Source organism: Nocardia sp. NPDC050793 (assembly GCF_040654065.1).
GTDB lineage: Bacteria > Actinomycetota > Actinomycetes > Mycobacteriales > Mycobacteriaceae > Nocardia.
In genome coordinates this window covers 1-57,671 of the sequence record NZ_JBFAHG010000009.1, presented here as the reverse complement: position 1 = coordinate 57,671, position 57,671 = coordinate 1, and the positions used below count along the sequence as shown (strand labels likewise).

Sequence of the window (57,671 nt, the reverse complement as noted above, 5' to 3'; positions counted from 1 at the left end):
GACCGGCCGCCGTATCGATCGATCAGGGTCCGATCTCGTGAGCATCGCCAGTCTGCTCGCTGTCTCGTTCGCCGGGGTAATCATGCTCCCCGGGTCGTCGGGAGGCATGACCGGCCTGAGCTGCCTGATCCTGGGCATGACGGTGCTCGACGCGGCAATGCGCGTAGGGCAGATTGCCAACCAAACCGCCGCACTGGCATTGCAGCAAGAGGCTCGCGGGCGCGTAAACACCGCCTTCATGGGCTGCGTGTTCCTCGGCGGCGGCGCCGGGTCGCTGATCGGATTGCAGCTGTTTCACCGATTCGGTTGGGGCGCAGTCAGCATTCTCGTCATTGTGCTACCAGCCGTGTTGGTGGTGCGCCATCTGGCCGCGGCGCCGCCCGTCGAGAATCACGCGCACACCACTGTGACCTGATACTTCACGCACGCCGCTGTAGGGGTATCGCCGCGAGGTCTTCCCACCAGCAGGGAATCTCATTGGGCGGGCGCATGATTGGCGGGCGATGGTGCGGCCTGGGCGCACTCGCAGGAAACGTCTGCCTCCGAACGACGCAGGGCGTCGACGACGCCTTTTCACCTCCTGGAGGGAAAACGCTGTGCCGCTTGCCGATTCATCCGATCCCGTTGCCCACTTGGCCACCACTCAACTTCGGCTCGATGCCGGACCCGTCGACTACGGATTGGTCGCGCTCTATTTTGTGTTCGTCCTCGGCATCGGTTGGCTTGCCCGCCAGCGGGTATCTTCCAGCATCGACTTCTTCCTCTCGGGACGTTCACTACCGGCCTGGGTGACGGGCCTGGCCTTCATCTCCGCCAATCTGGGTGCGGTCGAGATCATGGGCATGTCAGCCAACGGTGCGCAGTACGGTTTCCCGACTTTCCACTACTTCTGGATTGGCGCTATACCGGCCATGCTGTTTCTCGGCGTGGTGATGATGCCGTTCTACTACGGCTCACAGGTGCGTAGTGTGCCGGAGTTCATGCTGCGCCGGTTCGGACCGGGCGCGCATCTGGTGAACGCGCTGAGCTTCGCACTGGCGCAGGTGCTCATCGCCGGGGTCAACCTGTATCTGCTGGGTTCGATCGTGAATGTGCTGCTGGGATGGCCGCTGTGGGTGTCGGTGATCGCGGCGGCGGTCATTGTGCTGTCCTACATCACCCTCGGTGGACTGTCGGCGGCAATCTACAACGAGGTGCTGCAGTTCTTCCTGATCGTAGCGGCGCTGCTCCCGCTCACGTTGGTGGGGTTGGACCGGGTGGGCGGTTGGAATGGCCTGCGGAACAGCGTGGCCGCCTCGCCGGGGGGTGCGGCGCAGCTCGAGTCATGGCCAGGCAATGCTCTGAGCGGGTTCTCCGATGGTGTGTTGTCGGTGATCGGGATTGTGGTGGGGCTCGGGTTCGTACTGTCGTTCGGCTACTGGACGACGAACTTCGTCGAGGTGCAGCGAGCGATGGCGACACACTCCATCTCAGCGGCGCGGCGTACACCGGTGATCGGCACCTTCCCGAAGATGTTCATTCCCTTGATCGTCGTGATCCCCGGCATGGTCAGCGCGGTGCTCGTGCCGCAGATGGCCGACTACAAGGCCACCGGAGTCGGGGAGGTCACCTACAACCACGCGCTGCTGTATCTGATGAAGGAGGTGCTGCCGACCGGATTGCTTGGTGTCGCAATCGCCGGGCTGCTGGCCGCCTTCATGGCCGGCATGGCGGCGAACGTCTCGGCGTTCAATACTGTCTTCAGCTTCGACCTGTGGCAGCGGTATGTGCGACGCGATCGCGCCGACAGCTACTACTTGTCAGTGGGACGGCTGGCGACGGTGGGGGCCACGCTCGCTGCGGTGTTCACTTCGTTTGTGGCGTCTAGTTTTTCGAACATGATGGACTATCTGCAGACGCTGTTCAGCTTCTTCAACGCCCCGCTTTTCGCCACCTTCATTCTCGGCATGTTCTGGAAACGGATGACACCGACTGCGGGCTGGATGGGGTTGGTGTGCGGCACCGGGTCCGCGTTCGCGATCTTCCTGTTGCACCAGACAGGGGTCTTCGAATTGTCTGGGCAGGGTGCGAGTTTCGTTGCCGCAGGCGTTGCATTCGCGGTCGATCTGGTCGTCAGTGTCGCGGTCAGTCAGGTGACGCGACCGAAGCCTGCGGTCGAGCTGGTCGGACTGGTCTACTCGGAGACCCCACGCGAACTGCGCCTCGATCCCGAGGCCGCGACACTGCCGTGGTACCAGCGCCCGGTACTCCTCGCCGGAATCGCTTTGCTGCTGGTTGTCGCCCTCAATATCGTCGTCGGATAGGACTCGGACATGATTTTCGATATCCGCATCATCATCGGTGCACTGCTGGGCCTTTACGGACTGACCCTTGTGGTAACCGGACTTTTTCAGACCGTTGCGCGAGAACGAGGAGCCGAGGTGAATGTCTGGTCTGGCGCAGGCATGGCTGCGGCAGCGGTTGTCTTCATCGCTTGGGCGTCGCGGCGGCCGCTTTCCGCTGAGCATGAGGACCAGAAGGATGAGCCAGCGGTACCGCTGCCGGCAATCAGCTCACCGTTGCTGCCGACGCCGTCCAGTGAACCATCGCAGCCCGCGCCTCGGGACTGACCAATTCGGTGCTCGAGCTGCAGATTCACCTGTCTCAGGTTGTCGTGAGACTTCCACCCTTCGGGTGACCGGAACTGCGGGGCGGTGACATAGCGACGCCAGGTCGCCGCTGCGTCCGCGGCGAGTCTTGTCGTCGTGACGTGGTGATATCCGAGCGCGTCGGCGACGACGGGGGCAGGCATCTGCTGGACGTGCTGGCGCATGGCCGACGTCCGGCCCGGAACGTTCAGGACACCAAGCGCTTTCAGCAAGCCGCCCAGGGTGTCGGGGTGCATCGGTTGCCCGGCCCGTCAACCGGGGAACAGCCAGCGCGAATCGCGGTCGGTGGCGGAGCGCATCGAGCACCGCGCTATGTAGACGCCGTCAGGGCCGCGGGTCGTGCTATAGGAGTACAGGGGACCCGCATTTGTCCCGGATGTGATCTCATCCCCGAACACTCGTGTCGTCACGAACCCCAACCTCCGCCGAATCGATAGACCTCATCGGCAGCGAGCCAAGCGCCAACCAATCCGCAGCCGGAACATGAAAATTGTTCTCTACCAGAGATCTACGGCCTAGCCGCCGGACCGGCCAATACTACGGCGCCCCCTGTGCCGGGCCGGAGATCCGGCCCGGTGTCATGGGCGCACAAGACGGCGGAAGGCGAGGCGGTCGAACTCGCGGCCATATTCGTCGACAGCGGTGACTTCCATTTCGCTGGCGAAGATTCCGGGCCGGACGTCGATGCGTAGAAACGAGTAGTTGTGGAAACGCACTCTCGACCACGGTGCAGCTTCGGGATCGCGGTTCCCGTCCTCGGTCGTGGTGTAGCCGGCCGCGACGACGTCTACTGGTAGTTCTTCGTGGCGGAACGTTTCTGGTGCCGTAACGGTGAACGTATGCCGCGGGCGTCCGCCGCCGCCGACGGTGTAGTAGACAGTGCCGTCGGTTTCGGGGTAGACAACGGTGTTGTCGCTTGCGACGGTGGTGGCGACCCCGGCACGGATCGGGTCCGTGCGCTCGAAGGCGTGGTTGTGCCCTTGCAGGACGAGATCGACCTGATATCGGTCGAACAGCACGCACCAGGCATCACGGACCCCGCCGTCGCTGGAATGGGCGGGGATGGTGGAGTAGGCGCAATGGTGGAAGAAGCAGACGATGAAATCGATGCTGGGATCGGCGCGATAACGGGCCAACGTGGCTTCGGCCCAGCTCGTCTGAGCCCCATCGGAATAGCCGGTGTTCGCGCGGATCTCCCATGAGACATCATTGGCGTCCAGGGACAGCACGGCGACGTTGCCGTACCTGAAGGTGTAGGCCGAGGGGCACCCGGCGGGACCGTTGCCCGGCAAGTCGAGCCGGGCCAAGTGTCCTCCGTACCCGTTCGTCCCGTAGATGGCCTCCATGTCGTGGTTGCCCGTCGCGAACATCCACGGAGTGTCGGCGGCGCTGGTCTCGATGGCCCCGAAATAGGTGTCCCACACGTAGGGATTGAACTTGTCGAACCCAGGGGAGGTGCGGGCGCCGGGTGTGACGAACTGACTGGCGCGACCGTGGCCTTCCACGTCTGCGTAGGCTATATCGCCTGCAAGGATGTGGAAGTCCGGTTTCGCCGCGGCGATCTGGCGCAGCACGTTCGCGGAATGGGCGGTTCCCGGATCATTGTCGGGTGCGTAGTACCGGTCGTCGTAGTCGCCCGGCGGGGTCCCCGGTGGTCCAGACGGTGATTCGGCAGTTCCCTGGTCCCCATCATCGTGAATCGGAACGGCAGAACAGCGGCGCGGACACTCGGCGATGCCGGTGTGGCAGTTCGGATGTCGCTGCAGAACCCGTCGGAGGTCCGCCAGCGGTAGAAGTGCGGGATCCGGGGCAGTAGCCCGTCGACGTGGGCGTGGACGTAGAACTGCTCGGCCCCGAGCACCGAACCGTCGGTGGTCGGCACCTGGGTCAGAAGATTGCGCACCTCGGCGATTTCAGTGGCGCCGAGCGCGGGCGTGGGTCCGTGGTCGAGGTACACAAGGGACTTCTCCGGGCGCCGGGACAGTTGCCCCGAGAACCGGATCTGGGTAGCCGCGTCAGCGCCGTATCCGATGTGGCGGCCGCCCACGGCGAGTGGCGCATGGTCTGCGTAGGCGAGTTGCCCGAACGGGGAAAATCCGGTGGCCATGGCGGCCGCACCGGCGGCGGTGCCGCGCAGGATATTGCGCCGGGATACCGGACGGCGGCGCAGGTACTGGCGGTGCCATTCGTGCTGTTCGGCCATTGACATGTCTGCGGCGGTCCGAGCGGCTATGCCGGTGTCGTGAAGATCACCCGTGCGGTGGAGAGGATTCATCGCGTACGGCCATCCTGGCCCGGCGCGCGAACAGCGGTGGCTTTGTACATTCTGGCACAGCGCATCGGCCCAGTCTGCAAGTCCTCCGCAGGCCGTCACTTCCCACCGCTGGGACGGTTGCTCTTGCGAGGTGTACGCAGAGTAGGAGTATGAAGCCTCTGCCAGAAATCGATTCTTCCCTTGCCGCTACGGATCCGACGTCCATGGCGTCGTTCAACGAGCTCGTGGTCGCCGAATACCGTGCTAATGCTGGGCAACTGAGCGGTCAGTTCGCCGATCTCCCGGTGTTGCTGCTGACCACTCTCGGCGCGAGATCGGGATTGTCGCGCACTACTCCGCTGTGCTACATCGAGGAGTCGGGAACCTACGTCATCGCTGCCTCCAAGGCAGGTGCCGACCGGAACCCGGACTGGTACCACAACCTGGTAGCAGATCAGGGGGTCACGGTCGAAGTCGGTGCGACAACATTCGACGCTGTCGCGACAATCGTCGAGGGTGACGAGCGCGACCGACTCTATGAACGACTGGCGCGGGCTCTGCCGTTGTATGCCACCTATCAGCACAAGACCGAGCGTACGATCCCGGTGGTGGTGCTGCGGCCTCGTCCCTAAACGACGAATGCTCCCACCTCTGGCTATCCACCCTGAAATATGAGCTGCTAAACAGCGGTACATTACTCTTGCCGAACTAAAGGAGTGCTGTCCTGCAAACCGTCGGCCGCGGCACGGATAGTGGCGCGGCCGACGTCCGAGGGCGGGGACGCCGCTCATTCAGTCACGCCGTCTCCTCGAGCCGCGTACGTGCATCTCAGGGCTGGCAGCGGAGCTCGCCGGTAAAAGTGCCGGCGTTTTCACCGACCGCGGAGATTGTGAACCTGGCGCCTCCAGATCCGGAGTTCACCGCGGCCAGATCACCGCTTCCCCCGCCCGGACTGATCTGCCAAATCTGCTGCCCGGAGCGCTGGCCGGTGACGGGGTCCACGTTCGGTGAGACGTATCCGTCGCTGAGCTTGTACGTCATACTTCCGGTGCCGCAACCGTCCACTGATCCAGTGAATGTCTCTGTCCCATAGAAGTATTCGGTGCCGAGCGGCAGGTTAGGCAGGCCTCGGTAGAAGCACGCCTTGTAGTCTGCCGCCCCCTGCCATTTACCAGTGAAGGTGGCGTGACCTTCCATTGCAACGCCAGCGACACCGTCGATGGTTTCGCATTCCATGGCGGTGGGAACCACGGTTCCATCGTCGTGGAACAGCGCGTTTACAGGGATGATGTGTCGATCGGGTGCGGCCGAAGCCGACGCGGCTGCCACGCATACTGCTACCACGGTCGTAGCTGTGATGGCCCCTCCGATCCATCGGTTTCCGGCCATGGGAGGTGTTCTTAATCCAGTCATTTCGCCTCTTCCTGGTGTACCGCAGTGGATACTACGATCGGGTGGACGGCCGGACGATGGCCCGAAAGTGGCCACTACTCAACCGTCCGCCCCTGGAAGAGGTCGACTGCAGAACTAGTGGAGACATGGAGCGTTGATCGGTGAAGTTCACTCCCACCGCCCGGTCGGCCGGTCTGATCGGCCGGGATCTGCAGAACATACTGAGTTTGCTGGAAGATTGCGAACGGGCCTCGTCCTTGAGTGAGTTCCGCTCCGTGACGCTCGAGGGGATGGCTCGTTACCTTGGCTACCGGAATACCGGATTTTTCGTCGGGGCCACCCTGCCGCTCTGTTTCGATGACCTATCCACACTGGTGAACGGCCCAGTTGCGCGCTTGGCGCCGCAATTCTTCGAGCATTATCGACATGCTGACATCTTCGCTGAGCCAACCGGGATTCAGTTGTTAGACAAGCGTCGAGTGGCGACGCTGGATCAGCTTCCCCGCCCGGCCCGGCCCCAAGTCCGTGATTACGTAGACAACTTCCTGCTTCGCAACGGCATTCGCGCCGAGATGGCCCTGCACATTCGCGGGTCGGGCAGCATGACGGCGTTGATCAGTGCGGTCGACAGCGAGTCAGGCGCGTTCGACGCCCGTGACCTGGCTATCGGGGAGATCCTCGGTCGGCATCTAGGCAACCTTTTACGTTGGCACACCGGCGAGCCGGTCTACACGTCTCCGGTCGCTACCATACTTTCGGCGCGCCAGGCGGAGGTCGTCGCGCTCTTGGCATGCGGTTTGACCAACACAGAAATCGCCAAGACCCTCAACATCACTCTGGACACCGTCAAAAAGCACATAACCCGTGCGCTACAGCTCACGGGGTGCCGCAACAGGACAGAGCTGACCCTGGAATGGCGATCGCAGCCCACCTCGGCCGCTGATTGTGCTCTACCGTCACCCGATCCGGTGCATTCCAGAAGCAGCTGACGGCCGACGGCGTGCTCGAGCGGTATGGCCGCGAGGCCGAGCCGAGCGTTGCGTCAGTTGCCGAATTCCCGGGTTCCCAGCTGGGGGGATATGCCGGTTACTGGGAGGATATTCTGTTGCGGCAGAATCTATTTCAAGACGAAGGAGTCGCTCCGATGTGGACGATTCGGCGTCCGCTCGAGGGGGATGGGCTGCGGTTGCGCGCCCTACGGCTACGCGCGCTCCGAGATGCCCGAGAGTTCTTCTTGGAAACGCTCGAGGCCGCGGAGGCGCTTGATGCAGCTGCCTGGGAGGCACGTGTTGCGCGATACAACCAGCCCGGCCGCCAGGTTCTCATGGTTGCCGAGCGCAACACCGACCACTCGTGGGTCGCCATGGCAGGAGCGCTCGTGGACCACGAAAGTGAAAGTGACGATTTCAACCTCCCCGATCCACCTGTGGCACAGGGAGATCGGTGGGCGATGGTCTGGGGAGCTTGGGTCGAAAGAGCACATCGTGGTCATGGCCTGGCCGATGACCTGTGTGCCGCGTTGTACACCTGGGCCGCTGATGAAGCAGGCGTCGATTGGTTAGGTCTGCATGTCCGTGACTGCAACTCGCGCGCAATCCGATTCTACGCTCGACAGGGGTTCGACATTGTGGCGCGCCGTTCCTACCCGGCGCATCGTGTGACCGCGCTGGTCATGGTCCGGGCTATCGCTCGGGCCTGCGCAGGTGCTTCCCTGGGGGCCGCACCACGTTGATGGTTGCGGGTGTCAGTACACCTTGCCCTGCGGTCAGAGGCTTCCAAGCCGTTCGAGTATGCATCACACTGCGTATTCCGAATACTCCTCGACTTCCACTGTCTCGTTGAGCTATTGGATAGGACCCGCAGCCTCGGAGCCGAATCCGAGGACCGAGGGCTGACCAGCCTTCGCGCGCGCAGCGCCGGTCACCCGAGTATCAGGCAAGGGCGGTTTCGTGTATGTCCGCCGCGCCAAGAACGCCGACTATGTGGGCGCTGGCAGCCGTCCGCCACGCCAAAGATTGGGAAATGCTCTAACGGGCCCGCCGGTAGAACGGCAACGACACACCGCCGCACTGCGCAGACTCTTCAACGTCATGCTCAGCAAGCGCTACCACTGCTTGAAATCCGGGCCGGGTCTACGACCGAGCGCATGCCTTTGCCACGACCGAGATCTCCGCTGTCGCTTGACATCCCGTGTTGGTGAGATGTCTAGCGGCACCGGCGGGCACGGGCGCGCCCTCTGGACAACGGTGCGGAGTCGTGGAACGCGCCGCGCCGTCGTCACTGTGGCGCGCTGAGGCTTTCCGCGGTCGTGAGACTTTAGGGGCGTGCGGGAATCGTCGCTCGGGAGAGGATAGACAGGTCGAATGGACAGAGCGTATCGGTCCGTTCCCACAGCGCTGGGGCGACCGTGTCGCGTTGCCGCGCGTGTTCGACCGGGCGAAGACCGTGGACGCGGAGAAGGGTGTCCATGTCCTCGACCGTGAGGAAAGTCTTCCAGGGTTCACCCTGTTCGGCGGTGGCCGCCATGACCAGTTCTGCGTAGGCCTGCCCGATTTCGTCGCGGTGTCCGGCCGGAAGTAGGTGTTCGACGACGAGCTCGGTGCCCGGTGCGAAGCCACCGAGCACGGCCAAGGTCTGCTGGATGGCTTCGAGGGTGACGTACATCGTGACACCGAGCCAGCTGATGAGGGCGGGTTCATCGCATCGGAAGCCAGCACGTGCGAGGTGATCGGGCAGCGACGAGGAGGGTTCCTGTTCGAGGTCGATGCGGACGAACGCCACCGACGGTGGCAGCGCCGCGCTCGTCTCGGCCAGTAGTTGCTGCTTCCAGCGCTGGGTGATGGATTTGTCGACCTCGAATACTCGTACACGGTCAGCGAGTTCGGATCGGTAGGCGAACGAGTCCAGGCCGGCGCCGAGGATCACGTACTGGCTGACGCCTTGGCCGACCAGTCGAGCCAGCTGGTCCTCCGTGTAACGGCTTCGGGTGGTGGCGGTGGTTCGCGCGCCCGACAGAACAGGGTGGTCGCCAAAGGAGCGGTGGTACCCGAGGAGTTCTTCGGCGTGTTTGCCAAGGAAGGCGTGTGCCAAGGGATCGGCGAAGATCGAGGGGGCGTCGTCGTCGACGAGGTGCGCCGCGCGTGCGGCGGCGGACATGAGGGCCGTACGACTGGGTTGCTGGTTGTCCTCCATGACAACCAACTCATCTGACAGGCGGCAATTTATACCACATATCAAAATCTTTCACAAGATGGTTTTGACTGCTAGACAACGACCATGTAACCGCCGCCGGCAAAGTTCCCAACACGGGTTATACCGTCAAACTTCGTGTCGTCCGATAGCGGTACGTTATGCAGCGTCGTGATATTGGCCGGTAACCGCACACGGCGGGCCGCCCGGAAGAGACGGGGACGAACTCGATGGCAGGCAGCAAACTCAGAATGCTCGCGGCGATCACCGTTGCGGCGGGTGCAGCATGGCTCACAGCGGTGGCCACAGGCGGGCAGGCACAGGCTGTGGTCGGCAACCCCTGCCTGTGGGCAGGTGAGGTATACGAACACGATAAAACGATCACCGCTGGGGGCTGGTCGTACACCTGCGGTGTCGGCAGTTACGGCGGCCCGCAATGGTTTCGCGGCCAGCCCGTCGGCGAACACAGCACGGTGGCCAACCCAGGGGCACGCTCGAATCCCGCCGGCCGCTTCAGCCCCGGAGCTCAGCAGCCGGGTACAGACTACAACGATTACTGCGTCGGTGATCAGCTGATCGAAGGCGCCGACGACATTTACGAAGTTGTCGTGGACCACCGCGGTTTCCAGTGGTGGAAAGCCGCAGGGCCCATCTCGCGGTGGACTTTCGGTGCCGGCGAGCAGCGCCCTGGCACGTCGTGGCGCTCCTCGAGCATGTGCTATGACGGAGTTCTCAGCTGAAGAACCTGACCACCTGAAAACCGGACCCTCACTTCCCACCGCTGGGAAGATGCCGGCCGAGGTCGTGTTGTCGCGGAACCTACCCTGTCGCTAGCTCGTGGCATATGACGAGCTACCGCTGGATGAGGGACTGCGATGAACGACTTCGCCCGATCGCGCTCGTGGACGACCGGCCGCCGGACCATCGGCTCGCCCTCGCGAGCATGGCAGTCAGGGTGCCGCAGTGGCGCATTCGCCGCTGGTGGCCGCACGACCACGACGCGGCTCAGCGTGAGCGATCGCGTCCGCGCGATATGGGAAGACGTGCTGTGCTGCGAGGTCCACGAGGAGCAGACGCTGATCAGCCTGGCCGGCACATCGTTGCAGGCCATGCAGATCCTCGGGCGGGTCCAGACCGAGTTCGGCATCTCCGTTCCCGTCCACCTGGTCTTCGACACCGACTTGGCCGCGTTCACCCGGATCATCGCAGCCGCAGCCCATCAGGGGGCTAAGACAGCCGACAGCTCGCCGATCGGCGAGCGGTTCCGTGCTCCGCTGTCCCCCGCGCAACAGCGACTGTGGTTCGTGGACAAGATGTTTCCGGGGCGCGCTGACTACAACGTCGCGCTCGCCTTCCGGGTGACCGGTGCGTTGGATACACACGTCCTTGCCGAGGCCCTGACCGATCTAACCGAGGCCCACCCGGTCCTGCGGATCGCAATCACCGACAGCGCCGCCGGGCCAACCCAACAGGTGCGCCGCACCGCGCCGATCGCGTTGCATGCCGAACCCGTCGACGAGGCCGACGTCACAGCCATCGTCCGCGACGAGGCTCGCGCGCCTTTCGACCTGACCGGGGGGCCACTGTTTCGGGTCCGGTTGCTGCGCACCGCAGCCGACCACATTCTGTTGCTGAGCTTCCACCATGTGGTAACCGACCGGCATTCCACCCGAATACTGCTGCGCGACCTCGCGCGGTACTACGACCTCCGCAGGCGAGGCACACCGCCACCACCGGTTGCGCCGGGACCGGGCTATCTGGACTATGCGTTGCGCCACCGCGACCTATTCGACGTCCACGACCGTGAGGCCGAGCTCGACTTCTGGACACGGTTGCTGCCCCATGGACTTCGGCCGTTCGAGATGATCGCTGCGGGCGACGTCCTGGTCGACGACGGCGACGAATCAGGTCGGCTGCGGGTCGTCGTTCCCGCCCACCTTCGCCATCGGCTGACTGCGCTGGCTCGGCAACACAACGCGACCCTGTTCATGACCCTGCTCGCAGCGTGGGAGTTGCTGGTGACACGGCTGTCGGGGCAATACGAGGGCACCATGACCGTCCCTGTCGCTGGACGGCTCGATCCCGACTGGGAAGACACGGTCGGACTGTTCGCAAGTCCGCTGGTGTGGCCGATTACCGTCGTGCCGGAGCAGTCCTTCATCGCGCTCCTGGGACATGTACGCCAGACGGCCATGGCGGTGTACGCGCATCAGGAACTGCCCGTCGAACAAGTAGTGGCTCATTTCGGCTCCGCGCGCAGCGTGCAGCGGGATCCGCTCGCAGCGATCAAGTTCACCCTCGAAGAAGGGGCGGCCGCGGTCCTCGACCTGCCGGATCTGCGGGTCGAGACGCTGGAGGTGGAGACCGGAATCGGCCGGTTCGACCTCGGAATGGAGATGGAGGACATCGACGGCACGCTGACCGCGACGCTGACCTGGCGGCACGGTCGGTATACCAACGACACCGCGCAGTCGATTCTGCACAGATACTTGCAGGTGCTGGAATGCGTTGTCGCCCAGCCGGATCGTGCGGTGATCGACTTCGATCTGCTGACCGAACAAGAGCGGGTCGCCATCCTCGCGCGCTCGCGCGGACCGCTTCGGGCCGCGGGATGCCCGGTGCCGACACGGGTCGCAGACCTCATCGACCGTGCACCCCACCAGGTGGCGGTCGTAGCTCACTCGGCTCGACTGACCTACGCCGAGCTCGACGCATACGCCGATCGGGTCGCGGCCTGGCTGACCGGTGTCGGTGTCGGGCGGGGCGATCGGGTGGCGCTGCGTCTGCCTGCGTCGGTGTGGTTGCCGTGCGCGGCCCTGGGGGTATGGCGGATCGGCGCGGCGTACGTGCCAATCGATCCTGAATGGCCTGACGAGCGCACCGCCTGGGTGCTCACCGACAGCGGTGCTCGCGCATTGATCACGGCAGGGGAAGAGCCCGAGATCGAATGGCAGGGTCCGGTCGCGGCGGTGGTCGACCTGCCGGGCGTGGACAACCAGATCCGCCGCCACACACCGATCCCGCTGGATCTGGCGTACGTCATCTATACCTCCGGTACGACAGGCCGCCCCAAAGGGGTGATGGTCGAACACAAGTCGCTGGCCAACCTTGTGCACTGGGCAGGCGAACGCCTGTCGATCACCCCATGGGACCGGTGCGCGCTGGTGTTCGCGACGAGCTTCGATCCATCCGTGCTCGACATGTGGGCGGCACTGTCGCACGGCGCCACCCTGCACATCGCCGAACCGGAGCATCGCCGTGATCCGGGACTGCTGTGCAGTTGGCTCGGCGACCAGCGGATCACCCTCGTGGGCGTGCCTACCGGTCTCGCCGAGGCACTGCTGGCGCTACCCCGCAGCGCAACCATGGATTTGCGTATCCTATGTACGGCGGGGGACCGGCTGCACTGGGACAGTGATGCGACGGTGCCGTTCGAAGTGGTCAACGCCTACGGCCCTACGGAAACGACGATCTACGCAACCGCCGCACCGGTCCGCCGCCGTGCCGATCATCGGGCTCCGCCCATCGGACGTCCGCTGAACAACCTTGACGCTCATGTTCTCGACGCCCGGTTGCGTGCTGTCCCCGACGGCACCGTCGGCGAGTTGTACCTCGCCGGTCCCGCCGTCGCTCGCGGCTATCTCGGCCAGGCCGGACGCACCGCGGAACGATTTGTGGCTGATCCGTTCGGAGCTGGGCGTATGTACCGGACCGGTGATCTGGTGCGCTGGCTGGCTGACGGGCAACTCGAATTCATCGGGCGCAGTGACCAGCAGATCAAGGTGCGCGGCCGTCGCATCGAACCTCAGGAGGTCGAGACGGCGATGCGCGAGCATCCCACCGTCGCGCACGCGGTCGTCATCGGCCGCGGCACTCGCCTTCTGGGGTACTTCGTCCCGGCTGACGGTGAGGTGACCGATGTCCAGGACGACATTGCGCGGCGGCTGCGTGCGCGACTGCCCGCGTATCTGCTACCGGATCAGCTGATCCCGATTCCCGCGCTCCCGCTGACCGCGAACGGCAAAGTGGACCGGCGAGCGCTGCCTCAGCCTCGCCACACCGGTGCGCGGTACGTCACACCGGTCGGCACCGAACGCCGGATTGCCGCAACCTTCGCCGAGATCCTCGGGTGCGGCTCGGTCGGTGCCGGAGACGACTTCTTCGCCCTGGGTGGCGATTCGCTGGCGGCCGCCCGGGTGGTTGCCGTGCTGGAACATGCACTGGGACGACAGGTCCTGGTGCGGACGCTGTTCGAGGCGCCAGTGGTCGCCGAACTCGCTGAGCGGATCGACACCGACCGCGCCGCCGCCATTCCGGCCTCGGTCGCGAGCCAGCGGCTCGATCGGGTCCCCCTCGCGCCTGTCCAGCAGCGAATGTGGTTGATGAACCGCGTCGATCCCCAGTCGCCCGCCTACAACGTTGCCGTGGCGCTGGGATTCAGCGGCCCACTCGACCGTGCCGCCTTAACCGCCGCGCTCGGCGACGTGATCGCTCGACACGAACCGCTGCGTACCCGCTATCCGGAGGCAGACGGCACTGGCTACCAACTCATCGTCGATGCCGATGCGGTTTCGCCGCATCTGGAACCGGTCGCGATAGCGCTCGATCAGCTGGAACCGGCCATGGCCGCCGTAATAGCCGTCCCATTCGATGTCACCACCGCGGTGCCGCTGCGGGTGCATTTGTTTCGAACCGACACCGAATCTCATGTGCTGCTGCTGGTGGCACACCACATCGCTGTCGACGGCTTCGCCGCGACGACGCTAACGCAGGACCTGCTCGCCGCCTATGCGGCACGCGCACGCGGCACCGAGCCTGACTGGTCACCGCTGACCATCCACTACGCTGACTACGCGAGCTGGCTACGACGCCGCCTCGGCGCGGAGGACGACCCTCAATCCATGCTGTCGCAGCAACTGCGCTACTGGAGTGGCGCGCTGGCAGGAGCACCCGATTGCCTGCCACTCCCGACCGACCGTCCGCGCCCGGCGGATTCTCTGGGGGCCGCGGCAATGGTCACTCGGTCGGTACGGCCCGAGGTGAGCCAGGCCGTCGAGCAACTGGCCCGCGCCCGCCGTATGACCCCCTTCATGATGATCCACGCGGCCCTGGCGGTGCTGCTGGCGCGGTTGAGCGGGGTGTCGGATGTTGTGATCGGCACCCCGGTGGCGGGCCGAGGCTCGACACGGCTGGATCACCTGGTGGGAATGTTCGTCAACACACTGGCACTGCGGACAGAGGTGCGCCGGGAGGACACCTTCGGTGAGCTGCTGGATCGAATTCGGAGTACGGACCTGGGAGCGTTCGGGCACGCGGAGGTCCCGTTCGACCGTGTCGTGGAGGAGATCGGCCCTTCCAGAGAAGGCGGGCGGCATCCGATCTTCCAGGTATTGCTCGCATTCACAAGCCCGGCAAGGGAATTGAGCGCGACGGGACTGGAGGTGCGCAGGCTCGAGCTGGACCCGGTCGCGGCGCAGTTCGACCTCACCGTGACCGTCACCACCGATGCCCGCGGAACGACAGTCGGTTTCTGCTATGCCACCGCGCTGTTCGATTCCCCGAAGATCGAGGCCATGGCCGAGCGGCTCGAGACGATCCTTTCGACAATCATCGCCGATCCGGAAACGGTGGTGGGCGACATCGATATCCGAACCCGCGCCGAACGAGCACAGATCACCTTCGCTCCCGCATCGGCCGCACCGGCCACGATGGGCGAGATCCTGGCGCGAGGTGCCGCTGTCGATCCTGACTCGCTCGCGGTGATCGCCGACGGTAAGCACCTGACGTATCGGGACCTCGATGCCTGGTCCGACCGGATCGCGCATGAGCTGATCGGGCTGGGCGCAACTCCGGAAAAGCTGGTGGCGATAGGCATCACGCGCTCGCTCGAGTCGGTTGCCGCGGTGTGGGCGGTAGCCAAGACAGGTGCCGCGTTCGTTCCGGTGGACCCGGCCCACCCGGAGCTGCGTGTCGCCCGGATCCTCGAACTCTCGGGTGCGCGTCTGGGCGTCACGACCTCCGAGCATCGTGCACGATTCCCCCACTCGGTGCGGTGGGTCGAAATCGATAGCAGCAGAACCGATTCTGCAGCGGATGCGATATCTGTCACCGCACTCCGCGCCCCGACGGCGCGACCGGACAACGCCGCGTACATGATCTTCACTTCCGGATCCACCGGGGAATCCAAAGGCGTGGTCGTCACCCACACCGGACTTGCCGGGTTGATCGCCGCCGCACGCGACCGCTACGGTGTGACCGCCGAATCTCGGGTACTGCACGTCTGTTCACCGAACTTCGACGTATCGGTACTGGAGTTGGTGCTGACCGCCAGTGTGGGCGCGACTCTGGTCGTGTCACCCCCGCATGTGTTCGGAGGTTTCGAACTCAGCGAGCTGATCCGGCGAACCCGCGTGTCCCACGTGTTCATCACACCCTGGGCCTTGAGCACCGCAGGCTCGACCGGGCTCGACGATCTCGAGGTGGTCGTGGTCGCCGGCGACCGGTTCGGACCCGAACTGGTGGCGGAATGGGCGGTCAGCGGTAGGAGGTTCTACAACGGCTATGGACCGACGGAGGCCACCATCCTGGCGACCGGCACCGACGCGCTATCGCCGCAGCAGCCGATCACCATCGGAACAGCCCTCCCTGGCATCGGTGTCCACGTCCTCGACGACCGGCTCCAACCGGTTGCGGAAGGCGTGGTCGGCGAGCTGTATCTGTCCGGATCGGCTCTGGCGCGAGCATATGCCGGTCGCGCGGACCTCACCGCGTGCCGGTTCGTTGCCTGTCCTGATCCAGCTGACGGCGAACGGATGTATCGAACCGGCGATATGGTCCGATGGCGGCATGGCGAACTCGAGTACGTCGGCAGGACCGACCATCAGGTCAAGCTCTCGGGAGTGCGGATCGAGCTCGCTGAAGTGGAGGCGGCGCTGCTGTCGCAGCCACAGGTCGCGCAGGCGGTCGCGGTAATCCGCGACGACCCACGTCGAGGGCCCCTGCTGGTCGCGTACGTCGTAGTCGATCGTGCCGAACCCCCTGGGGCACAGGAGAAACATCGTCGGAGAGGCCGCGATACCACTGAGCTGCGCGCCGCGATAGCCCGACACCTTCCGGCGTACATGGTTCCCGCTGCACTTGTCGAAGTCGACCGCTTTCCCCTCACCCGGAACGGGAAACTGGACCGGCAAGCCCTGCCGGCTCCGCCGTCGAGGGGTGACCATCGGGTCTGCAAGCCACCCAGGACCGCGACCGAGCACGCTGTCACCGCCGGTTTCGAAGAGATCCTTGCCAATGCTCCTGTCGGGGTGAACGACAATTTCTTCGATCTCGGTGGCACCTCGACCGCCGCAGTGCGTCTGGTGTCGCGATTGCGAGAACGTACCGGTCTCGCGTTCCCGGTGCAGTGGGTGTTCGCCGATCCGACCCCTGCGGGACTCGCTGCCCGAATCACCGGCTCGGCGATGTCCGGACACGCCGACGACGCCCTGCGGACGGTGTTGCCGATCCGTGCCACGGGTCGGCGGACACCGCTGTTCTGCATCCACCCGGCCATCGGTCTGTGCTGGGGTTACACCGGGCTGGTGCGCCACCTCGACGAGCGGCCGATCTACGGACTGCAGTCTCCGTTTCTCACCGATACTGACACTGCCGCAGACGATTTGGGATATCTGGTGGACGTCTATCTCGAGGCGATTCGCGGGGTTCGTCCGCATGGTCCGTACCTATTGCTCGGCTATTCCGCAGGTGGTCCGATCGCCCATGCACTCGCGGTCGAGCTGCGTCGCTGTGGTGAACACGTTGCTGGATTGATCATGCTAGACAGTCGAGCGGGAGATTTGCGCGAACTGCCCGACGAGCGGGAGATATACCGACTCGTGCTATCCGAATTGGACGGTGCCGCACCGGGTGGAGTGGCCCCCGAGCGGGGTCGAAGGAGCGAAGGTGGGTCAGCCAGCGCCCTGCGTGGGATCGAGCGCGCCTACCGTGACGTGCTCACCCGGTTGTCGGCCCATACTCCGGAGATCTTCGACGGTGATCTGTTGTTTTTCTCAGCCGACCATGCGGACGACGGGCGGAGTCCGAACATCGCGACATGGCGTAGCCACGTCGGCGGGCAGATCATCGAGCACCGGGTGGGGTTCGACCATCGCCGACTCTTGTCCGTGGCCGCGCTGCAAGTGATCGGTCCTGTCGTGGCTGAATATGTGCGCACCGTCAACGCTGACATCTGACCGCACTTTGGCGTTGAGACGCATGGTCGGCTGAATCCCCTGCCCGATCGCAACCTGTTGTGAAGCTTACACAGTGGCACATCGCCACCATGGGGAAGTCCAGTCCCGCAGATCGAGTTCCCACACGTGGTAAGGCCTAAGAATGGGGTGGACAGCAGGCGTGCCGCATAGCTTGTGTGTCGATTCGAGCAGCCAACAGCAGGAATAGGGTCATATGGCTATACCGGACAGTCGAGTACTCGGCCGAGTCGTTCAGCATCCCATCGACTTTCTCGACTTTTTTCCCGCCGATCCCACTCTTTCCACGGTATCGGCGACCTGCAGCGAGGTTTCGGCACTGTGCCCGGTGACCGGGCAGCCCGACATTTATACAGTCATCATCGAGTACAACCCCGTCGGCCGTGTGATCGAGTCCAAATCGCTGAAGCTGTTTCTATGGAGATTCCGCGACCAACGCATCGGATGCGAGGATCTGGCCTCCACCGTTGCCCGGGACCTGCACGCACAGCACTCGACCGAGTACACCGTGACCACGATCCAGCAGTCGCGCGGTGGGATCGTGTTGCGGGCAACCGCGAAGATCGGAGACCACCGGTGAGCGAGACGACGATGCTCCGCCGTGTGTTGGTACTGCTGTCGGGCGGTATGGACTCGACGACAGCGCTGGTCGACTGCGTCCACGACCCAGCTGTCGCGGAGATAATGGCGTTGTTCGTCGACTACGGGCAGCGCCACATCATCGAGTTCCTCTCGGCCACCTCGATCGCAGCTCGGTACGGGGTGCAGTTGACCCGCTTGGATCTGACCGCGTTCGGGTCGCAGGTGAACTCGGTCCTTACCGGTGCCGGCGAGGTTCCGCACGGCCACTACACCGCCGCGACGATGGCGCAAACAGTGGTGCCCAACCGGAATGCGACGATGCTCATGGCGGCGGCTGGAATCGCCGCGTCCCACGGCCTCACCGAGGTGGTGACCGCAGTTCACGCCGGTGATCACGCGATCTATCCCGACTGCCGGCCGGAGTTCATGGACGCCGTCTCCAAGGCTGCGCAACTGGGATGTGGCGTCGGTGTACGCGCTCCGTTCGTCCACAGCAGCAAGGCCGATATCGCTCGGACCGGGGCTCGATTGAGCGTGCCGTTCGAACTGACGTGGTCCTGCTACGAAGGCAAGCTGGGTGGGCACTGTGGGCGCTGCGGGACCTGCGTGGAACGCGCGGAGGCTTTCTTCGAGGCCGGTGTCGACGATCCCACCGTGTATCGCGATCCGGACTTCTGGCGGCAGGCCACCGCATGAGCCTGACGATCACAGTCGGTCACACTGCCGAAGCGGCCCACCGGATCCCGGTGTTGTCGGGCGTCGGCGCGAAATGCCGCAATGTGCACGGCCATTCCTTCGTCATCGAATGGAGCTTCCGAGCCGATGACGTGGATTTGGAACAGGTGGAGTTCGGTCGTATCAAGCGTGTGCTGCGGGGCTGGATCGATGAACACTTCGACCACGGGTTCGTCTGCCACGTGGACGATCCGGTGGGCGTGTTTCTGGCCGAACAGAACCTCAAGGTTTTGACCCTGCCGAGCTGGCCCACCACCGAGGCGATCGCCCAGTATCTTGCGAGCGTTGCGGACGAGCTCCTGCCCGAGCTGACGCTCACCGGCGTGCTGTTGCGGGAAGGCCCGTCCAACCAAGCCCGCTGGACTCGCGATCATGGGTGAGTTCACGTCCGCGGACACTCTCCCGGTCGCCGAGCAGTTCGGTCCCACGATCCAGGGGGAAGGCCCCCATGCGGGCAAGGTGTCGCAATTCATTCGACTGGGTACCTGCAATCTGGCGTGCTCATGGTGCGATACCCCTTACACCTGGGATGAGCGACGATACAACCTGGCCCGCGAGACCCCGCCGGTGGCGGTGGAGGACCTTGTCGAACGCGCGACACCGGAGATGCTCACGATCATCTCCGGTGGGGAACCGCTGATGCACCAACGCAAACCCGCGTGGCTGCGGTTGCTTCGAGGCCTCGACGACCGAGGATGCACCATCCACCTCGAGACCAACGGCACGCTGGAACCGAATACGGTGACCCGGACCTACGCCACCGCTGCGGCGGTCTCACCGAAATTGGGCAATGCTGGCACACACCGCCGCGGCCAGCGACCGGATCTGCATCCGGGTTGGGCGGCCTATGTGCGCAGCAGTCGAGATCGGCTGGCTCGCAGGGCGTTTCTGAAGTTCGTCGTCGCAACTGCCGAAGAGGTGAACGCCAGCGCCGAATACGCCCAGCGTGCTGGATGGCCGCGGGACCGCGTCTGGGTGATGCCGCAGGGAACCGGCGTGGAGGAACTGCAGTCTCGGTGGCCGGCGATTGCGCGCCGGGCCGCGGATGTCGGTGTGAACGCCACACATCGCATTCATGTGCTGGCATTTGGCGATACGAAGGGAACCTGATTGTCAACGCAGACATTGATCGGCGCGGTGACCACCACGCAGGACGGTTCCGGGCGACTGGCCGAGGCCGCCATCGCGGTCTCCGGTCTGCTGCGGGCCTTCGACATCGATGAAGGCGCGCACACCGCGGACACTCCTTTGCGAGTGGCCAAGGCATGGGCACATCTGCTTGCCGGATATGAAGAGGATCCCGCCGACCATTTGTCGCGGACCTTCCCGGCGCCGGATACGCCGGGGCCGGTGATCGTTTCCGGGATCCGGCTGGCGTCGGTGTGTGCCCATCACCTCCTGCCCTTCACCGGGTCAGCGACGGTGGCCTATCAGCCGGTGGCTGGTTCGGCGATCGTTGGGCTGTCGAAACTGTCGCGCGTGGTGCGCGGATATGCGCGTCGGCTTCAGGTTCAAGAACGGCTTGGCAGTCAGGTCGCCGACGCGGTGACCGACCGCCTTGCTTCCGAATGGGTCTGTGTTGTCATCACCGCTGAGCATCAGTGCATGAGCTTGCGCGGTATCGAGGATCCGGGGACGGCCACCACGACGCGCACGGTACGAGGAGCGCCGGACGGGCCGACCCTGGAACTCGTTCTGGCGGCGCATCGAGACGCGACTCGATCTCGCTAGTGTGGTGGCCGCCCGGTGCGGCCACCACACCTGGCAATCAATTACCGAAGCTGCCGGTATTTGCACCGGTCGAACTGCCGGTGGCAATGTATTTCCAGAATTCGAAGTCGAATCCGGATGCCGAGCCGGTCGACGAGGACCCTGTCACGGGTGTCGGAGTACCGATGGCGTTAGCCGTTCCGGCGCCGATCACCGAGATTGCCGCTGACGCGAGGCAGCCGATGGCGATAACGCTCAGCTTCTTCATTCATTTCTCCTTAACGATTATTTGCGGCAACGAACCGCCGCCTCACGAATCGTATCCACGCCCTGCAGTGCAAACTTCCCACATCTGGGAATTGCGGGCATGCGACAGGGGGTTAATCGCGACTGCCGTTATTCTCGAGCCGCTTCGTCGGTGGCGTGACGGCAGCCTGCTCGCCACAACGAGGCACATGGCGGCAGGCGTAAACCTCCTCGGGGATTCCCCCACTCGCCTGACGGCGCGCTACGGGTGACGGATGCCGTCCCGGGCGCTTTTCCCCTCCGTGGCCCGGGTCGGTCACACTGTCCGAGGCAGGGTCCCGTATCGGGGACAGATCACATACTCCTTGGTTTCGACGAACGGACCGTCGGTTGTGGGCGGCCGCTGCGTCGCGAGGACATCGAGATCGCGGCGATCGTGGGTTCGAGCCGCGGGCAGCGTCCGCGCCGCAGCACGGTGTTGCTCAGAGATCGGCTTCGTCTCGGGCGAGAAGGATTGGATCAGTCGGACGTAGTACACCGTAGGGCTCCACATGCGTCGATTCGATCGGGAATCGGCTGGGCTACGGGATAGTTCTCCATTGCGAGCCCGCCGTATTGATCCTGCGACCAGCACGTACGGACGCAGAAGTAGTCAATACAAGATCCATACAGACCACGCTGAAGCGTTGCAGCTATTAGTATTCGGCGATGATGAGGGACGATACCGACCAGTTGGGTCTTGGGGCCGTGCAGACTCGAGAAGAGTTCGCAGCCGTCCTCACCCGGCTTCGCGTTGACGCCGGACTAACGATCCGCCAAGTCGTGGAACGGTCGAACTGCCAGCACGGGACTGCCAGCGGCTGGTTCGCCGGCCACTACTTACCAACGGATGCCAACGAGAGCATGTTCCGGGCCGTATTGGAAGCCTGTGGGGTGACGTCGGTAGCGGCACAGCAGGATTGGCTGGCCACCGTGCGCCGGATCCGGCCGACGACAGGCCGCCGGCGTGAGCGCGGTGCACGACCTTACCGAGGTTTGGAGCCCTTTCATACGGAGGACTCCGAATTGTTCTTCGGTCGAACCGAGCTGACCGAGGAACTGCGTTCGCGTGTCGATGAGGTTCGAGAATCGACAGGACGTCCGCGGGTGTTGTTCGTCACTGGCGCGTCCGGATCGGGGAAATCGTCGCTGTTACGAGCAGGCTTGCTTCCGTCGTTGCGGAACAGCGGCGTGTCAGCTGAAATCATTGTGCCGGGTACAAATCCGGGGGAGTCGCTGCGGAATATCGACCGGGTCGGTGTCGTGGTGATCGATCAATTCGAAGAGACATGGACGCTGTGCGCTAACGCGGCCGAACGCGAAGAATTCCTCGATAGGCTGGTCGATTACGCCGGTGACGAACGAACTTTTGTACTGGGGCTGCGCGCCGACTTCTACCAGCACGCAGCCAAGGAGCCTGCGCTGCATCGTGCCCTGGCCACCACCGCGCTGCTGGTCGGCCCGCTCAGTCAGGACGAACTGCGGCAGGCGATCGTCGAACCAGCTCGGAAGGTCGGCTGGACTGTGGAGGACGACCTGGTTCAACTGCTGATCCTCGAGTTGGCCCCCCGCGGTTCGGGCGCCGCGCACGATGTCGGCGCGCTTCCGATGCTGTCGCACACGCTGCTGCGGGTATGGATGCACGCCAGCCGGAGACGAATGACGGTGGCCGATTACAACGCGGTCGGCGGGATCGCCAGCGCCATCGAACGCACGGCGGAGACTGTGTACTCCGCGCTCGACCACGCACAGCAGCAGATTGCCCGTCGGTCGATGCTCCGCCTGCTCACCGTCGATTCCGATACCTTGACGCGACGGCGGGTACATCGATCGGAGCTCTTTTTCGGCGACCAGGCCGGAGAAGTCAACATGGTGATCGAACGGTTCGCCGGGCAACGCCTGCTCACTGTTGAACAGGACACTGTCGAGATCACGCACGAAGCGTTGATTCGGGCCTGGAGCCGGCTGGCGGGGTGGGTGGACCTCGATCGCGCTGGACTGGTCGTGCATCGTCAGCTGACCGATGCGGCACGGGTGTGGCAGGAGAGCTCTCATGATGAGAGTGCCCTCCTGGGGCAGTCACGCCTGACCCTGATTCAGGATTGGACAGACACCGACGGTCACGACCGGGATCTGAACAAGCTCGAACGTGAATACATCGACGCCAGCTTGGCCCATCACCAGGCGATGTTCGCACGGGAAGCGCGGCGCACCCGCAACCTGCATCGTCTGGTCATCGGGCTGGCCCTCGCATGCGTGATGGCGGTCGTACTGGCCGCCACTGCGTTCGTGTTCAAAACGATCGCCGACGGCAGCCGTGACACAGCAGCGCGGACGCGCGACGAAGCACTGTCACGCAAGATCGCATTACAGTCGACGAGTTTGCAGGGCAAGGATCCTGCGCTGGCGGCTCAGCTCGCACTCGCCGGTTATCGGGTCAGCCCCACGGTGGAGGCCCGGTCGGCGTTGCTGGATTCCTCGGCGGTGCACACGCCAGTGCGGTTGCTCGGCGCTGAGGGGCGGGCCGTGCTCACGACCGGCGGTGACTCGACACGGTTCGCTGTCGGTCGCGCGGACAATTCGGTCACCCTGTATCGAACCAACCCGGCGAGTGCGGTCACCGAGCTCGGCCATATTCCGGCCGGCTCGTCGGACCGAGAGTCCTCCTTGACCGCCATGGCGCAGACTTCGGACGGGAGGCTTTTCGCCCGCGGTATCGAGAACACTATCGAACTCTGGGAGGTCGCCGAGCCCGCGGAAGCACAACTATTGACGCGAATACCGTTGAACGCCTGGGTCAACGCGCTTGCCTTCAGTCCGGATGGCCGGTCGCTGCTGGCCGGGGTGGAGGACAAGGAGATCTGGCGGTTCTCGCTGTCGGATCCGCGGCAACCCAGTGCCCTTCCCGCCCTGGAATTGCCTGCCGGGTTCCCGGTGATCGCCTTCAGTCCCGATGGGGGGCTGCTCGTCGCTGCAGGAAACGAAGCCGCGCTTCGGATCTGGGACTGGCGATCGCCGGAAGCGCGGCTGTTGGCCGATATCCCGGGCGATGGCTCACCGGCGCGTGCGCTCGCGGTGCGGTTCAGTCCCGACGGCGCGATGATCGCGATACCGAACCGCGCCAACGAAGTTCGCCGCTGGCGCCTCGACGATCCTCGCCAGCCCAGTGCCCTACCGGCCTTGACGGGATTCACCAGTTATGTCAACGATGTCGATTTCAGTGCCGACGGCACCCGCTTGGCGGCGGTGAGTTCCGATGGCACTACACGCGTGTGGACACTGGGCCGTGACAGTCTCGATCTGACACTGCCGGATCCAGCCATCCTCACCTCGGTCCGGTTCATCCGTGACGGCGCGGCGATCGTCACGGCTGGTGACGACGGTACGGCGCGCATCTGGACGTTGCCCGGACCCGTTCTGCCGGCAGCGAGCGCTGTGTGGCAGATCCAGTTCGACCGCGAGAGCACCAAGGTCTTGGTAGCCGCCGGTGCGAAGAACAACCGCGCACACCTGTGGGATGTTCGAGATCCTCTGGCACCTGAAGAGATGCCGGTGATCACCGTCGGCCTGGAGGAGGAGGCCAGTGGGGCGGCAGCATTGACCAAGGACGGCAACACTGCGGCAATAGGAAGCCGCACCGATCGTGTCTACTTGTGGAATGTGCAGGACCCGCGGCGTCCTGTCCAGGTATCGACGATCAGTGCCGTCCGGGGAATCCTGGGGACACTGGCGTTCGTGCCGGACGGGTCGGTGCTGATCACACAAGGCCAGGATGACCCGATCATCCCGCTCTGGGACGTGACCAATCCAGCTGCCCCGCATCAACTGTCCGCTGTGGACACCGGACCGGGGCTGCCCGCGCAGGTAGCTGTCGACCGAACCGGTACATTGCTGGCGGTCGCGAGTTCGGAGAATACGGTGCGCGTGTGGGATATTCGCAACCGCGAGCATCCGCGTGAACTGCCTGCGTTGACCGGCTTCGGAAACCGAGTGCTCGCTGTGGCGTTCAGTCCTATCTCCGGCATGCTCGTGGCGGGCGGTGCCGATGACACCGCCCGAGTCTTCGATCTGAGCGAACCCGAGCGGCCACGGTTGGTGTCAACGCTGAGCGGTCCGTCCGATGCGGTCAACACCGTGGCGTTCAGTCTGGACGGGCGCCGGGTTGTCGGTGGTGGAGGTGGCGGCGGGATCTGGATGTGGGACATCGACGATCTCGCTGCCCCACGAGTCGTCGCGGTGCTCAACGCCTACCCCGCGCGGGTCAACGATGCCCAATTCGGGCACGACGGTCGCACACTGGTTGCGGGTGGACCCAATCGAACGGCGCTGATTTGGCAAGTCGATGCCGAGCAGGCTATCGCTGGCCTGTGCGGCAGCGGGAGCGCTACTCTGACCGCACAGGAGTGGTCGCGTTACCTTCCTGATGTGGCTCCGATGGAGCTGTGTGCGGGCGCGCACCAAGTTCGGTAGTCGTGTGCAACTTCGACACGCCATTTTTCGGTGTCAGCGTATGCAGGCTGCCACTGGTGAGAGCAGCCGCGAGATCGGATTTCGCGCCCGGCAGCCGCGGTTGCTTACGGCTGCGCGGATTGGCTCTGTGGTACCGGGGAATCGATCTGGGGCGCGTCGGAACCGTAATAGCGCATCGCCAATTGGGTGCGGTTGGTGCAACCTAGGACTCGCATCGCGTGTGTGAGGTGCTTCTTGACTGTGGCGGTCGTAACCTGCATAGCTGTGGCGACCTCTTGGTTTGTCAGGCCCATGGCGACCAGCCGCGCTACCTCGGTTTGCCTGACCGACAGCTGCAGATCACCCTCGCCCGCAGTGCCGGGCAGCTTGGGCAGGTGGTTGTTCAGGAGGTTGCCGAGATGACGTGCCAGGATGTGAAACGTCGCGACATCATGTGGGCCGAAACGGCCGGACTCGCCGTCGATGAGCCCGACCGCGGCTGCGTATCCGCTTGGCGATTTCAACAAAACCACCATCTTTGCGTACGCACCGTTGCGAAAAAGGAACTCATCGAGATATCGCTCGCGCAACGGCGTAACCGGTTTCGACAGGTCGTCGAGAGTGAGCACACGGCGCGACTGCAGGGTCCGTAAGACCGCAGGCTGAGAGAAGACATCGCCGCTGTGGAAGTCCTCGATGTAGGGGGTGAGCAGGCGCGTGGGGAGTCCGTGCGCCTTCGGCGTCCGGTCCTCGAATAACTGCTGCTCCGAGGGCGCGATGAAAAATGTGGAATGGCGGTATCCCAGAAAGCGGGCCAGTGACTCGAGTGCGATATCTCGGAAGTCGGCTAGCGAGGGCGCGCATTCGCATTCTTCGATCACCCGGAGGACGGCATCGAGATCTCGGTTCGTCAGCCAAGGCACAGTCTCGCTTGATACGGCCACCTGCGGAGTCTATCGACACTATCGTCCACCGGCAGCAGATTCTTGTCCTGACGATTACCGATGCGCCGTGGCATTATGGGAAATCCCCTGGCGCCGTCAAGGCAGGTTTCCCTCTTCGCTGGAAATCCGCCCTTCGTGCCGAGCTTGCCAGGCCCAAGGACCAAGCACCGACCGGTGTGATGTCAGGGCTGCAGACTGGCACGGAAGCGCCTTGTCAGGAAATAGGACCAGTCTGTCGAACACTTGTCGTAGCAGTCGAGCTGGGGGGTGAGTCCGGTGTGGCGGAACTCGATCACTGTCGATCCGTCATCGTGGGTACTGAGCGCGAACGTCGGTGTGGTGCCGACCCATTCGGGTAGGAACGAGCACTCCTCGACGGTCCAATAGACGGAGTTGCCCGACTGCGATAGACGCAGGACAAGCGGATCGTCGCTGACCGGGAACCGCACCTCGAGCCCGTTGTCACGAGCCACGCTCGGGCCCCACCAGGACGAGACTCCCGCTGCGGTGGTCAGCGCGGCTAGCACGACCGACGGGGCTACCGCCACGATCAGGCTTTCGGTGAAGTCGCCGGGATTGGGCTCTCTCACTTCGGACTCGGTGCTCATCGTTCATCGTCCTGTCCTGCGTCGGGAGAAGGGACCGGAGAGTGGTCCCTCCCTTTCGACGTACGCCCTGTCTCAATTTCGACACTGATTCCCGACATTCTCTGCTTCCACCGGGGACGGCTTCGTCGACACATGCTGTTGTAGAACGGACTCGAGATATGGCAGCACCTGGCCACCCTGCTCAGCGAAGTACACGAGTTCGTTCAGCGGGCGCGGAAGGAACCCCTCGGACTCCATACGGCTCAGCTGCGCCTGAAGCCCGTCGTAGAAGCCCGCAGTGTTCAACACCACCACGGGTTTCTTGTGCAGGCCATGCTTTTTCAGCTCGACCACCTCGGTCGCCTCGTCCAATGTCCCCAATCCGCCGACCAGGATCACCACACCGTCCGACCGTGCGAGAAGCTCGGCCTTGCGATGCGCGAGATCCGTGGTGATCACCATCTCGTCGACATCCGCCCGATCAGCCCACCTCAAGAACTCGGCCGACACCCCAACCAGTCGCCCTCCGGTCTGGCGCACACCATCCGCGATCACCTTCATCAACCCGACATCCGACCCACCCCACACCAATGTGTGCCCTCCCTTCCCGATCAGCGCGGCGAGTTCGCGGGCGGGCGCGGTGTATCGCTCATCCAGGTCAGCGGCCGAAAGAAACACACAGATGTTCACCGAGGCACCCTATGAGACCTGCCCCGCAACTCCCCACCACTGGGAATGCCGGGTTGGCATATCGCGGATGAGTGCATTCGGCAGGGAGATTGCCAGAACCGCGAACCGTGGTCACTGCACTGATAGCGCGCGACGCGGTGGGTCAGCAGACGACGATACCGGTTTCCAGCACCATCCGAGCGACTGATGTGCCGCGCAATATGCTGCTCATCGGCCACCCAACCCCGACATGCTGACGCCACGGATGAATGCACGCTGCGCGACGGCATAGAGCAGTGCCAAGGGCAGCAGGATCACCATGGACGCGGCCATCAGTATGGGCCAGCGCGTGTGGTACTGACCCTGCAATCGCACCAGGCCCAGGGTGACAGTGGCGTAGTCGTTTTGCTGGATCATGATCAGCGGCCAGAGGAAGTCGTTCCATACCGAGATCCAGGCCAGCACGGCTACCACCGCCAGCGCAGGCCGCGCATGGGGGAGCACGACACGCCAATAGGTCTGCCAGGTGGTGCAGCCGTCGAGGAGAGCGGCTTCCTCCAATTCTATGGGGAGCGTGGCCAAGAACTGCCGCATCAGATAAGTGCCGAAGGCGTTGCCGAACAGACCGGGCACGATTATCGACCACGGAGTGTCCACCCAGCCGAACGTGCGCATCAGCATGAACTGTGGGATGACGGTAACGGTGAGTGGAACCATCAAGGTAGCGAGGTAGCCGACGAACAGAACTTCACGACCCGGGAAACGTAGGCGCGCGAACGCGTACCCGGCCAGCGAACAGAAGAACACTTGCCCCGCGGTGACACATACGGCGTAGATGGCGGTGTTGAACAGCATGCGACCCAGCGGGATCAACTCGAACACCTCAGCGTAGTTGGACCACCGCGGATGCGCTGGTATGAGCGTTGGATCAGTCACCGCACCCTCGCTTTTCAGCGATCCTGACAATCCCCACAGGATCGGCGCCAGTGCACACCACCCGACCATGATGAGTGCCGCGTAGAGCAGTGCGCCACGGACAGTCCTGCGCAACACAGATCGCGGGATCCGTGTGGACGACGCTTTGCCGAAGGCCGCCAGAGCAGAAGGTCGTGCTGTCGCCCTGCGAGAGGTGAGCCGATTCATAGCTGAATCTCCGAGCGACGGGCAAATACCAACTGGAGAACAGTAAGCAAGAACAGCATCGCGAACATCACCCAAGCCAGTGCCGAGGCGTATCCGACCTCGTAGAAGCGGAAGGAATTCTGGAACAGCATGATTCCGAGCACGTAGGTTCCGGTCTCGGGTCCGCCGTTGCCTCCGGTCAGCGCGTAGGCTTGGTCGAATGCCTGTACCGAGTTGATGATGGTGATCGCGAAAACAAACGACAACGGCCCCCGGATCAGTGGCACGGTGATCGACCAGAAGCGCCGGATCGACCCTGCACCATCGATCCTGGCAGCCTCATACAGCGGCTCCGGTATCCCGCGCATGGCGGCAAGCACGATTACCGTCCCGAATGGCACGCTCTTCCATACGGTCACCATGCTCAGCGACAGCAGCGCCCAATGCGGGTCGGTCAGCCACGGTACCGGACCGATGCCGAACCATCCCAGCATCAGATTCAGCAATCCGTCATCGGTAGTCAACAGGAACCGCCACACCACCGCCATCGCCACCGTGGAGGCGACCAGCGGGAGGAAGACGATGGTCCGGAAGAGCCCTATGGCGGCAAGCCGTCGATTCAGCAGAGCGGCAACGGCCATGCTGATCACAACGGTAGGCACCAGTGTGAGTACCGTGAACACGGCGGTGTTACGTGCCGCGATCCAGAACAGTGGGTCGTCACCGAACAGCCGCCGGAAGTTCGCTACGCCTACGAACCGCATGGGACCGAATACATCCCACGAGTGGAAGCTCAAGTACAGCGAAAAGGCCAGCGGAAAAACGAGGAACACTCCTACCGCGGCCAGATTCGGTGCTACGAACAGCACTGCTGCTCGTGCCTGGCGCCGCGCAAGCGCCGAGCGAGGCGGACGCCTCCTGCGACCCTGGAGCGACCTCCAGCGATTGCGCAGTGGCTGTCGCCCGCAGGTGTCGGTTTCACTCGGACGCTGCCTGGTGTGCTTGCCCGCAACGGCGTCGCGGCTGGCCACGGGTTCCTGAACTGTCATCGCGACCTCACCGCGCCTTCAGCAGCACATCGATATCCGCCGCGACCGGGCCAGCCATATTCTCTGCGGTGACCACGCCGCGCAACACTCGGTTGAAGCTGCGTTCGATCAGTGACTCGACCTTGCCCCAGACGGGCGTAACCGGCATCAACCAGCAATGAGCTGGACCGTCGGTCAATACCTCCAGGTTGCGGATGCTCGGATGAGCAGCCGCGAAACCGGGCGATCGCATGGCCGACTTGAGAACCGGCACGAACAACCCCGACTCAGCGATCAGCGCCTGCCCGACCGGACCGGTCGCGAACTTCACAAATTCCCAGGCCTCTTCGATTCGTGGACTGCTCGCCGCGATCGCCAAACCCGTGGATCCGATATCGGTGATCGCTCCGGGCCCACCTCGCGGACCAACCGGTAGAACGGTGACATCCAGTTCGACGTCATCTTGATCGGCGAATTCCGAGTACAGCCAGTGTCCGCCCAACAGCATCGCCGCCCGCCCTCGGGCGAAGAGGTCGTTCGCCGAAATCGACTGCTGATCAGCGGTTTTCGGTGCGACGCGATGACGAACCGACAGATCGGCATAGAACTGCAGCCCCTCGGTGAACCGAGCATCTGCCAGATTGGTGTGCGTGGGCGCGACGGGCGGCGAGAACCACTGCGCCCCATTGTTCATTCCGAAGCAGGTGGCAGAGAAATACGGCACCCAGGCATCGACGAGCCCCCACTGTGTTGTTCGCCCGGTACTGTCTCGCCGTGTCAACGCCCGTGCCGTATCGAGGAACTCGGCAAAGCTCCATGCCTCGCTCCATCGGGCCGGCGGCAATGGGACACCCGCCTCACGGAACAACCGGCGGTTGTAGTACAGAAACACACCCGACCATTGCTCGGGCAGCGCATATTGCCCGCCCTCGAACATGAAGACCTCTGACAGGTGCGAGAAGCTGTCGCCCCTCAACTGCGCTGCGAACTGGGGGTCACGGGCTAGCAGGGTGTTCAGATCCACCAGCACACCGCGCTCGGCGAGGCCCGCGTACAGCAACTCCCACGCCATGAGGATGTCGGGGCACCGCCCGCCAGCACAGTAGGTCAACACTTGCTGAAGGGAATCAGGCCCGGAAATGACGGTCCGGATAGCGATGTCCGGCCGGCGCTTACGGAATTCCTTGATGATCTTCAAACGCACCCGCGCCTCTTCGGGCCGGGCACCGAAGAGGAATGTCAGCGCATCATCATCCATACCGCATCCCGCAGTCAGCACCAACGGTGCCGTGAGCGCGGCTTTCAACATCGACCGGCGGGGCCACGAAGGGGCACCTGGCACAGGGGTCCTTCCACGTGCGGTTGCGTCCGACTGTGATCGGCAACGAAGGCTAGTCCCGGGCGAGGTGCCGAACCAGTGAGCGGATCCCCACTCTCGAGAAGCAGAGCTAGGCCGGGAGGAGACTGTGGCCGAATCGAGGTTGTCTGGAGCGAATTTCTGGATCTGCGCCCAGTTTCTGATCTCGCCGGTGTCCAACACGTACCGGCAGGACTCGAGATTGTCGGGCGAGACACGAAGGGTGAGATCATGGCGACGTATCTGATTGCTAATCGGGTGCCAGAGGGCTTCGGCCCCTCGAATACAGCGTTCGAGGCCTGGACCGGTTGGTTCGGCGAGTTGGGGTCGGCACTGGCCGACCGTGGCAACCCAGCTTTCGCCGCCAGCAAGGTCGGACATTGCGGGTCCGACACAGTGCTCGGTGGATATACGCTGGTAACAGCGCCTGACCTGGCTGCTGCGGAGAAGCTGTGCCGCAACCATCCATTGCTGAGCTTCGGTGGCGGTATCGAGATCGCCGAACTGACGTTGCTGAACGAGGGCAAACGCCTCGTCGCCGACTCTGCGGATACCTCCCGTGTTCTGGTGACGAAGTTGCTGAATGCCAAACCTGAGACGGTCTTTCGGTGTTTCACCGATCAACGGAGGATCGTCGGCTGGATGGGCGAGACCGCGACTGTGGAGCCCGAACCTGGTGGCAGGTTCCACGTGGCCATGGCTGACGGATTCGCGATCCAGGGCGAGTTCATCGAAGTGTCGGTCCCCGAGCGGCTGAGTTTCACCTACGGGTTCGGCGTGGACGCAGCAGAGCGTGTGCTCGACGACAGAGCCCGGCAGGATGCAGCGGCTCTGGCGCCGGGCAGCACCACGGTGACGGTGACCCTCGCATCTATACCGGGTGGCACTCGACTGGTGTTGGAGCACGTCGGCCTGCCCACACACGCCCTGACCGCCGGTCATCAGGTGGCTTGGGAGACATACCTGCGCCGGCTGGCGATCGGTATCGACGGCGGCGACCCCGGACACGATCCGCACAACGCCGATAGGGATGCCGACGAAGTACCCGACCTCATCGAGGACGAGATCGTCGTGGAGGCGGACGAAGATACTGTATGGAAGGCACTCGTCGCACCCGAGACGTGGTTCTGCGATGAAGCCGACCTGGACGTCCGACCCGGCGCTACCGGCGCGCTTACCTGGGGGCTCCGGGCGACCGGAACACCTCAGAGGCTGCCGATCACCGTCGAAACTGTGGAGGCACCCACGGTATTCGCCTTCCGCTGGCTCTACCGTGAAAGCGACACACCCGCCCCAGGGAACTCGCTACTGGTCAGGTTCACGATCAGCCCTGATGTCGCGGGTGCTCGGGTGCGGGTCGGTGTGCACGGATTTACCGACGTCGATTGGCCGCTGGAGAAGAAGATCGAACTGGCCACGCAGCAGCGCAACGGCTGGCCGGCGCATCTGCGCCGATTGCGGCAGGTCCTCAGTTCTCACTGACCTGGCAGGCCGAATCGGGCAAGGACCGTACCCGGGAATCGCGTCATAGCGATGATGCGATTCCCGGTCAGAGTGAGAACGAGCAGTCCGTTCGCTCTTTCCGCCCATTGTGCGTCGAAAACATAGGCCGCCAAGGCCAGCTGTCCGTTCGCTCGGGTCGGCACCAGTCGGTACGCACGGCTGTCGGTGAATGCGACCTCGGTGAGAAAGCCCGCGATCGACTCCCGCCCCTGGTACGCCAGCGGTATCGGCGGCATGGTCAACCAGGCATCCTCAGTGAACAGCGCGACAATTGCGGCGACGTCACCGGCCAGGTAGGCACAGGTCAGCCGTTCCACTAGATCGCGTTCCTCGACCGAATTCGGCACAGGCGGAGGTTCACGCCGGGCAGGTAGCCGCCGACCGACACCTGCCCGGGCACGCTTGAGAGCGCTGTTGACCGAGTCGACCGAAACATTCAGCGCCAGCGCGGCCTGCTTCGCGGAGAATCCCAACACATCGCGTAGCAGCAGGACTGCGCGCTGCTGGGGAGGGATCAGTTGAAGTGCGGTGACGAACGCCAACGAAATCGCTTCGGCGGCGGCGTATCGAGCGTATGGGCTGGGAGCGGTGTCAGGAATCTGGTCGAGGTCCGCATCCGGATACGGATCGATCCAGGTCACTTCGGCAAACATGGTCGGTGGCGGTGCCGCGATGTCCACCGGCATGGGAACAGATAGTCGGCGGCGGTGAGCACGCAGGATGTTCAGGCAGCGGCGAGTCGCGATCCGATAGAGCCACGTCCGCACCGACGAACGGCCTTCGAACTCACCGATACCCTGCCAGGCAGCCAGCAAGGTGTCCTGCACGGCATCCTCGGCGTCCTGCCTTGACCCCAGCATGCGATAGCAGTGCAGCTCCAGCTCCCGGCGATACGGCTCGATCAGCTGATCGAATGCCGTCAAGTCGCCGCCACATGCTCGGTTGAGCAGTTCGGTAGTCGGCACCGCGTCATCGTCGCATGTGCCTGGGTCTCAGTTCGAGCTCAGCGAGGAGCTGAAGCGATCGAGACACGATGGATCGCCGATGAATTCCAAGCCGAGTGCTCGAGGATCAGCCCGGCTGACCACGTTGAACAATAGGCCGAGTGTCGGATTGGATGGACCCGAGACCGTTACCGACAGGTTTGGTAGAGAACGTGGTCAGGCCCCATGAGCGGCATGGACAACCAGCGCATCGTCACCTGTGTGGAGTATTACCGTGACAGCTTGTCCAGGCGGTGTGTCGTCGACCAGATGCCTGCGAGCGGCATCATCAACCAGTATGCGTGGACTACGTCGTCAGGGTGGCCGGCACTGATTCCTCGAAAGCCTGGTGGACTATGCGGAGTGGGGGGACCGGCAGTCGATTCGGTGGTCCATGACCCGAATTCCTTGCAGGGCAGGAGAATCCGTTGCCACCGTGTGTATCCGCGTTCGGGAGGGCGCGCCGTGGCCTCTGTCTCGACCTGGGCTCAGCGTAACCGGTTAGCGAACCACAGGGCTGGTTTCGATGCGGCATCTCCGCTACGCTGGCGGCGTGACTGCCGGGTCGGCTGAAAGCCGCGCACAGACAGGATTCCCGGCCGCGCGGTGAGCGCGGCGCGGGCCAGAGGCCCGCCCTCCTACGCATCCCATCGATCTCGAGGGACTACGAAAGGAGGTGAAAACATTGTCTTCTCATGAGGTTTCTCTCGCTGTCTGGCAGGCGTACCAGGACAGCCACGGTGTCGGCACCGTCGTCGACGCGACAGTTGTATCTGTCGTCCCGTTCGGTGCATTCGTTGAGGTCGCACCCGGAATCCACGGCTTGCTGCACAAGGATTCCTGGGTCCGTACCCCGCAGGCCGGCGACTCGATCTCGGTTCGCATCGCCGAATGGGGTCCGCCACGACTGAGCGTCGCACTGGCCCAATAACACGCCGGATGTGGGGCCAGGTAGAGGCTGGCCCCACATCACTGATCGTAGGCGCCGGGTAGCCACCCCGGAACTTCGATTCGACGCGTTTGCCCATCCGGGACTGATGGCATTGCGCCAGAACGCGTTCCCTGGTGCGTAAGCTCTTCCGGCTCGCACCGGTCTGTGGAATTGTCTCGCGCCAAATAGGTGAGTGGTGCAGCTGGAGCCGGCCCCGCGAATCTTGCGCAGGAGATGGTCGGAATCATCCGACCGACGGACATGCCCACATGGCAACCCTACGTACAGATCGACTGGCGTCATGAGGTTCCGACCGCCCGACAGCGGTCGATCGAACCCCGCGAACGCCCACTGCTGTGTATGAAGTTACGAACTCGAACGGTCCTGTTCGACACGGGGAAACAGCATTGGCGATCGCACAGCATAGTGAGGTTCAAACCTGATGTATGGGAACGCAATTCGACTTCCCACAGACGGCGACAGGGTCATCGCGCGGAGGCAGTTTCGAGCCTAACCTCCTGAGCGACGACGCAATTGCTAGAACTGCACCCACCAGGAGGGAAGCACTGTGTTGGCCCGGAAGCTGAATGAGCCCCTCACGTGCCTCGCACGAACAATCGTGGCTACGGCACTGATCGCAGTTCCATTCACCCTGTCGAGCACATCGGCCCTGGCTTCCCCGGTCGGCCAGAGCGGAGGGGTAGTCCTCGAACAACCATCGGCGCTCAATGCAACCGACGATGCGGTGGGCGGGCCACACACCAAGCACGTTCCAACGCCTGGACTTCGAATACATCCCTGGCCCTCACAACCGTGGTCCCTGCCCCCCGTGTGTCCGCCTGAAATCTGGCATGGATGGTCAGCTCCGCGACCGCCCCGGTGCACAGGATCCTTCGGAAGCTGCTGACCTGACCGGCAGGTCCATGTCCCGTCACAGATCCGTCAGTGCGGTGGAGCTGCACGTTCGATGCTCTACCGCAACGACACGCTCGGCCCAGGCGCTAGCCATCCGAAAGGATTCCCAGTATTGGGAACTCGGACCGGCTAGAGGTTTGGTTTGAGTGATAGTTTCGGTCACGTGGGGAAGGCAACAACCCAGGTTCTTGTGATAGGTGCTAGCGCGACAATGCGCACAGCGTTCGTGCACAAGGTGCCGCTTCTGACCTCCATTTACCTATTGACGCCATGGAGTCAAGAAGCTGCCTTCCCCACTCCCTTACAGCTGCGATGATTACGGCCTTGGTTGCCATGTCGCCGCTGCGGTGCTCCTGGTCGTGGGCGATCACGGCAGCATTGGCGGCTGTCCGGGTGAGGTGGGGGCAGCGAGCCGCGCGGTCAGGGCGCACAGCAGCGGGTGAGGCAGTGGCCACTTTCGTCGACGAAAACGACCGCGGTGGCGCGGTCGGCGGGAGGTCCCATTGCTGGCGGAGCCAATTCTGGTGAGCGGCGGCGAGGCGGTCGCGGTGGATCATCAGCCAGTGTGGCCGCAATGCCTCGGCTGAACCGCCGGTGACGGGGGTGATCCACGGTATTGGCAAGCCCTTGTGGACGGGTCGCCGCGGCCCCGATCCCGGCGGTGTCGAGCAGCGCCACAGCGGGGCGTGGATTCCAGAAGCTGCGCACCAAGAGGTCGCACAGTAGACGGTCCCGGTGTCCAAGCCCAGCAGCCGCGGCAGACCGCCGTCGCTGCACGGCGGCTCGGGCAACACGAGGGTCTCCTTCGGCACCGGCAGGGTCGCGGCGCTGACATGATCTGATGACCCCGACCTGTCGGTAACTCCTGAAGACTGACCCCGCAGCGAATTCCGAACCTTGACCCCCTGTCGGGGGTTCACGCTTGCGGGGTGATTGCTATCGAGGACTGGGCAGAGATCCGTCGGTTGCATCGGGCGGAGGGCGTGCCGATCAAGGAGATCGCTCGCCGGTTGGGGTGGCACGGAATACCGTGCGCGCGGCGTTGTCGTCGGACCGGCCGCCGCAGTATGAGCGGGCGCCGCGGGGTCGGGTGGTGGCGGCGTACGAGCCGCAGATTCGGGCGTTGCTGGCGGAGTATCCGAGGATGCCGGGGTCGGTGATCGCCGAGCGGATCGGCTGGCCGTACACACTGAACCCGTTGCGGATCCGGCTGCGGGAGATCCGGCCGGAGTACGTCGGCGTGGACCCGGTGGACCGCGTCGTCTACGAGCCGGGGCAGATCGCCCAGTGCGATCTGTGGTTCCCGCCGACCCCGGTCCCGGTCGGGCGCGGGGTGGACCGGGTGTTCCCGGTGTTGGTGATGACGCTGGGGTTCTCGCGGTTCGCCGCAGCGGTGATGCTGCCGTCGCGGCAGGGCGGGGATCTGACGTCGGGGATGTGGGAGCTGATTTCCCGGATGGTGCGGGTGACGAAAACCCTTGTCTGGGACCGGGAATCGGCGATCGGCGGGTCTGGGAAGGTGACCGCCGCAGCGTCGGCGTTCGCCGGCACCCGCGCCACGCGGATCCAGCTGGCGCCGCCGCGGGATCCGGAATACAAGGGCATGGTCGAGCGGATGAACGGGTTCCTGGAAACCTCGTTCCTGCCGGGCCGAACACTCACCGGCCCAACAGATTTCAACTCTCAGCTGAACGATTGGCTGGCGCTGGCGAACGCCAGGACGGTCCGCTCGATCGGTTGCCGGCCGGTCGATCTGTTCGAGACCGACTACCTGTCGATGATCCCGCTGCCGCCGGTCAGTCCGTCGGTCGGACTGGCCCAGCGGATCCGCCTGGCCCGTGACTACTACGTCCGCGTCGACACCGTCGACTACTCGGTCGATCCGCGGTTGATCGGCCGGTTCGTCGACGTCACCGCCTTACCGACCACGGTGACCGTCGAACACGCCGGCCAGTTGGTTGCCCGGCATCAGCGGTCGTGGACCAAACAGGACGTTGTCACCCACCCCGAGCACGCGGCGCTGGCCGCGCAGCTGCGGGCGGGGTTCGCCGCGGACCGCAAGCGCCGCGAGCAGGCGCGGCGGCATCCCGATGGGCATCCGGTCGCGCTGCGCGCGCTGCCGGACTACGACGCCTTGTTCGGCGTCGAATTCCATGTTCCGACAACGGAAGAGAGACACGGATGAACGCGACCAAGACCAGAGCGGCGACCAACGATTCCGCCCAGCCGCCCGACGGGCTGCCGTCGATGCTGGCCTATCTGACCCGCGTGCTGAAGATCCCGACAATCGGACGCAGCTGGGAAGAACTCGCCGAACAGGCCCGCGACGAAAACTGGTCGCACGAAGAGTATCTGGCGGCTCTTCTGCAACGACAGGTCGCCGACCGCGAGTCCAAGGGCACAATCATGCGGATCCGCACCGCCCACTTCCCGCAGGTCAAAACCCTCGAGGAATTCAACCTCGATCACCTGCCGTCACTGCGCCGAGATGTGTTGGCGCACCTGGCGACCGGAACCTTCGTCCCGAAGGCGGAATGATCTTGCTGGGCTCGCCCGGGATCGGCAAGACGCACCTGGCGATCGGGCTAGGGGTCAAGGCCGCCCACGCCGGCTACTCGGTGCTGTTCAACACCGCCAGCAACTGGATCACCAGGCTGACCAGCGCCCACCACGCCCGGTCGGCTGGACGCGGAGCTGAAGAAGATCCGCCGCTACAAGCTGATCATCGTCGACGAGGTCGGCTACATCCCGTTCGACCAGGACGCGGCGAACCTGTTCTTCCAACTGGTCGCCTCCCGTTACGAGCAGGGCTCGATCATGGTCACCTCGAACCTCCCTTTCGGACGCTGGGGAGAGACCTTCTCCGACGACGTCGTCGCCGCGGCCATGATCGACCGCCTGGTCCACCACGCCGAAGTCCTCACCCTCACCGGCGACTCCTACCGCACCCGCCAACGCCGCGCCCTGCTCGCCAAAGAGAACCGCGCCGCGACCGACTGAACCACCAAAATTGACCCCACCAACTCCCCAAAGTCGCCCCCTGGGGTCAGAATCCACAGTTTGCTGCGGGGTCAGGAATCACGAGTTGTTCACACGACCCACCGGTCCTGACGATTCAATTGCCCCTGCTGTTCGCCTGGGAACAGCACCACGGCGGTGGCTGTCGCTGCGTGTGCGCGATCTACCACCGCGGTCGCGGCGAATCACGCACCGCGACATGCCTGCTCGCGGCCGAAGCCGGATTTTGTTCCAGGTGAACACACCCGACGAAGAGCTGGGACCGCTGCCCGTGTGCCACTTGTGCTACGCCGCGATGTCGTCCCCGACAGCCGACTGAACATTGCCGCCGAGACGTGGCCTGATCCCTCCAGGAATCGACAGGGAGCAGCGCGTCAGCCTGATCGCCCTATGCGCCACCATGGTGGCGCTGCAGCCGTTTCCCCTCGCACAACCCGAAATGTACAGTCCACCCCGTTGCACGCGACCCGGTCCCGCTGAGAATCGACCAGCCGGGCTCCGCCCAGGGCGAAGTTGCCGCGCTTCGTAGGGAGGTCGCGCTCCTCCAGGCCGCACAGACCCCTGCCACGGGTGGGTCGCAGCAGGCTGCCCGAAGCGTTTCGCGACGGGGTGGCGCGCGAATTCACACGAGCATCTGAGCTGGGTGTGGTGCAGCATGGACAACGTCGAGTTACCCGAAGTGAGTAGCGCGTGAGCTTGGGGAAACTCGAGCACCGGTTTTGTCGGTGTGGTCTGGGATCGTTGGTGGTCACCGGCTGTGGAGGTGGTGGGTGGATACGGCGGCGCGATTGAGCGGGCGTGATTTGGCGGCGTTGCGGGCGTGTCGGCCGGCGGCGCTGCCTGGTGTGCTGCGTGATGAGTTTCGTCTGTATCTTGCAGGCCGGAGTTTCGCGGAGTCGACGCAGGTGACGTATCACAAGCGGGCGCGTGGCTATTTGAAGTGGTTGGTGGCGACGGAGTCGCATCCGGAGGCGTTGAGCGATGGCCCGGAGCGGGACGCGGCGGTGGCGGAGTATTTGGCCGGTGAACGGCCATCGACACGGAAGGTGACGTTGGCGGCGATCCGCGCGTTGTACGAGTGGTTCGATCTCGGGCCGGTGTCGGTGGATCCGGAGAAGGTGGATCCGGTGGTTCCCGCGACGTTGAGCGAGGATGAGCAGAGCCGGGTCCTGGATGCGGCCGCGGCGCGTTCGGCGCGTGACTATGCGCTGGTCACGCTGATGTTGGATGTGGGGCCGTCGACCTCGGAGGTTCGTGGGCTCGATGACGAGGATGTGAATCTGTCGGCGCGGGCGGGTTCGGTGGTGTTGACGGGTTCGGATGGGCGAAGGCGAACGTTGGCGCTGACCCAGGCGACGACGTGGGTGTTGATGGGGTATCGGCGCGAGCGTCGCGCGTTGCTGGGTCGCAAGTCTCGGGTGCGGGCGTTCTTCGTGACGTTGAGCAGTCACGGCCGACTCCGCGACGATGAGAGCTTGGGCTATATCTTGGCCGAGATCGGGGATGCTGCGGGGTTGGGGTGGAAGCTGACGGCGTCGGCGTTGCGGGCTACGGCCGAGCTTCGTTTGTATCGTTCGGGTTTGTCTGCCTCGGAGGTGCGGGCTCGGATGGGGCAGGGGTTTCACAATGGTCCGCGGGTGCGGGCGTTGCTCGGGCAGCCGGCGCCGCCGCGCCGCGGGTCGACGCGGCGACCGAAGGGATCCGGAGCGCAGTTGAGCTTCGATATCGATGTGTGAGTCGGTAGCAGCGCGCGAGTAGACCGAGCAGGTCTATATGGTTTGATGCGCATATTGCCGTATCCAGATGATTATCGCTGCTGGTGGGGTTGTTGGTTGGGTCGGGCGCGGGTGGTGAGGGGGCTGGGCATGGGCCGCTGATAGGCGCAGCACAGAGCGCAGCGGAGTTCCGATTCGGCGGTCGGCGCACCCGGCCGGCGCGGGCCGGGCCGCTGGGCGCGGCACCGCACCGTTCCGGTGTTACTGGGTGATGGTCGCGCGCTTGAGTCGGCCGTCAGCCGAGCGGGGGATGCGCTTGAGCACACCGTGTTGGTCGCGCATGGCTTCGACGGTCTTGGCGCAGGAGCCTCCGCAGGATTGCGCGGAGCAAGATCCTGATTCGCGTGTGCGCCAGTGGAATGCCCAATGGCCGGGGCTTCCAGCCTCGGCGCTGGTCTGGCCGCAGGCGGCGCAGACTTCGTCCTCGTATTGGTCGTGGTGGATCAGCCGGCAGCTCAAATCAAGATTCAGTTCGGACTCAGGGCATTTGTCTGCCGGTTGGGCGGCTCTTCCTGGGTTCGACGCTGCATCAATGTAGTTCGGGCTGGGACCTATCGGCGGGGACGTTGGGTCTCGCCATTGACCGTGATTCGGCCACTGCCGGTGATGCGCTTCCACTGCTCCCGTGACTGCGGTTGCGGTGATGCTTCCGCTTCCGGATACCCGCAGTCGCGCGGATTCACGCACGGTGCCGCAGTGGTCGATCTGCCCGGAGCCTGAGACCGAGCCGTACAGGGCTCGACTGGTTCCGCCTGCCACGGCAATGGCACCGGACCCGGAGATCCGGGCGTCGATCTTGCCGTCGACACTGCCCAGCTTGACCGATCCGCTTCCGGAGATGGAGAGTTCGGCGTCGCCGTGTACGCCCGCGAGAGTGGCGTTTCCGGAGCCGGTGAGGTCGCCGGTGAGCGATCGGACGTATCGTCCGTTGATCGTCCTCGCCCACCATCCCGGTGTGATGCGAGCTGTCGGCGACGCCATCGACTTCGAGCCGATCTCGCCGCAACACCACCTCGACGACCCGGCGGCCGCCACCGCGAACTGAGGGCCATCCGCCCCCAGTGAATCGACGCGCATATCGGCCGGTGTCGGATTTCCGCCGATCGACCAGGCGCTAATCCAGGGGCTAAGACCGTGTCTCACGTCGTATCGGTTGTGCGGCATGATGTTCGGTTGTGGTGGATGAGTTGTCGCGGCGGTTGGTTCCAGATGCGTTGTGGGAGTTGGTCGAACCGCTACTGCCGCCGTTTCGTCCGCGCCAGCAGGGCGGTGGCACCACCCCGGTTGACCGGCGGGCGGTGTTCACGGCCGTTGTGTACGTGCTGACCAGCGGCTGCGCCTGGCGGATGCTGCCACCGACCTTCGGGGTCACCGTGCCCACCGCACACCGCCGGTTCACGATATGGACCAGGGCCGGAGTGTGGCGGCGATTGCATCGGGCGGTGCTGGACGAGTTGGGCAGCCAAGGCTTGATCGACTGGTCGCGGGCGGTGATCGACGCGGCCTCGGTGCGAGCCAAAAAAGGGGCGACATGACCGGCCCGAGCCCGGTCGATCGCGGCAAGGCCGGCTCGAAGCTCCACGTGCTCACCGACCGAGTGGGAATACCACTGGCCGTTGGTATTTCGGCAGCTAACACCAACGACGCCGAGGCGCTGCGACCGCTCGTGCGGGCCATCCCAGCAGTCCGGTCGCGGCGCGGGCCACGCCGCCGCAAGCCGACGAAACTGCACGCCGACAAGGCATACGACATCGCCGATCTCCGCGACTGGGTCGCCAACCGCGGCATCACCGTGCGCATCGCCCGCAAAGGCATCGAAGGCAACGACCGCCTCGGCCGACACCGATGGGGTCGTCGAACGAACCGTGTCGTGGCTGACCGGCTACCACCGACTCAACCTCCGCTACGACCGCCAAGGCAGCCACTTCTGCGCATTCCTCACCCTCGCGGCTGCGCTCACCTGCTTCAAGAAACTGGCGAAAGATAAGCCCGCGACGTGAGACACGCTCTAAGCCAGCCCCTCACCAACATCTCGTGATGCTTATCGCGCCGCGATCGCCGGATCCGCCGGCGTGGGGTGGGCGTCGTGGTAAGCGGCGACTACGGCGCGGTCGATGCGGCCGACCGATGCTACGTTGTGCCCCTTTTTCGAGGGCCAACTATCGGATCTTCTTTGCGGAGGTGTGGAAGTGCGGGCGTTCGAGTTGGGTGGAGAATTGCCTGAGTCTGCGCCCGACGCCTCGCCTGGCAGGACTGCATCTCGGATGGCCTCGGTGAAGATCGACGACGACAAGCCTTGTGGCACGGCGTTGTTTTAGACGCGAATAATGAGAGCGTCGCCCTGACCGTCGCCACCGCACAGCGCGGCCGCGCCGACACCGCCGCCGCGGCGCTCCACCGCGACCCTGTCCGGCCCTGACACCGGCGCGTGGACGGGCCGGAGACGTCGGCGATGTGCTCGGGCGTGAGCTTCGGTAGCACGAGGGGGTCGTCTCCTGGAACGAGGGGATCGACGACGACCACGGTCAGCCGATGCCGTCGAGGTCGTGCGCTCCACTGTCCAGGGCCGATTGCCGCGCAGCGGGTTGAGCGATCTGGTCAGACAGGTCAACGCGGTGACCGGCGCGCTGGTCCGGACAGCCGCGGCCGATGTGTCGGCCGACAGCAATCAACTGCGGATCCGATTGGTGTACCCGCCGGGTGCGGCGGCGCTGACGGTGGACGTGTGGGAGACCGCTAGCACTCCGGGGAGCCGATCAATCCCACAGTCCTCAGGCTCGTCGAACCCGATCGCGGCGACGATGTCCAACGCGTCTCCACCGACGTCGTTGGCAGAGCTGACGCGCTGCCAGGTACCGCTGGAGGGCGCCACCGCCATGAGGGCTTTCGTTGATCGCCTATCCGATGCTGATCATCGGCGGCACGACTGCGCGGGCGTGGAAGTGTGCCTGTTGCTTCCCGCGCCCCGTGTGCTGAACTCGTCTAGCCTGGGCGGATTTAGGTCGGACTGTTGCCGTCGTGTAGGTAGGCAGTGTGTCCGGTAGCACGGGCCGTCAATGCGCCCTGAAGTCGTTGCCAGACATAGGGTCGGAGTCTTTTGCGGGCTTCATCGGCTGTGTAGAAGCCGAAGTCGTCGAGTTCGCCGTCGGCGAGACTCAACATCGAAACTTCTGTGGCAGTGAGGGTTCCGCCATCGAAGATGAGCATGAGCGAGTCGTCCCAGGGCCCGTGAGGTGGGACCCAGTCGATGCATAGCAGCGGCAGTGGTGTGGTCGGCAGGTGGAGGTGGAGTTCTTCGATGAGTTCGCGGCGTACCGCGGTGTCGGGTGGCTCGTTTGCTTCGACCATCCCCCCGGGAAGATCCCAGTCGGGCTTGTAGGCGGGGTCCACGAGCAGGATGCGATGTTCACGATCGAAGATCAGGGCGTCGGCGCCAACTCGCTTGCGGGGCTGTCTGGCGTTGCCTTCGGCGAGATGACGCTGCCAGGCGTCTGGGTCGCGCTGATATAGCGGTTCGGCGTGGTTCATGAGTTGGTCGCCGATCGGTGCATCGAGGTCCTTTCGTGGATCACCGTGTTGAGGTGATCCACGAATTGTCGCACCGTGGTTGTGCGGTAGCGCTGAAGCTGGCGGACGAGATCGTGGAGTTGGCAGGTGAGTAGGTGCGAGTTCATGGTGACGGTGTCGTTGAGGACAGCGGTGGCGACTGCGCAAGCGTGGTCGGGATGACCTTGATTGGCGAGGATCACGCCGAGGGTCACTTGGGCGAAGGCCCGTGATCGGGTGCCGGCGGGACGCAGGTCGATGATGCGGTGGGCGTGGCGTGCGGCGGCGGGCAGGTCATCGAGTGTGCGAAGGCATCGCGCAGCGTCGCTGGCCAGGGAGGCTTCGTCGAAGTGGCTGACCCACGGTGAGGTGATCGGGTCGGCGTGCACCGACAGGGCGGCTGCGGCGTGTTCGAGCGAACGGTGGGCCTGCTGCGGCTGCTTCAGGGTGGCGTGCGCGCGGGCTTGTAGTGCGTAGATGCGTGCGACCAGTTCGGGGTGGCGCTCGATTCTGTTCAGCGCCATGTCGGCGTCGTGGGCGTGGCGCAGTGCCTCGCGCGGGTCGGGCGTCTCGCGACTCAGTTCGAGGTGGCTGAGGCTGGCCAGGACATGGACGTGGAGTTGGTGGTCGCGGCCGGCGACGGCCAGGTCCAGGGCGCGGCGGAAGTGTCGATCCGCTTGCTGATCGTGACCAGCGTCGTGGGACATCCAGCCAGCCATCTCAGTGAGCCCGGCTGCGGCGGTGAACAATGAGTGCGCGTCTCCGCGGTGGGGGCCGCCGAACATGCGCGGGCCGATGTCGGTGTGCAGGTAGTTGAGAACGGCCGAGTAGAGATGCCCGCCGCCGAAGGATCTGTCGGCGGAACGGAACGTGTGCATGGCGGCGATGTCGGGATCCTCGTCGCCGTCGAGGTCAGCGACGCGTACCAGCCGAAACGGTCCAGGTGCGGGCGTACTAGGCGGTGTGCTGGGCGGGGTGCGCGGTTGTGGACCGGGCAGCCTGAACCAGAGCAGAGCGGCCGGGATCGCCAGCACCCGGGCCCATTCGATCAGCTTGTCCAGGTGGGCTACGGGTGGACCGTTCTCGATGCGGCTGAGTTGACCTTGGGTGATGCCGAGCCAGCTCGCCAGCCGTGTCTGGGAGATGGGAGCAGGGTGTGCGCGATGGGTGCGGTACGCAGCGACCACCTTGCCCATGTGCCGGGACTCGAGCGCTGACCGGATCGTGGGGGAGTCCCAGAAGCCCGGCGGCACGGAGGCGGGGATCGGGCATCCCGGGAAGGTGGTGTCCCGGCTGGGCATGCTGTGGCGTGGAGAGTGCCACCCGGTCGAAACGGTGTCCATGAAGGATCTGCCTGGCGTTGGTCGGTGGGTTGGGTTGCCCGAGTTTATCGAGCCGTGCCCGCGGACCCGGTGGTTATGTACGGCACGCATATCGGTATGCGTGATCTGTTATTCCCCAATGCTTTCGACGCGGTCACGGTGAATGCGTCGCCCGTAGAGGCGCATTGAGCAGTCATCGAGCCGAGGAGTTTGGAATGCCGTCGTCGCTGTGTGGTGTGTTTTCACGTCCAGGTGGATGGTGACCGGGGTTTTGGCCGGGTGGGGCGAGCAGCGGGTACTGGTGATCGCACCGCATCCCGACGACGAGGTGATCGGCTGCGGTGGCCTGATCAGCCGGGTCAAGAGGGAGGGGGGACAGGTGCACGTGCTGTATGTGGCTGTCGATGACCTGGCCGAGTATTCACCTGCGGGCCGCTCGACGATCGAGCAGCGGATGGACGAGATCGAGCAGGTGGCGAAGTTCCTGTCACTGGACAGTTGGGACGTGCCCTGGGTTGGTGAAGGCGCCACTCTCGGGTTGGACACCGTGGCCCGCGCGAAGATCGTCAGGTTGCTCGAGGGTCCGGGTCATCGGTTGGCGCTGTCGACGTTGCGGCCGACGGTGGTGGTGGCACCGGAGATCACGAGCTTCAACCAGGACCATCAAGCGATCGGGCAGGCGGTGCTCACCGCGCTGCGCCCCGGATCGGATCAGTGGCGTCATCAACCCTCGCTGGTGCTGGCCTACGAGCAGGTCGGTGACTTCTGGAGCGGGGCCGCGGTCGCGCCGCAATCCCGGAACTTCTTCGTTGCGCTGGATGACGCCGATGTGGATCGCAAGATCGCGGCGCTGGGCCTGCACGTAAGCCAATGGCGCGAGCATCCGCACACCAGATCCGAGCAAGCGTTGCGGGGGCTGGCGGCCATGCGTGGCGCCCATAGTGGCGTGCCTTGCGCCGAGGCATTCCACTGCTTGCGTTGGAGGGGATAGCCATGGGTTCGATCACACCGACACAGGTCGCGGTGATCGGCTGCGGGTTCATCGGGCTGCCCGCAGCGCTGCTCGCTGTCGCCGCCGGGCATACCGTCATCGCGTTCGACACCGACCCCGACCGCGTCCGGCGCCTCGCCGACGGCGAGCCGTATGTGCCCGACGTGAGCGCTGAGCAGCTGCAATCAGCACTGGCCACCGGGCGGCTGATCCCAACCGGCGACCCGGATGCCCTGTCCGGTTTCGATGTCGCGCTGATCACCGTGCCGACTCCGACCAAGGGCGACCGTCCCGACCTCAGCTGCGTCGAGGCAGCCAGCAAAACCGTTGCCGCTCACCTGCGCCCAGGAGCGACCGTCATCCTGGAGTCGACCACCTATCCAGGCACGACCGAGAACCTGGTGGTGCCGATCCTGGAAACCTCCGGACTCACCGGGGGCCGAGACTTCCATGTCGGATACGCCCCCGAACGCATCAACCCCGGCACCCCTCTCATCGAACTGCGATCGGTGCCGAAGATCGTCGCGGGAATCGATGACGAATCCCGCGCGGCCGTTGCAGCATTCTGGTCGCGGTTGGTCGATGAGATTGTGCTGGCACCCGACATCGGCACCGCCGAGCTCGCCAAGCTGATCGAGAACACCTTCCGCCTGGTCAACATCTCGCTGGTCAACGAGCTCACCCGAAACGCGCTAGCGCTGGGGGTCAACATATGGGACGCACTGCCACTTGCCGCGTCAAAACCATTCGGATACATGGCCTTTCATCCCAGCGTGGGCGCGGGGGGACACTGCTTGCCCTCGGACACCCGATACCTCGCGTGGCGGATCCGCGAAGCAACACACACCCCCGCGCTGCTGATCGAGACGGCGACCCGGATCAACGACGAGATGCCCGAGTACGTCGCCGGGCGAATCGTGACCGGGCTGCTTCGACGCCGGAACTCCCTCGCGGGGGCGCGGGTGGTCGTAGTCGGCGCGACCTACAAACCCGACATTCCTGACCTGCGCGAATCGAGCGCCCTGAAAGTCGCCGCATCCTTGCGTGGATACGGGCTGACCGTGGTCGTCGTCGATCCCCTCGTTCCAGGAGACGCCCCCCTCGTGCTACCGAAGCTCACGCCCGAGCACATCGCCGACGCCTCGGTCGTGGCGTTGCTGGTCGCCCACCGCGACCTCGACTACCCCCTCATCGCCACCGGCAGCTACGTGTTCGACGCGTGCGCGGCCCTGCCGCTGGCACCAAACATCGAACGACTCTGAACCCCAACATCATTCACCTACGGAAGGACTTCACCAGTGAGCATCCGCAACCACATCGTCGTCACCGGCGGCGCCGGATTTATCGGCTCCCACCTGTGCCGGGCGCTGCTCGCGCACGGGAACCGGGTCACCGCAATCGACAACCTGAGCACCGGACACCGGGAGAATCTGTCCGATCTCCAGGCCCGCCCCGAATTCAGGCTCGCCGTCGCTGACGTGACATCGCCGGTCGCCTTCGCCGGGCTCGCTGAGGTCACCCACGTGGTGCATTTGGCCTGCCCGGCTTCACCGAAGGCCAACACGGCGATGCCGCTGGAAACGATTCGTGCGACATCGCTGGGTACCCTCAACGCCTTGGAACTCGCGCACCGCAACCACGCTCGCGCGGTGATCGCGTCGTCCTCGGAGATCTACGGGGACCCGCAGGTGCACCCGCAGACCGAGGACTACCGCGGCAACACCAACCCGATCGGACCCTACAGCGCCTACACCGAAGGCAAACGCCTCAGCGAGGCCGCTGCCGCCGCACACCATCGGACAGGGACCAACGTCGGCGTCGTGCGCCCGTTCAACGTCTACGGCCCCAACATGTGGCCCGACGACGGCCGCGTGGTGTCCTCGTTCTGCGCTGCGGCCCTGGCCGGACAAACCTTGCAACTGCACAACGGCGGCACTCAGACTCGATCCCTGGTCTATGTGGCCGATTTCGTGACGGGGTTGACCGCGATGCTCGATTCCGACGAGTTCGGGCCGGTCAACCTCGGCTCCGAAAACGAAATCACCGTAGGGGATCTGGCCCGGCTCGTCATCGAATTGGCGGGCTCCGGCGCTGTCGAAGTGTCGCCCGGTCGCTCCGATGTGGTGACGGTGCGGCGACCCGACACCACCCGCGCCCGCAAGCTTCTCGGTTGGGAGGCCAGTACACCGCTGCGTGACGGGATCGCCCACACGCTGGACTGGATGCGACGGGTCGTCGGCTGATGACGGTCCGATTCGTGTTGCCGCCGAGCTGGCCCACGCTGGCCGGGACCGACCTGAGCGGGCTGGCGTGCGACGCAGCGACAGTCGGTCAGGCGCTGGCGTGGCTGGTCGAGCAGCATCCTGTGTTCGGCGAGCGGATCTTCACCGGCGATCGGCTGGCGCCATGGACGATCGTGTGCCTCAACCACACTCACATCCTCGACCCGTCCACGCCGATCCACACCGGAGACCACGAACTCCAGATCATCCCCGCCTTGATGGGAGGCTGAGTGTGCACGACATGATCGAGATCCCAGCTGCCGCAGCAAAGATCGGGTCCCCGGAATGCCACCTGGACACCGTCGCAGCGTCGCAGCACTACCCACGAGCTTGGTTCGAGGACGAAGCACCGCAGCACACCGTCGCGCTTCGCGCTTTCGCCATCGACCGCGTGCCGGTGACGAACGCCGCCTACGCCGAGTTCGTCGCGGCAACCGGTCACGTCACCGCGGCCGAGCGGCGCGGATACGGCCAGGTCTACGGCCGCGACTACTGGACCATCGTCCCGGGAACCAGCTGGCGCCATCCCCATCCGGACCTCGACGCGCTCGCCGAGCGCCCTGACCATCCAGTCGTGCACGTCGACCACATCGACGCCACCACCTACGCCATCTGGACGGGCCGACGCCTGCCCACCGAGGCGGAATGGGAATTCGCCGCCCACGGCCGCATGTGGACCGCATGGCCGTGGGGCAACGACTGGGACCGCGACCGCGCCAACACCGCTGAGCAGTGGGCCGTTCACCAGATCCACGACCTAGACGCCTGGAAAGCCTGGTGGCGCAATCACTTCGACACCCACGGCTACACCCCAGCCACCACCCCCGTCGGCGCCACACCAGCCGGTGCCTCCCCGTTCGGAGTGCTCGACCTCGCCGGCAACGTCGCCGAATGGACCGCATCGTCCTACCTGCTCTACGACGGCAGCCGGACCTACGATCCCGGATATCACGCCGCCGCCAACCACAGCCACATCGCGGTCCGCGGCGGCGGCTGGAAGTCGTTCCGATGGCAGACCCGCACCAGTGAACGCATCGCCTGCACCCCGGGCTACTCGGCCAACGACCTCGGATTCCGCTGCGCCCGCGACCTCCACCCAACCCAGCCACACCCACAGTGCTCCACCAGATAAGGTCTGCTGCCATGCGCGCACTCATCACCGGCGGCGCCGGGTTCATCGGTTCCCACCTGCTCGACCGGCTGATCGCCGAAGGACACACCATCACCGTCATCGACGACCTCTCCAGCGGTGACTGCACCCGGATACCCGACAGCGTCACCTTCCACGAAGCCGACGTCGCCGACACCGCGACCATCACCCAGATCATCGAAGACGCTCGGCCCGAGGTGATCTACCACCTCGCCGCACAAATCAGCGTCCGGTACTCGGTCACCGACCCCCACCACGACGCCCAAGTCAACGTCATCGGCACCCTCAACCTCGTCACCGCGGCCACCACGATCGGCGCCCGAGTGATCATGGCCTCCACCGGCGGCGCGATGTACGGCGACAGCGTGCCGATGCCGACACCGGAAACGGTCCTGCCGCAAACCCAAGCCCCCTACGGGATCTCCAAATACTGCGCCGAGCAGTACCTGACCCTGCACAACAGGCTGCACGGGAGCCGCCATGTCGCGCTGCGCCTGGGCAACGTATTCGGACCTCGTCAAGACCCGCACGGCGAGGCCGGAGTGGTCGCAATCTTCTGCGGACACATCGCCGCAGGCCGCACACCCACCGTCTTCGGCGACGGCAAACAGACCCGCGACTACGTCTACATCAGCGACATCATCGACGCCTTCCTCGCCGCCGCCGAATACACCGGTCCCGTACCGATCTTCAACATCGGCTCTGGAACGGGAACCTCGGTGCTCGAACTGCTCGACGCAGTCAACACCGCCGCCAACACCGACATCACCCCAGACTTCGCGCCACCCCGCGACGGCGAATGGCGCCACGGCGCTCTCGACTCCACCCTGGCCACCACCGAACTCGGATGGCGCGCCACGACCACCGTCACCGATGGCATCCGCACCACCTACAACGCCCTGACCGCCTAGCCGACCTCACCATGCCGACCGCCGGACAGAATAGTCAAGGTCGATCCGTCCGGCCGGGGTGATCGACGGTCCTCCTGCGTGGCCATTTGACCGAACCCAAAGCACGGCAACGCATATCGACGTTGTCGCCACCGCGCCGCTGCGAACGGCTCACTCTAAAGCCCTGGGTTTTGCGACACTGGCATGTTCGAAACTGAGAGGAGTGCGGTCGTGGGGGAGTTGTCCGGTGACATCGATGAAGAGGACTTTCAGCTGTTCGTGAAGGAGCAGCGCGAACCTCGGTGGGTGGCATGGCTGGACAGCATCGATGACCAGTTGGACCGGTTCCTGATCGAGACCGTGCCAGGCATGCCCTTGGACCCGTACACGCCGAGGGGATTGCATCTGGCGGAGGAGACAGCGGTCGCCTACTTCCCCAACGCCGAAGCGGTACATGCGCCACAGAACCGGGCCATGGCGGAGCAGTTCGGCGTGTTCCTCGGTGAGGTGTTCCGGCGCAGCTTCGAGGGTTCGTGGATCAACGTTCCCAAGTATGACCACTGGGGAATGGGATTTTGTCCGGTGGTCCGCTTTCCGTTCACGAATATGGACATCTGTGTGCGCACCTTCCTGGCTTCGGCGGCGCAGGATCGCACGACCATCGGATGGATCACGGTATGGACTCATGCTGCCGAGATCGAGGCTGCCTGGGTGCGGGTGGGCAGGCCCGGCCGTAGGCAATGGATACAAGCCGGGTGGATTCCACCCGAGGAGTACGACGACCAAGCTGGCTTTCCGCTGTGAGGATCAGGCTAAGAGCAGTTGCCAGGCAGGAAGTAGTGCCAGGGAGCACAGGGTTGAGCGGATGACGACGGAGGCCGCAAGGTCGGTGTCGCTGTCGTAGGTCTGAGCGAAGATGAACAGGTTCTGCGGTGCGGGCATCGCCGCGATCAGCACGAGGTATTGGCGCCAGGGCTCGGCGACACCGGCGAGGTGCATGGCAGTCAACATGAGGACGGGAAACGCCACGCACTTAACGGCGATGAGGGTGTTCTCGTCGAGAGTGCCGCGCCAGCGGATTGGGCTGCCGCCGATGTGTAGTCCGAGAGCCAGCAACGCGACGGGCGACGCTGCGGCGCAGAGGAACTCGGCGAAACTGAGCACAACAGGCGGAACGGGAGCGTGCGCGGCGTTGAGGGTGATGCCGAGCGTGCACCCGACGACGACCGGTGTGGTGAGGGACCGTCCGATGGATGCGGCGATGCGGCGGGCCGCGCCGTTTTCGCTGCTTGTGGCGGATTCCATAATTGTCAGGACGATGACGGTGAGGACGAGCACTTACAGCAGCAGGATCGGGAAAATCGGAGCGGCGGTGCCGAACAGCAGAACCATGACGGGGATGGCGAGACGGAACGCGAACTAGCTGAGCACGCGGGAGTCGGTGGAGGCGACGATCTTTCGGCGTGCGAACAGTACGCCCGCTCCGAGAGTCGCCGCAATCGGTGCCACCGGTGCGAGCGTGGCGGTCAGGGCCGAGATCACCGTGGAGTGCCTGTCATTTCAGCTCCTTCGCTCACAGGTGACGTTCCGTACGCTCAGCCACATCTCGAGCACCAGCAGCGACCACACGAGTGCGGCCGGTGTCGGGGTGCCGTCGCCGAGGCGGGCGAACACCGACTTCACCGCAGCGGGGTCGAACAGCGCTGCGCTGCGCGGCAGCGACAGTACGGTATCGGCGGCCAGGTCATACAGCGGCTGGCCGGGCACCAGCATCGCCGCGATGGCCAGGGTGAACGGCTGCTTCGGGCGGATGAGGACCTGGGACGGTACGAGGTTGCGTGCGGCAGCGACCAGCGGAGCTTTGACCGCCCGTCGCGGCCGATGCTGTCGGTGTCGTTGCGCTGCTCGGTGAGCGCGCCCATGGCCTGGTCGGTGAAGATGTCGTGCAGGCCGTCGTAGGCCATGTGGTCGCGCAGCGTCACATCGCCGTACTTGAAGCCCTCCCTGCTCTTTTCGAGCAGGTGCGGTGCCTGGCTCATGGACTCCTGACCGCCTGCGACGACGATCTCGTACTCGCCGGCGCGGATCAGCTGGTCGGCGAGCGCGATCGCGTTGATGCCGGACAGGCACACCTTGTTCAGGGTCAGGGCGGGCACATCCATCGGGATGCCCGCGGCCACCGCCGCCTGCCGGGCCGGGATCTGGCCCGCGCCCGCGGTGAGCACCTGACCCATGATCACGTAGTCGACCTGCTCGGGCGCGACGCCGCCCTTCTCCAGCGCGGCCTTGATCGCGAAACCGCCGAGATCGGACCCGGTGAAGTCCTTCAGACCGCCGAGCAGCCTGCCGACCGGGGTGCGTGCACCGGAGACGATGACGGTTGTGGTCACGACGAGCCTCGCATTCATTGGTGGAACCCCCGCGCCATCGCACGAGCGAGGGCGCGGCGTCAATGTACTCAACGGTAGCCTGTGCACCCCCGGCGGCTTCGCCCAGGTCCGCGCTACCGTCGAGTCGTGAGCAACGCAAACCAGACATCCGAACTCATTCCGGGCGACTACGTGGTCGCGGTCGACCACGTCGGCATCGCGGTCCCTGACCTGGATACCGCAATCGCCTGGTATGCCGAGAATCTCGGCATGATCGAGACCCATCGCGAGGTCAACGAGAGCCAAGGCGTGCACGAGGCCATGCTGTCGCTGCCCGGTGCGCCGGACGGCGCGACTGCTCTGCAGTTGCTGGCGCCCCTCAACGCGGACTCCACCATCGCCAAGTTCATCGATCGCAGCGGACCGGGCCTCCAGCAGCTCGCCTACCGCGTCACCGACATCGAGGCCGTCTCCGCTCATCTGCGCGATCGCGGTCTGCGTTTGCTGTACGAGGCGCCACGGCACGGAACCGCCGATTCCCGCATCAATTTCATCCACCCGAAGGATGCTGGCGGTGTGCTGATCGAGTTGGTCGAGCCGAACCCGAATGTTACGCACTAGTATCAAGATCGGGGCCGGAAAACTCGTCCAGATCACATTCGCGGTCGAGTCACCATCGGCCCTCCATAGGCTGTAGTTTGTGTGCCATGTCGTCACCCGAGTCCGATCGCAATCGCTTCGTTGCACTGCCCTTCACCGTTGTGCGCAAGGGTTATGCGCAAGACGAGGTGCGTAACTACTTCGACCGCTTCGATGCCGAGCTGAGGGTCACCGCCACCGATCGCGATGCTGCTGCGGCGCAAGCCCGTAACCTCGCGAGCCAGTTGGAGGACGCGCGGGACGAGATCGACGAGCTCCGCAAGGAGGTCGACCGACTCTCGGTGCCGCCGACCACCGCCGAAGGCATGTCCGACCGCATCTCCCGCATGCTGCGGCTGGCCTCCGACGAGGCCTCCGAGGTCCGGGCCCTGGCCCAGGCCGAGGCCGCGGAAATGGTGTCGATCGCGGAGCAGCAGGCGACCGAGATGCGCGGCAAGTACGAGTCGCTGCTCGCGGAGACCAAGGAGAAGCGCGAGGCGCTCGACATCGAGTTCGAGCAGACTCTCGCGAACGCACGCACCGAGTCGGCGAAGATCATCGAAGCCGCTCAAGCCGAGGTCGAGCGCCTGGGCAAGGAAGCCGAAGCCAAGCGCAAGGCGACCCAGCAGGACTTCGAAGTCACCATGGCCGAGCGTCGCACCAAGCTCACCCGCGCGATGGAGGAGCTGGAAGCCACCAGCCGCGCCGAGGCCGCCCAGCGGATCAAGGACGCGACCGACGAGGCCAACCGTCTCATCACCTCCGCGACCCAGACCTCCGAGCGCAAGATCGCGCACGCCAAGGAACTGGCCGAGGAGATGCGCGTGCTGCGCGGCCGGGTGCTCGCCCAGCTGCTCGGCATCCGCGGTCAGCTCGACTCGGTGCCCGCGATGCTCGCCGCGGTCAACCGGGAAAGCGAACTGCTGGACGGTGTTCCGGAGCAGCGCAAGTCGATCGGCGGCGGCACCAAGTCGGTCGGCGCCCGCACCACCAAGGCGATCCCCGAGGTCAGCGGCGAGGACGAGGACCTGGACATCGACGAGCGTGAGAACGCCGACATCGCGAACTGACGTCGGCTGAGGTAACGACGCAGTACCAGAACAGGATTCACCCGAAGGCCGCTCCCGTCAGGGGAGCGGCCTTCTTAGTTGTGCGCGGTTCACGGTGACAGGGACTCGACGGTGCGGGTCGCTCAGGACCAGCGTCGGGTGATGCGGCGCGTCCGGCGGCCGTTCCAGCAGCCGCGGTGCCAGTGCCTGCGATCGTCCTCGCCGCCGTCGGCGGCCCAGGCGACGATGTGGGCCACACCGGGCGGTATCTCGTGGTCGCATCCCGGGCAGCGGTAGGTCTTCGTGGCGCGGGTGCCGGGAATGGTGCGGACGACGTAGACCTCGTCGTCGTCCGGACCGCGTTCGGTCCGGCCGAACACGTCGCCCAGAGGCGCGGCGTCGGACCCGGCCTGATTGCGCGAGTGCGGTTTCCGACGAGGCATGCCGATAAGCCTAATAGGCGCTGCCGGCCGGACTCCGCCCCCGCACGCCCGCCGGGCGGCACAGCCCGCGGTCGACGTGGCTCACACGGCGATGGACGCGCGCACCAGGTTGTGGTCCGATAGCCCGTCGGCGCTCTCCACCGCGGCCTCGCGCGCCTCGACGCCGTGTGTGACCACGTGGTCGATGAACTGGGACTTCACGCCCGTGGTCCGCGGGCGGGTTGGCAGCGCGTCGGCGGGCAGCTCCGCCACGGTGAAACCGGTGCCGAGCCCCTCGGCCACGACCGCACGATCGGCGTTGAAGTCACCGAGCAACACCGCGGGACGCGCCGGATCGGACAGCGCCACCCCCGCCAGCGTCGACAGCTGCCGCCCGCGACGATCGTCCCCGGTGACGTGCGTGGCGACCACCGTCAGCCCCGACGTCGCGACCGCCAACGCACCCTTGCCAGGATCGTCGCCGAACGCCGCCGCGAACACCTTTCGCCCTGGATCGTCGACCACGAGCACCAGATACTCGTCCCGCTCCCGCAGCGCCGTCGGTATGCGCTTCGACCGCGGCACCCGGGGATAGCGCAGGGTGTGGATCTGGCGATCGGGCAACGCGTCGCGCAGCGCCGCCAGCAGATCACCGCTGACCTCTTGCAGCGCGATGATCTGTTCCGGACGCTTCGCGATCCGCGCGGCGATGGCGTCGATCCGCTCGGCTTCGACAGGCCATTTGGCCGCGACATCCTCGTACCAGTTCTCGGCGTGCACGCGGTGCAGCACGTTCCAGGTCGCGACGGTGATCATCTATTCGTGTCCGGGTCAGAAGAGGCGGAATTCGTTGCTCTCCGTGCCGCGCAGGGCATCGTAATCGAGTGTGAGGCAACGGATGCCGCGGTCTTCGGCGAGCGTACGCGCCTGCGGCTTGATCTGCTGGGCGGCGAACACTCCGCTCACCGGGGCGAGCAACGGGTCGCGGTTCAGCAGTTCCAGGTAGCGGGTCAGCTGTTCCACACCGTCGATCTCGCCGCGCCGCTTGATCTCCACCGCCACGGTCGCGCCGTCGGCATCACGGCAGAGCAGGTCCACCGGTCCGATGGCGGTCATGTACTCACGACGGACGAGCGTGTAGCCCGGCCCGAGCGTCTGCACGTGTTCGGCGAGCAGCTCCTGAAGATGGGCCTCCACACCGTCTTTCACCAACCCCGGGTCGACGCCCAGCTCGTGCGAGGAGTCGTGCTCCACGTCCTCGATGGTGATGCGTAGTTCCTCGCCCGCCTTGTTCGTCACCACCCACAGCGCCTTCGCGCCCTCGGGCAGTTCCGCGGCGGCCGCATCGCGCTCTTCCAGCCAGCACGGCGGGCTCATCCAGTTCAGCGGCTTGTACGAGCCGCCATCGGAGTGGACGAGCACCGAGCCGTCGGCCTTGATCATCAGCAGCCTGCGGGCCATCGGAAGGTGAGCGGTCAAACGACCGACGTAATCGACCTGGCAACGAGCAATCACGAGGCGCACCCAAGCACTGTAGGCGACCACGGCGCCGCGGCCGTGCCCAACCCCCAATCCCGTTCAGTCGGCAGGCAGAAAGCAGGTCACGAAGCCGTTGGCTTTGTCGGCGAAGTTGTATGGCGATCCCTGCCGGATTCGGCCGGCGTAGTCGTCGGGCGCCGCTGTAACGCACTCCTCGACATCGTCGGCGCCCGGTATCTGTCGTTCCAAGCGGACCGAACCGGAATAACAAGAGGGGTCGTAAACGAACGTGGACCCCGTCTTCGTGTAGCAATTGCCGATGGTCAAGTTCGGCGCTCCGCACGAATGCGCCACCACGAAATCGCCGTCGTGATACCCGGTGGTGACGATCCGTACCTGCGCGGCCCCGCAATCGACGTCATTGCCGGTGCCGGTAACGATCTCGGAGACCACGACTTTCGTTGTCGCCGTCGGCCGCGTGCAGTCGACAACCTCGATCGGCCCCTCGAGGACGATCCCGGACGCCTCCGTGCACTGACCGATCTCGGGAAGTACGAGGGGATCGCCGCTGCGGGTGATCGAGCCGAAACTGAGTAACAGCACCGTTCCCGCGATACCGCCCAGCAACACCACTATCCCTACGACGACCACAGCCAGCAGCGCGGGCGGCATTCGTTTGGGCGGCCGACGTCCGGGCGGATTCGGCGCCGGATAACCCGGACCATGTACCGGATTGTTCGATGGATAGCCCCCGTGATTGCTCACGTTCCCCCACTTTCGAGTTCAACTCCCTCGGCGAAGAGTGTAGCGGGCCGAAACCGCCTGCGCTGAAGAGAATCTCGGCGAAACCGCTCGAACACCGAGGCGCCCCCGCGGATCCATCGCCGTACAGGGATATTCACCTTCGGAAACGCCGAAAGCCCCCGACCGTGGTCGGAGGCTTTCGCGAATGATGTTCCGGCGGTGTCCTACTCTCCCACACCCTGTCGAGTGCAGTACCATCGGCGCTGGTGGCCTTAGCTTCCGGGTTCGGAATGGGACCGGGCGTTTCCCCACCGCTATAGCCGCCGTAACTCTATGAAACTATCCACACACCACACACACAAACTCGATCACCGAGTCATTGTTGTGTTGCAGTGTCTGTGTGTTGTTTCAGATACCGCACAGTGGACGCGTAGCTTCTTCGTTGGTAAGTCCTCGGCCG

General features: G+C 64.7%; 46 protein-coding genes, 1 rRNA gene and 5 pseudogenes (1 of these 52 running past the window's edge). 30 read left to right on the top strand and 22 right to left on the bottom strand.

Annotated elements, in window-relative coordinates:
- From AB0H50_RS27205 to AB0H50_RS27195, 3 genes are all read left to right on the top strand, one after another.
- On the top strand, positions 1-415 hold the final stretch of the coding sequence (locus tag AB0H50_RS27205) for an MFS transporter (RefSeq protein ID WP_357457797.1). The gene continues 785 nt to the left of window position 1, outside the view; 415 of the gene's 1,200 nt are visible here — the last part of the coding sequence; its start codon lies beyond the left edge, outside the window; it ends in the stop codon at positions 413-415.
- Positions 416-632: 217 nt separating this feature from the next.
- Complete coding sequence (locus tag AB0H50_RS27200) at positions 633-2,303, top strand: sodium:solute symporter family protein (protein WP_357458337.1); 1,671 nt, start codon at positions 633-635, stop codon at positions 2,301-2,303.
- 9 nt (positions 2,304-2,312) lie between these two features.
- Positions 2,313-2,609 (top strand): hypothetical protein, encoded by a 297-nt coding sequence (locus AB0H50_RS27195; protein ID WP_357457795.1) that lies wholly within the window; start codon positions 2,313-2,315, stop codon positions 2,607-2,609.
- A 617-nt stretch (positions 2,610-3,226) separates the two neighbouring features.
- On the opposite strand, the pseudogene AB0H50_RS27190 reads toward AB0H50_RS27195, so the two are convergent.
- A pseudogene (locus AB0H50_RS27190) lies at positions 3,227-4,923 on the bottom strand (metallophosphoesterase).
- Between the two features lie 149 nt (positions 4,924-5,072).
- Here AB0H50_RS27190 and AB0H50_RS27185 point away from each other — a divergent pair.
- Positions 5,073-5,534: a nitroreductase family deazaflavin-dependent oxidoreductase gene (locus tag AB0H50_RS27185; RefSeq protein ID WP_357457792.1), complete on the top strand. Its 462-nt coding sequence runs from the start codon at positions 5,073-5,075 to the stop codon at positions 5,532-5,534.
- 196 nt (positions 5,535-5,730) lie between these two features.
- Here the strand turns inward: AB0H50_RS27185 and AB0H50_RS27180 are convergent, their stop codons facing one another.
- Positions 5,731-6,231, bottom strand: a complete 501-nt coding sequence (locus tag AB0H50_RS27180) for a hypothetical protein (protein ID WP_357457790.1) — start codon at positions 6,229-6,231, stop codon at positions 5,731-5,733.
- Between the two features lie 224 nt (positions 6,232-6,455).
- Here AB0H50_RS27180 and AB0H50_RS27175 point away from each other — a divergent pair, with 224 nt between their 5' ends.
- Both AB0H50_RS27175 and AB0H50_RS27170 read left to right on the top strand, forming a co-directional pair.
- A complete protein-coding gene (locus tag AB0H50_RS27175; protein ID WP_357457787.1) occupies positions 6,456-7,283 on the top strand; it encodes a LuxR C-terminal-related transcriptional regulator in 828 nt (275 codons plus the stop codon).
- Between the two features lie 155 nt (positions 7,284-7,438).
- Positions 7,439-8,026 carry a GNAT family N-acetyltransferase gene (locus AB0H50_RS27170; protein ID WP_357457784.1) on the top strand — a complete coding sequence of 196 codons (588 nt, stop codon included), beginning with the start codon at positions 7,439-7,441 and terminating at the stop codon, positions 8,024-8,026.
- A 584-nt stretch (positions 8,027-8,610) separates the two neighbouring features.
- On the opposite strand, the gene AB0H50_RS27165 is transcribed toward AB0H50_RS27170, so the two are convergent.
- Positions 8,611-9,486: an SAM-dependent methyltransferase gene (locus AB0H50_RS27165; protein WP_357457781.1), complete on the bottom strand. Its 876-nt coding sequence runs from the start codon at positions 9,484-9,486 to the stop codon at positions 8,611-8,613.
- 227 nt (positions 9,487-9,713) lie between these two features.
- On the opposite strand from AB0H50_RS27165, the gene AB0H50_RS27160 reads away from it, so the two are divergent.
- The 7 genes from AB0H50_RS27160 (at position 9,714) to folE (ending at position 20,783) form a co-directional block, all read left to right on the top strand.
- On the top strand, positions 9,714-10,223 hold the full coding sequence (locus AB0H50_RS27160) for a hypothetical protein (RefSeq protein WP_357457778.1): 510 nt from the start codon (positions 9,714-9,716) through the stop codon (positions 10,221-10,223).
- 270 nt (positions 10,224-10,493) lie between these two features.
- Positions 10,494-17,717, top strand: coding sequence for an amino acid adenylation domain-containing protein (locus AB0H50_RS27155; protein WP_357457775.1), 7,224 nt, complete (start codon positions 10,494-10,496; stop codon positions 17,715-17,717).
- Positions 17,718-17,931: 214 nt separating this feature from the next.
- Positions 17,932-18,315: a hypothetical protein gene (locus AB0H50_RS27150; RefSeq protein ID WP_357457772.1), complete on the top strand. Its 384-nt coding sequence runs from the start codon at positions 17,932-17,934 to the stop codon at positions 18,313-18,315.
- Complete coding sequence (gene queC / locus AB0H50_RS27145; protein WP_357457769.1) at positions 18,312-19,013, top strand: 7-cyano-7-deazaguanine synthase QueC; 702 nt, start codon at positions 18,312-18,314, stop codon at positions 19,011-19,013. The genes AB0H50_RS27150 and queC overlap by 4 nt, the downstream gene beginning before the upstream one ends.
- Complete coding sequence (locus AB0H50_RS27140) at positions 19,010-19,432, top strand: 6-carboxytetrahydropterin synthase (RefSeq protein ID WP_357457766.1); 423 nt, start codon at positions 19,010-19,012, stop codon at positions 19,430-19,432. Before queC ends, AB0H50_RS27140 begins: the two co-directional genes overlap by 4 nt.
- Positions 19,425-20,162, top strand: a complete 738-nt coding sequence (locus tag AB0H50_RS27135) for a 7-carboxy-7-deazaguanine synthase QueE (RefSeq protein ID WP_357457763.1) — start codon at positions 19,425-19,427, stop codon at positions 20,160-20,162. Before AB0H50_RS27140 ends, AB0H50_RS27135 begins: the two co-directional genes overlap by 8 nt.
- A 27-nt stretch (positions 20,163-20,189) precedes the next feature.
- Positions 20,190-20,783 carry a GTP cyclohydrolase I gene (gene folE, locus AB0H50_RS27130; RefSeq protein ID WP_357457760.1) on the top strand — a complete coding sequence of 198 codons (594 nt, stop codon included), beginning with the start codon at positions 20,190-20,192 and terminating at the stop codon, positions 20,781-20,783.
- 37 nt (positions 20,784-20,820) lie between these two features.
- On the opposite strand, the gene AB0H50_RS27125 is transcribed toward folE, so the two are convergent.
- A complete protein-coding gene (locus AB0H50_RS27125) occupies positions 20,821-21,030 on the bottom strand; it encodes a hypothetical protein (protein WP_357457757.1) in 210 nt (69 codons plus the stop codon).
- Between the two features lie 686 nt (positions 21,031-21,716).
- Here AB0H50_RS27125 and AB0H50_RS27120 point away from each other — a divergent pair.
- Positions 21,717-25,517: a hypothetical protein gene (locus AB0H50_RS27120; RefSeq protein ID WP_357457754.1), complete on the top strand. Its 3,801-nt coding sequence runs from the start codon at positions 21,717-21,719 to the stop codon at positions 25,515-25,517.
- Between the two features lie 104 nt (positions 25,518-25,621).
- On the opposite strand, the gene AB0H50_RS27115 is transcribed toward AB0H50_RS27120, so the two are convergent.
- From AB0H50_RS27115 to AB0H50_RS27090, 6 genes are all read right to left on the bottom strand, one after another.
- Positions 25,622-26,440: a helix-turn-helix transcriptional regulator gene (locus AB0H50_RS27115; RefSeq protein ID WP_357457751.1), complete on the bottom strand. Its 819-nt coding sequence runs from the start codon at positions 26,438-26,440 to the stop codon at positions 25,622-25,624.
- Positions 26,441-26,622: 182 nt separating this feature from the next.
- Complete coding sequence (locus tag AB0H50_RS27110; RefSeq protein WP_357457748.1) at positions 26,623-27,048, bottom strand: hypothetical protein; 426 nt, start codon at positions 27,046-27,048, stop codon at positions 26,623-26,625.
- A 72-nt stretch (positions 27,049-27,120) separates the two neighbouring features.
- Complete coding sequence (locus tag AB0H50_RS27105) at positions 27,121-27,717, bottom strand: TIGR00730 family Rossman fold protein (RefSeq protein WP_357457745.1); 597 nt, start codon at positions 27,715-27,717, stop codon at positions 27,121-27,123.
- 207 nt (positions 27,718-27,924) lie between these two features.
- Positions 27,925-28,701, bottom strand: coding sequence for a carbohydrate ABC transporter permease (locus tag AB0H50_RS27100; protein ID WP_357458335.1), 777 nt, complete (start codon positions 28,699-28,701; stop codon positions 27,925-27,927).
- Between the two features lie 134 nt (positions 28,702-28,835).
- On the bottom strand, positions 28,836-29,687 hold the full coding sequence (locus AB0H50_RS27095) for a sugar ABC transporter permease (protein WP_357457742.1): 852 nt from the start codon (positions 29,685-29,687) through the stop codon (positions 28,836-28,838).
- Positions 29,688-29,874: 187 nt separating this feature from the next.
- Entirely contained in the window at positions 29,875-31,155 is a 1,281-nt protein-coding gene (locus AB0H50_RS27090) for a sugar ABC transporter substrate-binding protein (protein WP_357457739.1), read from the bottom strand.
- A 279-nt stretch (positions 31,156-31,434) separates the two neighbouring features.
- On the opposite strand from AB0H50_RS27090, the gene AB0H50_RS27085 reads away from it, so the two are divergent.
- Positions 31,435-32,685, top strand: a complete 1,251-nt coding sequence (locus AB0H50_RS27085) for an SRPBCC domain-containing protein (protein WP_357457736.1) — start codon at positions 31,435-31,437, stop codon at positions 32,683-32,685.
- Here AB0H50_RS27085 and AB0H50_RS27080 read toward each other — a convergent pair.
- On the bottom strand, positions 32,679-33,671 hold the full coding sequence (locus AB0H50_RS27080) for an RNA polymerase subunit sigma-70 (protein ID WP_357457733.1): 993 nt from the start codon (positions 33,669-33,671) through the stop codon (positions 32,679-32,681). The genes AB0H50_RS27085 and AB0H50_RS27080 overlap by 7 nt on opposite strands.
- 703 nt (positions 33,672-34,374) lie before the next feature.
- On the opposite strand from AB0H50_RS27080, the gene AB0H50_RS27075 reads away from it, so the two are divergent.
- From AB0H50_RS27075 to AB0H50_RS27055, 5 genes and pseudogenes are all read left to right on the top strand, one after another.
- A complete protein-coding gene (locus AB0H50_RS27075; RefSeq protein ID WP_357457730.1) occupies positions 34,375-34,620 on the top strand; it encodes a S1 RNA-binding domain-containing protein in 246 nt (81 codons plus the stop codon).
- Between the two features lie 1,844 nt (positions 34,621-36,464).
- Positions 36,465-37,720: pseudogene (istA, locus tag AB0H50_RS27070) on the top strand (IS21 family transposase).
- A gap of 62 nt (positions 37,721-37,782) precedes the next feature.
- Positions 37,783-38,535: pseudogene (gene istB / locus AB0H50_RS27065) on the top strand (IS21-like element helper ATPase IstB).
- A 119-nt stretch (positions 38,536-38,654) separates the two neighbouring features.
- Positions 38,655-38,792 (top strand): DUF6372 family protein, encoded by a 138-nt coding sequence (locus AB0H50_RS27060; RefSeq protein WP_357457727.1) that lies wholly within the window; start codon positions 38,655-38,657, stop codon positions 38,790-38,792.
- 531 nt (positions 38,793-39,323) lie between these two features.
- Positions 39,324-40,289 carry a tyrosine-type recombinase/integrase gene (locus AB0H50_RS27055; RefSeq protein ID WP_357457724.1) on the top strand — a complete coding sequence of 322 codons (966 nt, stop codon included), beginning with the start codon at positions 39,324-39,326 and terminating at the stop codon, positions 40,287-40,289.
- 240 nt (positions 40,290-40,529) lie between these two features.
- Here the strand turns inward: AB0H50_RS27055 and AB0H50_RS27050 are convergent, their stop codons facing one another.
- Complete coding sequence (locus AB0H50_RS27050; protein ID WP_357457721.1) at positions 40,530-41,492, bottom strand: DUF2807 domain-containing protein; 963 nt, start codon at positions 41,490-41,492, stop codon at positions 40,530-40,532.
- 23 nt (positions 41,493-41,515) lie between these two features.
- Between AB0H50_RS27050 and AB0H50_RS27045 the strand changes: the two are divergent.
- Positions 41,516-42,328: pseudogene (locus AB0H50_RS27045) on the top strand (IS5 family transposase).
- Positions 42,329-43,325: 997 nt separating this feature from the next.
- On the opposite strand, the gene AB0H50_RS27040 reads toward AB0H50_RS27045, so the two are convergent.
- A complete protein-coding gene (locus AB0H50_RS27040; protein ID WP_357457718.1) occupies positions 43,326-43,856 on the bottom strand; it encodes an NUDIX hydrolase in 531 nt (176 codons plus the stop codon).
- Positions 43,853-45,175 carry a helix-turn-helix transcriptional regulator gene (locus tag AB0H50_RS27035; RefSeq protein ID WP_357457715.1) on the bottom strand — a complete coding sequence of 441 codons (1,323 nt, stop codon included), beginning with the start codon at positions 45,173-45,175 and terminating at the stop codon, positions 43,853-43,855. Before AB0H50_RS27035 ends, AB0H50_RS27040 begins: the two co-directional genes overlap by 4 nt.
- A gap of 322 nt (positions 45,176-45,497) precedes the next feature.
- On the opposite strand from AB0H50_RS27035, the gene AB0H50_RS27030 reads away from it, so the two are divergent.
- The 7 genes from AB0H50_RS27030 (at position 45,498) to AB0H50_RS27000 (ending at position 51,313) form a co-directional block, all read left to right on the top strand.
- A complete protein-coding gene (locus tag AB0H50_RS27030) occupies positions 45,498-46,187 on the top strand; it encodes a PIG-L family deacetylase (RefSeq protein ID WP_357457713.1) in 690 nt (229 codons plus the stop codon).
- 2 nt (positions 46,188-46,189) lie between these two features.
- Positions 46,190-47,449: a nucleotide sugar dehydrogenase gene (locus AB0H50_RS27025; RefSeq protein ID WP_357457711.1), complete on the top strand. Its 1,260-nt coding sequence runs from the start codon at positions 46,190-46,192 to the stop codon at positions 47,447-47,449.
- Between the two features lie 36 nt (positions 47,450-47,485).
- Positions 47,486-48,430 carry an NAD-dependent epimerase/dehydratase family protein gene (locus AB0H50_RS27020; protein ID WP_357457709.1) on the top strand — a complete coding sequence of 315 codons (945 nt, stop codon included), beginning with the start codon at positions 47,486-47,488 and terminating at the stop codon, positions 48,428-48,430.
- Positions 48,430-48,699, top strand: coding sequence for a MoaD/ThiS family protein (locus AB0H50_RS27015; protein WP_357457707.1), 270 nt, complete (start codon positions 48,430-48,432; stop codon positions 48,697-48,699). The genes AB0H50_RS27020 and AB0H50_RS27015 overlap by 1 nt, the downstream gene beginning before the upstream one ends.
- 11 nt (positions 48,700-48,710) lie before the next feature.
- Positions 48,711-49,601, top strand: a complete 891-nt coding sequence (locus tag AB0H50_RS27010) for an SUMF1/EgtB/PvdO family nonheme iron enzyme (protein ID WP_357457705.1) — start codon at positions 48,711-48,713, stop codon at positions 49,599-49,601.
- Between the two features lie 11 nt (positions 49,602-49,612).
- A complete protein-coding gene (locus tag AB0H50_RS27005; RefSeq protein WP_357457703.1) occupies positions 49,613-50,530 on the top strand; it encodes an NAD-dependent epimerase/dehydratase family protein in 918 nt (305 codons plus the stop codon).
- Positions 50,531-50,740: 210 nt separating this feature from the next.
- Positions 50,741-51,313, top strand: a complete 573-nt coding sequence (locus tag AB0H50_RS27000) for a hypothetical protein (RefSeq protein WP_357457701.1) — start codon at positions 50,741-50,743, stop codon at positions 51,311-51,313.
- A gap of 3 nt (positions 51,314-51,316) precedes the next feature.
- On the opposite strand, the gene AB0H50_RS26995 is transcribed toward AB0H50_RS27000, so the two are convergent.
- The 3 genes and pseudogenes from AB0H50_RS26995 to AB0H50_RS26985 all read right to left on the bottom strand — a co-directional run.
- A complete protein-coding gene (locus AB0H50_RS26995; RefSeq protein WP_357457699.1) occupies positions 51,317-51,847 on the bottom strand; it encodes an AEC family transporter in 531 nt (176 codons plus the stop codon).
- A gap of 222 nt (positions 51,848-52,069) precedes the next feature.
- Positions 52,070-52,321, bottom strand: coding sequence for an asparagine synthase-related protein (locus AB0H50_RS26990; protein WP_357458332.1), 252 nt, complete (start codon positions 52,319-52,321; stop codon positions 52,070-52,072).
- 83 nt (positions 52,322-52,404) lie between these two features.
- Positions 52,405-52,899: pseudogene (locus AB0H50_RS26985) on the bottom strand (acetyl-CoA C-acyltransferase); the annotation flags it as partial.
- Between the two features lie 126 nt (positions 52,900-53,025).
- Here AB0H50_RS26985 and mce point away from each other — a divergent pair.
- Together mce and AB0H50_RS26975 are read left to right on the top strand one after the other, a co-directional pair.
- The gene (mce, locus tag AB0H50_RS26980; protein ID WP_357457697.1) at positions 53,026-53,499 is read left to right on the top strand and encodes a methylmalonyl-CoA epimerase; all 474 of its coding nucleotides are present in this window, start codon (positions 53,026-53,028) and stop codon (positions 53,497-53,499) included.
- 86 nt (positions 53,500-53,585) lie between these two features.
- On the top strand, positions 53,586-54,587 hold the full coding sequence (locus AB0H50_RS26975) for a hypothetical protein (protein ID WP_357457695.1): 1,002 nt from the start codon (positions 53,586-53,588) through the stop codon (positions 54,585-54,587).
- A gap of 122 nt (positions 54,588-54,709) precedes the next feature.
- Here AB0H50_RS26975 and AB0H50_RS26970 read toward each other — a convergent pair whose 3' ends face one another.
- The 5 genes from AB0H50_RS26970 to rrf form a co-directional block, all read right to left on the bottom strand.
- Complete coding sequence (locus AB0H50_RS26970; RefSeq protein WP_357457693.1) at positions 54,710-55,009, bottom strand: ATP/GTP-binding protein; 300 nt, start codon at positions 55,007-55,009, stop codon at positions 54,710-54,712.
- Between the two features lie 81 nt (positions 55,010-55,090).
- Positions 55,091-55,804, bottom strand: a complete 714-nt coding sequence (locus AB0H50_RS26965) for an endonuclease/exonuclease/phosphatase family protein (RefSeq protein ID WP_357457690.1) — start codon at positions 55,802-55,804, stop codon at positions 55,091-55,093.
- A 15-nt stretch (positions 55,805-55,819) separates the two neighbouring features.
- Positions 55,820-56,512 carry an endonuclease NucS gene (nucS, locus tag AB0H50_RS26960; protein WP_357457688.1) on the bottom strand — a complete coding sequence of 231 codons (693 nt, stop codon included), beginning with the start codon at positions 56,510-56,512 and terminating at the stop codon, positions 55,820-55,822.
- A gap of 54 nt (positions 56,513-56,566) precedes the next feature.
- Positions 56,567-57,139, bottom strand: coding sequence for a hypothetical protein (locus AB0H50_RS26955; RefSeq protein WP_357457686.1), 573 nt, complete (start codon positions 57,137-57,139; stop codon positions 56,567-56,569).
- Between the two features lie 283 nt (positions 57,140-57,422).
- A 5S ribosomal RNA gene (gene rrf / locus AB0H50_RS26950) occupies positions 57,423-57,539 on the bottom strand.
- Positions 57,540-57,671 lie beyond the last annotated feature (132 nt).

Coding starts and splice junctions, on each gene's coding strand:
- AB0H50_RS27195 (WP_357457795.1), top strand. CDS start 2,313: ATGATTTTCGATATCCGCATCATCATCGGTGCACTGCTGGGCCTTTAC.
- AB0H50_RS27185 (WP_357457792.1), top strand. CDS start 5,073: ATGAAGCCTCTGCCAGAAATCGATTCTTCCCTTGCCGCTACGGATCCG.
- AB0H50_RS27170 (WP_357457784.1), top strand. CDS start 7,439: ATGTGGACGATTCGGCGTCCGCTCGAGGGGGATGGGCTGCGGTTGCGC.
- AB0H50_RS27165 (WP_357457781.1), bottom strand. CDS start 9,486: ATGGAGGACAACCAGCAACCCAGTCGTACGGCCCTCATGTCCGCCGCC.
- AB0H50_RS27160 (WP_357457778.1), top strand. CDS start 9,714: ATGGCAGGCAGCAAACTCAGAATGCTCGCGGCGATCACCGTTGCGGCG.
- AB0H50_RS27150 (WP_357457772.1), top strand. CDS start 17,932: ATGGCTATACCGGACAGTCGAGTACTCGGCCGAGTCGTTCAGCATCCC.
- AB0H50_RS27140 (WP_357457766.1), top strand. CDS start 19,010: ATGAGCCTGACGATCACAGTCGGTCACACTGCCGAAGCGGCCCACCGG.
- AB0H50_RS27135 (WP_357457763.1), top strand. CDS start 19,425: ATGGGTGAGTTCACGTCCGCGGACACTCTCCCGGTCGCCGAGCAGTTC.
- AB0H50_RS27125 (WP_357457757.1), bottom strand. CDS start 21,030: ATGAAGAAGCTGAGCGTTATCGCCATCGGCTGCCTCGCGTCAGCGGCA.
- AB0H50_RS27120 (WP_357457754.1), top strand. CDS start 21,717: ATGATGAGGGACGATACCGACCAGTTGGGTCTTGGGGCCGTGCAGACT.
- AB0H50_RS27110 (WP_357457748.1), bottom strand. CDS start 27,048: ATGAGCACCGAGTCCGAAGTGAGAGAGCCCAATCCCGGCGACTTCACC.
- AB0H50_RS27100 (WP_357458335.1), bottom strand. CDS start 28,701: ATGGTCGGGTGGTGTGCACTGGCGCCGATCCTGTGGGGATTGTCAGGA.
- AB0H50_RS27090 (WP_357457739.1), bottom strand. CDS start 31,155: ATGTTGAAAGCCGCGCTCACGGCACCGTTGGTGCTGACTGCGGGATGC.
- AB0H50_RS27085 (WP_357457736.1), top strand. CDS start 31,435: ATGGCGACGTATCTGATTGCTAATCGGGTGCCAGAGGGCTTCGGCCCC.
- AB0H50_RS27050 (WP_357457721.1), bottom strand. CDS start 41,492: ATGCCGCACAACCGATACGACGTGAGACACGGTCTTAGCCCCTGGATT.
- AB0H50_RS27040 (WP_357457718.1), bottom strand. CDS start 43,856: ATGAACCACGCCGAACCGCTATATCAGCGCGACCCAGACGCCTGGCAG.
- AB0H50_RS27035 (WP_357457715.1), bottom strand. CDS start 45,175: ATGCCCAGCCGGGACACCACCTTCCCGGGATGCCCGATCCCCGCCTCC.
- AB0H50_RS27025 (WP_357457711.1), top strand. CDS start 46,190: ATGGGTTCGATCACACCGACACAGGTCGCGGTGATCGGCTGCGGGTTC.
- AB0H50_RS27015 (WP_357457707.1), top strand. CDS start 48,430: ATGACGGTCCGATTCGTGTTGCCGCCGAGCTGGCCCACGCTGGCCGGG.
- AB0H50_RS27010 (WP_357457705.1), top strand. CDS start 48,711: ATGATCGAGATCCCAGCTGCCGCAGCAAAGATCGGGTCCCCGGAATGC.
- AB0H50_RS27005 (WP_357457703.1), top strand. CDS start 49,613: ATGCGCGCACTCATCACCGGCGGCGCCGGGTTCATCGGTTCCCACCTG.
- AB0H50_RS26975 (WP_357457695.1), top strand. CDS start 53,586: ATGTCGTCACCCGAGTCCGATCGCAATCGCTTCGTTGCACTGCCCTTC.
- AB0H50_RS26970 (WP_357457693.1), bottom strand. CDS start 55,009: ATGCCTCGTCGGAAACCGCACTCGCGCAATCAGGCCGGGTCCGACGCC.
- AB0H50_RS26965 (WP_357457690.1), bottom strand. CDS start 55,804: ATGATCACCGTCGCGACCTGGAACGTGCTGCACCGCGTGCACGCCGAG.
- AB0H50_RS26955 (WP_357457686.1), bottom strand. CDS start 57,139: ATGCCGCCCGCGCTGCTGGCTGTGGTCGTCGTAGGGATAGTGGTGTTG.